Here is a 57,671-nt window from a genome sequence, read left to right as displayed (position 1 = left end):
ACTATCAGCAGAATCTGGAGGATACCCATATTCTGTTTCCGGCTGCGGCGCTGGCTTGCATGGAGCGGCTGGACAAGCTGTCCGGGGCAGGTTTTGTGCTGCTGACTGCCGATAAGGGCGATCACCGGCTGGAGAACTGGAAATTCGCCGATCCGCCGAAGCTGATGCATCACGGAAGTATTTCGCTGACCGCCAATTATCACGCGATGCAGTACTATTTTGAGCAAAAGGGTGCCTTATCGCTGTTCACCCCGCATCATTATAAGAACCTGAATGTCGGCTGTATCCTGATGCTGAAGGACCCGCACGCCCATGTGCAGACACGGCTGGCTTACCGGCGGTTTGTCGAGCGCTTCGGACCGGATGACTTCTTCAGCCTGAAGATGTGGGTTGACCAGAACTACGACTCGATTGGGCTGCAGGCACTGCTGGGCTTCTGGCGTCTGGGCGGATACGATGCCGAGCTGTTCATCCAGAGTGCAGAGCGGATATCGGCCCTGCTGCCCGATGCCAATGATGAGGAGCTGATTGATCTTCAGCTGGGCATACAGGTGATGTGGAACGGCTATTATCCGATGCCGCAGAAATATGATCTGGCCCTGGACAGCGGACTGCTGCTGTTCGAAATGGACCAGTACAAGGAAGCCCGCTGGTTCCTGGAGCGTTCGCTGCAGGAGAGCGATGAGGAGCCGGTTGTAACGGTGCTGTACTGTCTGGCTATTTGCTGCTATGAGCTGCAGGATGATGCAGGTGCGCTGGATTATACGCGCCGTGCCCTCGTCCTGGAACCGGAGCATGAGGAAGCACTGGATCTGCTGGCTGCGCTCAGCGAGGCTGAATAAGGTATTCCATCGGAAGCGGAATGAATACAAACGGAACCGCAGAGGCGGGAGACAGGGATAACCCTGGATCCCGTCTTTTTGTGCGAAACCGGACTTTTGCCTATAGGCGGTTCCCTCCACAAAACATCCGGACTAAACGGCTCACTCTGCGAAGCTGCTCGACATACAATTAAGAAAGCACAATAGTGATTGCCGCAGCCGGAATGGAGTTAAATGATAATAGGTATGAAAGAAAGAGATCCTTGAAAATTACATTTACATTTTTCATTGGGCAGATTATAATGAATACAAAGTAAAAGTTGCATACGGGAAACTTTCATGTAGGAAGACAACATTTTCGGGTCGAGGAGGGTTTAACATGATGGAGCAAACAGCGGTGGAGACACCTGCAATAATAAAAACTCATAAAAATAAGACCTCGGCGCAAGCTGTATTAAATGGGGATGTTAGAGGCCTAAAGCGGCTGCTTCCGTTCTTAGGCCCGGCTTTTATTGCCTCGGTGGCTTATCTGGATCCCGGGAATTTCGCCACTAACATTACAGCGGGCTCGAAATACGGCTACCTGCTTCTCTGGGTAATCGCCGCATCGAACTTGATGGCTGTACTGATACAAGCATTATCCGCCAAGCTGGGGATTGCTACAGGCAAGAATCTGCCGGAGGTGGCGCGGGAGCGGTTCCCGAAGGGCGCAGCGATCTTCCTGTGGATCCAAAGCGAGCTGGTCATTATTGCTACCGATTTAGCGGAGTTTATCGGAGCCGCACTCGGACTGTATCTGCTGTTCGGCATTCCGATGCTGCCTGCCGCTTTGATTACTGCAGCCGGTTCGTTCGCCATACTGGAGCTGCAGCGGCGCGGCTACCGGACGCTTGAAGCCGGAATTGCCTCGATGGTAATGGTCGTCGTCCTGGCCTTTGTTTTCCAGGTCATTATGGCGAAGCCGGATGCCGGGGCTGTGGTTGCCGGGATTTTCACCCCGGGATTCCAGGGTGTAGACAGTGTGCTGCTGGCAGCGGGTATTCTCGGCGCAACTGTCATGCCGCATGCGATTTATCTTCATTCTTCGTTGACGCAGAGCCGTGTGGTCGGAGCCAACGACAAAGAGAAGAAACAGATTTTCAAATGGGAAATGATCGATATTGTGATTGCCATGGTGATTGCCGGTGCAGTAAATATGGCAATGGTGGTTGTAGCTGCTGCTTTGTTTTTCAAAAACGGGCTGGTGGTTGAAGATCTGGATGTCGCCTTCGAACAGTTCCGCCAGCTGGCCGGGCCGGTTACCGCCATCTCGTTTGGCCTCGGCCTCCTGATTGCCGGACTGTCTAGCTCATCTGTAGGGACGATGGCCGGAGATGTGGTCATGCAGGGCTTCATTAACAAAAGAATCAATCTGTACCTGCGGCGGGCCATAACCATCCTTCCTCCGCTGGCGATTATCGGGTTCGGCATCAATGCAACAAGCGCTCTGGTGATGAGTCAGGTTATCCTGTCCTTCGGGATTGCCTTTGCCTTAATTCCGCTGGTGATCTTCACCAGCAACCGCCAGATTATGAACGGGCTGGTTAACCACAAGATAACCACTATTCTCGGCTGGATTATCTCGGCGCTGGTGGTGTCGCTGAACCTGTTCCTGATCGTGGAAATGTTCATCTAAGGATAGGGCAGACGATTTCCACTTAGCAAGGACAGCCGCAACAACAAAAGAACCTTCAATCCCGCTTCCCGCCGGGTTTGAAGGTTCTTTTTATATACTCAGCTGAACTATTGCTTCACAATATCCTGCACGGCTTTGTCCAGCTTCTCAAGCAGCTGACCGCGGTCAATCTGTCCGCCCAGGTATTCCTGCATGGCAGCGCCGAAGCCTTGGGTCACGCCGTCAGGGAACATATCCCAGTTCCAGCCGAGGGCTTTGTCGGATTTCTCTTGTACAGCTACAGCAACCTGGCCGATGTCAGCAGCGTCTGCTGTGATGTCCGTTTCAGCCGGGATAAACTTGAATTCCTGAGTGATATATTTCTTGCCGGTTTCCGAGGTTACCAGCCAGTTCAGGAACGCTTTGGCTTCTTCCGGATGCGCGGATTTGCTGTTTACGATATAGTTGTTCGGCACACCGACGAGAATCGTACCTTCTTCATCGCTGATTGGCAGCGGGAGGAGGCCCAGGTTCATCGCCGGGTCAATTTTATCGATATCGCCCTGCGTCCAGTTACCCTGCATCATCATTGCCGCTTTGCCGGAGGCGAATTCTGCAACCTGTGTAGCATAGTCGGTTGTCATTTTGTTGTCCTGGGCATTGTCGAAGATCACGTCAACCAGATCCAGCCACTGCTCGAATACGGGATTGCCTTTAATGGTCGCCGTTCCTGCTTTGACATCCTCGATGAATTTCTTCGGATCAGGCTGGTGGGCCAGACCTACGTTAACCAGGTGAATCCCCATCGACCACCACTCATTGGTAGCTTCGAACGGAGTGATGCCGGCGGCTTTGAGCTTGGCAGCAGCATCCTTCAGCTGGGACAGGGTTTTAGGCTCTTCGGTAATCCCGGCTTTGGCAAACAGGTCCTTGTTATAAATAAGACCGTATCCTTCAACGTTCATCGGCATGCCGTACAGCTTACCGTCGACGGTGGCCGGAGTTTTGGAGGTTGGAATCAGATTAGCCGCCCAAGGCTGGTCGGACAAATCCGTAGCACGGTCCATATAAGGGACCAGGGCTGTATAGCCGCCGTTGTTGAAAATTTCCGGTTCAGAGCCGGAAGCAATTTCTGCCTTCAGCAAAGCACCGTAGTCTTCACCGCCGCCATGCGTTTCCACTTCTACCTTAACGCCGGTTTCCTTCTCATATTCTTCGGCCAGCGCATTCAGCTGTTCAGCAATTTCGACCTTGAACTGGAACATTTTAATCGTCACATCTTTGGCAGGAGCTGCTGTTGCTTCAGCCGCCGCTGACTCTTTTGGTGCGTTCGTGGCAGCTTCATTGCTCCCGGAATTATTATTGCCACCGTTGCCGCAGCCTGCGATCAGCATGGTGCAAGCGGTTGCGATAAGGAATGCGGATTTTCTTTTCATAGAATAACCTCCCTGGTCTCTGGTTCCTACAACTAAATCGTATAGCATCTGAGAATCGACTTACACTTAATATTTTGCTCGAAAAAGTGGATATTGTTGCAGAACATGTTATCCCTTAACGGAGCCGGCAGTTACACCTTCCACAATATAACGCTGCAGCGACAGGAAGAATAGCAGAATGGGCAAGATTGCCATCACCAGTCCGGCCAGCGCGAGGTCCCATTTCTTGGTGTACTGACCGAAGAACTTTGTAACGGCCACCGGCAGAGTAGTCAAATCCTTATTGCCCCCGATAACCAGCACCGGCAGCAGATAGTCGTTCCAGATCCACAGGGTGTTCAGAATGATGACTGTAACAATGATCGGCAGCAGGAGCGGGAAAACGATCCGGAAGAACACGCCGTACGGATTCGAGCCGTCCACCCGGGCCGCTTCCTCCAGCTCATAAGGCACACTCTTAATGAAGCCATGGAACAGGAAGACTGACAGCGGCATCCCGAAGCCGAGATAGCAGGCCACAATGCCATACAGTTCACCGCGCAGCTCCAGGATACTGGTAACACGCACCAATTGCAGCATCAGGGACTGGAAAGGGATGATCATCGCCGACACCAGCAGCAGGAACACAAAGCTGTTGAAGCGCGACGGTCTTCTGACAATCTGGTACGCAGCCATGGAGCTGAACATTACGATAAAGATAACGCTCAGGATCGTAATCGATAAAGAATTCCAGAACGCCTGCGGAAAATTGATCGCATCCCAGACCTTGGAGTAATTATCCCAATGGAAGATTGCCGGGAGGGAAGCAGCATCGAGCAGAATTTCCTTGAGGCTTTTCACAGAGTTGCTCAGCACCAGATAGAACGGTGACAGGAACACGAGCGCCAGAAGGATGGCGAGGATCTCCAGAATGAAATTTTTCGGGCGGTATCTGCTGGTATCCATTAAGCTGACACCTCTTTCCGTTTAGTAATCCATACCTGGGTGACCGTAATCAGCGAGACAGCGACGAAGAACAGCAGTGCCTTGGCGGTGCCAAGCCCGTAACGGTTGTTGATCAGCGCTTCCGCGTAGATGTTATAAGCCAGCGACTGGGTGGAGGTTCCCGGTCCGCCTTTAGTCAGCGACAGGTTGAGGTCGAACATTTTGAATGCATTAGAGGTGGTCAGGAACAGGCAGATGGTGATAGCCGGCATGATCAATGGGACATAGACGCTTCGGAACAGCTGCGGGGCGCGGGCGCCGTCGATTCTGGCCGCTTCGATCAGATCCTTCGGAATGCCGGCCAGTGCAGCGATATAGATAACCATCATGTAGCCGGCTGTCTGCCAGACGAACACGATAACGAGTCCCCAGAATCCGGTTCCCGGTGTACCCAGCCATGGCAGCTGGAAGAACGAAATACCGGTAAGCTCCCCGATGGTGGCGAAACCTTTAGTGAAAATAAACTGCCAGATATACCCGAGCAGAATGCCGCCGATCACGTTAGGCATGAAGAAAATCGTACGCAGCACCTTTTTGGTCTTCAGTGTCGTCATCAGCAGGAAGGCCAGCAGCAGCGCCAGCGCATTGGCGGCAACTACGGACACCACTGTGAAGCGCAGGGTGAAGAGCAGGGATTCCCAGAACTTATCATCATTCAGAAAAATCCGTTTCCAGTTGGCCGCGCCGGTCCAGACCGCTTTGTCCAGATCCAGCCCGTTCCAGTCTGTGGAGGAATAGTAGAAGCCGAGAAAAAATGGCGTGACCACAATGGTCAGGAAAAAAAGCAGGCAGGGTCCGAGGAACACAATTTGCTGGTCCCAGCCCCGTTTAAGCTGCAGAGCTTTTCTCATATGGAATCTCCTTTGTCTAGTTATTCTACAGGTTCATGGCTTCATTATAGAAAGCCCCGCGTTTCTCCAACACTCAATTTGATGATCATAAAAGTGGATTATATTGCAGCAGACAAATTTTGCAGCGTCAAAAATTCACAGTAGCGCCCCGCACGAAACTCGGTGTATGCTGTCGTTGCGAGATTGTGTCAACTAGTGGGGCTGCGTTCGCAAAACTTAAGCGTATGCTTACGAAGCGAGTTTTGCTGCAAAGATTATTCAATGAAGCGGATGTACCGCAAAACTTAAGCGTATGCTTACGAAGCAAGTTTTGCTGCAATGATTATTCCATGAAGCGGATGATCCGCAAAACTTTTAGGAGGGGCCGTTATGTTCAGAAACAGCATCCGCACCCGGCTGATGGCGCTTGTGCTGCTGGCTTCGGTGATCCCGTCGGGGATCTCCGTCACGTTCTCATATCTCTACACCAAGCAGTCGGTGACCGAGCAGTCCGTAAGGCAGAATACGAAGCTGCTGACACTCGGGGAAGGTAATCTCAGCAGCTATTTCAGCGGGATGAACCAGCGGGCATTGTCGCTGTACAGCGGAATTAATGTGCCCAGCTCCTTTTATACGAGTCTGCTTACGGCAAAAGATCCGGCTGATCTGCCCGCAGGCACGGCTGCACCGGATAACCGGGCGATTATCTCTACCCAGATGTACAATCTGTTCCTCTCTGATCAGAATACGTTCCAGATTCATCTGTATATCAGAGCCGCCAAGCAGTCTAATCTGCTGCTCGGCGGGCAGTTCCGCCGGGAATCGGACAAATATGTCCCGCCGGAGGTTCCGGGAGGAACCTACCGGCCTTTTATAGAAGTGACCCATATGGATCACCAATACGGAATGAAGTCCCGGTTCCCGAATTTGAAATCAGGGACGGTACCCGTCTTCACGGCCCATTTTCCGCTCTACCGTGCGCCCAGCGCCGATGTGCTGGCTGATCTGTCGATTGATTACCGGCTCTCCGAATTGGAGGGGATTGCCAAATCGATGTACAATTCGGATACAGAACGATTGTATGTGTTGAACGAACAGGGACAGGCGCTGTTTGCGTCTGATCCTGACTGGATCGGGAAGCAGGTAACGGCTGGCTGGAGCCGGCTCCCCGGCAGCCGCGAGAACGGACATTTCACCTGGGACAAGGACGGTTTCAAGGGAATTGTATTGTACCGGCACATTGATGCGCCCTTGTTCAAGGGTAATATTATTAAGCTGGTGCCTTACGAGGATTTGTACGCCGATGCAAGGGTCATTACCCGGTTCAATACCGGTATCGGGGTGCTGTTCCTGATTCTGGGCGGAATCGTCGCGGTGGTGATCTCCATCGGCTTCACAAGGCCGATCAAGAAGCTGATCTCCTTCACCCAGAAGGTGCAGATCGGCCAGCTGGATGCCCACATGGATGCCGACCGTGAGGATGAATTTGGCCTGTTGACCCGCAAAATCACCGGCATGACCCGTACGATCAACGATCTGATCGTCAACGAATATAAGCTTGAGCTCGCTAATAAAACCAATCAGCTGAAGGCGCTGCAGGCCCAAGTCAATCCGCATTTCCTATACAATGCCTTGCAGTCGATTGCCAGTCTGTCCTTGCGTTATAATGCGCCAAAGGTGTACGATCTCATCTATTCCCTCGGCAGCATGATGCGTTATTCGATGAATACCGAACGGACGGAGGTACCGCTGCGCGATGAGCTGGAGCATGTGCAGAATTATGTTATCCTGCAAACCGAGCGTTTCGGGGAAGACAATCTCCAGCTGGATATCGATACCGATGAGGCTGCCCTCGACATAGTCGTGCCAAAGATGATCCTGCAGCCGATTGTCGAGAATATTTTTAAGCACGGGTTCGAGGATGGAGTCCGCGGCGCGTTAATTACGATTTCCTGCACGCTTGATGAGCAGGACAGGCTGATTCTTGCCGTCAAGGATAACGGCAAGGGCATGCCCCGCGGGCGGCTGGAGGAAATCACTGCCAGTCTTGAGGCTAGCGGCAAGGCCGAATATGAAGAGATCGGCCTGTACAATGTGCTGGCCCGGCTGCGGCTGCAGTTGAGCGGCGAGACACAGCTGCTGCTGCAAAGCAGGGAGGGCCAGGGGGTTACGGTCACGCTGGTAATTCCTCTAGCAAACGAAGGCTAATTCCAAACTGTTGTATTCTGTGCAGCAGAATCCGGGAATATGGGCCAAAAACAGCTGATTCTCAAGATTCTACTGTACTAACTACAATAGATTTAATTTTTCGGCCGATTAAGGGGACATCTGCTGTACAAACTGCAATAGACCATGCCTTTTACGCAAACAGCTGATTGTACTGAAATGGTGTAATTCCCCTACACAATACAGATGGGCTGATTTCAGTGAATGAGGTGTAATGAGTCCACTTCATCCAACACTTACACAAAGGAGCGGCAAACAATGAAGGTGCTGATAGTAGACGATGAGAAGCATGTGCGGGAGGCCATCCGCTATTTTGTGCCATGGGAGAAGCATCAGATTGCCGGCATTTATGAAGCCACTAACGGGCAGGAAGCGATCACGATTATGCAGGAGCATCAGCCGGAGATTGTATTCACAGATATGCGCATGCCGCTGATGGATGGCGCAGAGCTGCTGGAATGGCTGCATACGCATTACCCGAATACGAAGACCATAGTAATCAGCGGCTATCAGGATTTCAACTATGTGAAGCCGGCGATTGTCTACGGGGGGACGGATTATTTGCTGAAGCCGCTCAACAGCAAGCAGCTGATCGCCGCGGCGGAGCATGCCTTTCAGCTGTGGCAGGAGGAAGAGGCGGAGCGGCAGCAGACCCTGCGCCAGAGTATGCAGCTGAATGTGCTGCGGCCGCTCTACTGGGATAAGATGCTCTCCGATCTGGTGGCAGGACAGGTGTCCTTTCAGGAGCTGAAGCATTCCCTAAGTGAAGAATTGGGCATGCCGCTGTTTGCCGCAGAATGCAGAATAGCGGTGCTTTCTCTCCAGGGGGCAGACTGCCGGCTGCTGCAGAGATTTCACGGTGATGTGGGATTGACCTCCTTTGTGCTGGTGAATGTCTGTAATGAGGTGCTTGCGTCGAAGCAGAGCGGTATCGCCTTCCGCAGCTGGCAGGTCGGTGCAGAGATTGTTGTTCTCCTCTGGTCAGCGGTTTCGGAGGCAGAGGAGTTGATGCGGGGGATCAACGGGTCGATTAAGCAGACCTATGGAGTGCTGATGGATATTGGACTCAGTTATGCTTGTGAGTTCCCCGAGGGTATCCAAACGGCCTTTCACCAGGCACGGCAGGGGCTGAACGAGCGGAACCTGCTGCAGCGGGAAGGGCGGATTCACTTGTACCGGGAGACTTTGAGCGAGAGTGGATCTGTAGAAGACTACGCCTTCGAAACGCAGCTGGAGAAGCTGAAAATAGCCGTCCTCTCGGGTGAGCTGGACAAAATGGAGCGGGTAGTGGAGGAGTGGTCGGTTCAGCTGGCCGGTCTGCCTGTACTTACGGAGAGCCGGTTACTGCGGCTTCAGAAAGAGATTGCAGAAGCGCTGCAGCGCTGGCGGCCGGAGGCAGAGATCCATTTCGAGCTATGCTACGATCATGAGGGGTTATTCTCCGCCCGGCTTTGGCGGGATGGGATGAAAGCGCTGCTGCAGCGTTTATCACAGGGAAGCCCTCAACCTCCGGACAGCAGGCTTGTGCAGGAGATCCGGGAATATCTGGATCAGAATTATGCTAAAGACATGACGCTTCAGCATATTGCGCAGCGGTTTTTTATCAGCCGGGAGAATGTGTCCCGCAAGTTCAAGCAGATCAGCGGCGAGAACCTGTCAGATTATTTAACGGGCCTGAGAATAGATAAAGCCAAGACGCTGCTGCAGAACACCAATCTCCGGCTGTCGCAAATCTCGGAGCTGGTCGGCTATGAGGATGAGAAATATTTCAGCCGGGTATTCAAAAAAGCGACCGGACAGACGCCGCGCGAATACCGCAAGCAGTGAGCTAAGCACGGCTTGCGGTCGCAGGGGGTTACTTTTTAAAATAATCAGCCAGTCCCTGGGCGATGGCCTTGGCAGCTTTTTTCTGGTAGGCAGAAGTGCGGACAATCGCTTCGTCATAAGGATTACTGAGAAATCCCAGCTCCACAAGGGTAGCCGGAAGGGTATTCTCCCGCAGGATATGATAATTGCCGTAAGATAAACCGTTGCTCTTCAGGCCAATGCCTTGTCCAAGCCGGGTCTCAATAGCCCGGGCCAGCCGCAGGTCATCCGATTCAGAGTAGAAGAAGGTCAATGTTCCGGATACGTTTTTGGGTGAGGAATTGTAATGGATGCTGACAAAGGCATCGGCGTTCAGCGTGGTGGCGATCTGGACTCTCCGGGCGAGGGTGGGCTTTTGATCTGTGGTACGCGTCATCTGTACCCGCGCTCCCCTGGCTGTCAGATAGTCGCGTACATAAAAGGCCGTCTGCAAAGTAAGATCCTTCTCCATCGTATTGTAAGTCGTGCCGAGCATGCCCGGATCGCTTCCGCCATGCCCGGGATCAATGACGATCAGTTTGCCGCTGATCCGGCCTGAAGAGCTGAAGCTTGTGCTTGAGACCGAACTGGCCTTGCTGCTTCCGGTTGAGGCGCTTCCGCTGGCAATATACTGCGCGGATACCCAGCCGACCTCCCCGCCGGTTGTCCGGATCCGGGCCCAGCCGTCCTCGCGCTGCAGAACGGTTACGGTATCCTGGGCTTTCAGGGAGCCTACTACCTGGTAGCCGGTTCCCGGACCTCCCCTGATCCGCAGGGAATCTGCGGTTACGGTTGCAGAACTGCTGCCGGAGGTTGTCTTGGCAGAAGACAAGGAGGCCGTTGCGGTTCCTGCAGTCTTTTTAAGATAATAACCTGCCACCCAGCCGTTTACGGATCCGGAGCGTATCTCCATCCAGCCATGCTGCTCATCGGTAACTGTTACTGTGGTGCCGCTCTTCAAAGATCCGACGACTGAAGCACAGGCGGCCGGCTCGCTGCGGACAATAAGAGAACTGGTATAGACCTTCGCCGTATAAGACGCCATAGCGTCCACACGGGTGTTTTGGAGCAAGCCTCCAATCAGGATGCCGGCTGCCAGTACTGCAATATGTATTCTTTTGTTCATAAGAAGCCTCGTTTCAGGTGGTATTAAATCCTATTACCCGTTTCATCGGCAGAAGAACAGGATTTAATTAAAATCTAAGGAAATGGGGCTCTGTTCCCAGATAGAAAAGGGCTGTATAATTATTACAGCATGGGGAAACTGACAAAGGAGCGCCGCCGTGACCAGACCAAAACTATTCATTGGATCTTCCAGAGAATCTATCCGTTACGCCAGGGCGATACATGAGCAGCTGAAGCGGGAGGCCCGGGTGAGTCCATGGTATGCCAATGCCTTCCGCGCGAATGAATATACAATGGAAGCACTCGAGCGGAACCTGGATGAGAGCGATTTTGCCGTGTTCGTGTTCTCTCCGGACGATGTAGCCAGAATCCGCGGTAAATATTATTATGTGACCCGTGATAATACACAGTTTGAAATGGGCTTATTCTGGGCCAGGCTGCGCCGCAGCCGCGTGTTCTGCCTACTGCCGGATCAGGTGCCGGCCCGTAAAGATTTAATTCCGGGAGAGAACATCGAGGAATATCATCTGTTGTCGGATTTATCCGGCCTCACTCCGCTGGAATATGAATGGCAGCATGAGAATCCGGTGGCGGCCGTAGATGTAAGCTGCGGCAAGATCATTGACAGCATTCAGGAACAGGGGAGCTACCGTGATCCGCAGAAGGAACTGGAGAAGTTAAAGCAAGAGCTTAGGCGAAAAGAAAGTATCCTTCACTTCTTTTGGCAATATAATAGTATTGTGGCTGCTCCTGAAGGAGAGGTGCAATATCAGGCGCTCAGCGAAGCAGTCCGCAATTCTTTTCTGCCGCCTAAGCACTGCCGGGTGATGGGCGCCGCCATGTGGCAGGCCCGTGACGGTGAGGGTCTGATGCAGGTCGGGGGAAATGTGGGCCGGGGACATGTCTACCCGTTGTCGCTGTATGAAGCGGAGCAGGAGAAACGTCCAGGTGTGCTGGATGCTTTTATGAGCAAGGAATGGACCTTTTTTCAGCGTACGGAAGTTGCGGAGGTCTATATCCTATGCTATCCTTTAGGTGAAAAGCACGTCCTTTCTGTACATTTTTCCGGAAGCGACGGATTGTCTGCGGATGATCTTACCGAGGTTGTGTCGTATAACCGGGATTTGTTCCGTACCGTCAATCATTTAGTGGGAGGGGACTGACACGATGAAGAACATGAAGAATGCAGTCAGTTTATCCAGTGCTGTCCGCCGAACCGCAAACGGCAGCGGCAGTGAAGGCGGCAAAGGCCGCACGAAGCGTAAAGCGGGGACCGGAAGGCCCACCAAGCTGTCGCCTTCGTCCATCAACGTATACATTGCGCCTTCTCTGGAAGGCGGAGACGACGAATACAAGAAGCTCGTCAGCGGGAAGGTCGATAATAACAAACCTTCGTTTGCCTAACGGATATAGGGGTCCCCAGTCATTGCTGGGGGCCTTTTTTTATCGCTGGGGAGACGGGGAGCAGCAAGCCTGTGTTTTATTCTGGCCGCCCGGATCAGGAGGGATCCTGTCAGGGTTATCCCGCTGAGGAGTCCAAATACGGGCCAGGCTGCCTGGAAGCCGAAGATCCCCAGCAGACCGCCTCCCGCGATAGGGCCGCTAATGGTCCCCAGCTTCACGATTTCCGCGCAGCCGAAATATAACCCTTTACTGTCCGCAGAGGACAGTTCATCCACCAGGGCATCGAACCGTGCGCCAATCAGCAGCTCTCCGAGACTGAATACCGTAATGAATAACAGCAGCGGAGGGTAGGCAGCCGGGAAGAGAAAGAACAGAAAACTAAGGCCGAGCAGCAGATTGCTGAGCAGAACCACTGTAAACGGGTTCCATGTAGAGATCCGGCGGAGCACGGCAAACTGGGTGGTGAGGATAACAACGGCATTGACCGACAACAGGATGGAGTATAACCGGGTGCCGTCTGCCAAGGTGCCGGTGGCCGAGAGGAACTGGGAGACGGTTCCGTTCAGCTGAGAATAGCCGAAGTAGGAGAAACTCATCCCCCCGAGCAGCAGCAGATATACATGATCTTTGCGGATCGCCCAGAGGGACAGCAGACTATGGGGAATTTTAGACTGATTATTTTCCTTGTTAGAAGAAGTGTCGCGGAAGAAGAACATCGTTGAAGTCCCGTATAGAATATACATGATGCCGAGGATGACATAAGGGAACAGGGTCATTTTCATATTGAACAGCAGGCTGAGCAGAGGACCGGCAAAGCAGCCCAGGTTAATCGCCGTGTATCTCAGGTTGAATACGAGCAGCCGGTGCTCCGGGAGCGACTCTGTGGACAGCACCTTTTTGCTCGCCGGTTCAAAGAGTGAATAGCACAGGCCGTTCAGGGCGTTCAGCAGCAGAAAGACCAGGAAGCTGTCGGCAAAATAGAACAAAATGAACGCGGTCCCCCAGATAAGCGGAGTATACAGGATGATTTGGTGGAGCGGAAGTTTATCGGCAAGCGCACCGCCAAGCCAGCTGAAGGCTACACCCGCCAGCGGATTGACTGCGAGGATGAGGCTGGTGAGCAGGAGCGGGATATGCTTTTGACCGATCAGAAAGATCGATAAATAAGGAACACTCATGAACAGGGCGGTTCTCGTAAAAAAAGTGCCGGCCAGAATATTCCAGACCTTACGGTTAAGCTGAGGTGCTATACGCAGATTCATTGCCGTCTACCCCCGGAATTTGTCATTTTCTTTGTGCCGAGTGTAGCATACAATAAAAAACAGGCTTACAAATTGTGCCATATACTCACACGGGCAAACGGGGTGGACAAGTCATGATTCTGGGTAAAACGATAGGGCAGATCCGCAGATCGAAAGGAATAATCCAGTCGCTTCTGGCTGGAGGCATCATGAGCCGCTCCAACCTCTCACGCTTTGAAGGCGGGAAGTATTATCCCGGCTACGATAAGCTGATCCTGCTTCTGGACAAGCTCGAAATGTCGTTTGAGGAGCTGCTTTTCCTGCATCAGGACAATGCTCCGCAGGTGAAGCGGATGCTGCATCTCGAGCTTACAGAAGCGGGAAACCGCTACGACTTCAGCAAGGTCAAGGCGATCAGCCGGGAGTGCCGGTCAATGTATGAATCCACACGGACCGAGGCCTATTACCATTTATATCTGCTCGGCCAGGGGGTGTTGATTCAGCATCATTATCCGGATGAAATTACAGCGCTGAATGAGATTGCAGCGTATATCAAGCCGTATTTGCTTGGTGTGGATCAATGGTATCTGTACGAGTTCAAGCTGCTCAACAATTTTTTGTTCACACTAAGCAGCAGTGATGCCATTTTTTTTGGCCTCAGGGGCGCGAAAGAATTTGACAGATACCATTCCTTTCCCGAGAGCAGAACGGTCCAGCAGCACCTGCTGCAGAACATCTCGATCATTTGCCTGAACGAACATAACTATGAACAGAGCCTGCTGTTTCTCGAAAAAGCGCTGCCGTTAGCGGATAAAACCCATCTGCTGTACGATAAAATTGTGACGTTAATTTATTACGAGCTGACGTTGCTCTGCCTGAAGCAGAAAGACAGCGCGGCTGAGTTAAAGGGGTACTTAAATATTCTCAGACAGCTTGATTTTGAAGACAGCTATCAGGCTTTGCTCAAGGTCTGCCGCAGGCATCTAACTGAAGGGGTATATGCGTTAGCAGACTAACAGTCCGGTTGCAGCAAAAACGGCTGTGCCGTCCCAAGCGGGATAGCACAGCCGTTTTTTGGTGTGGTTTAGTACAGGCGCAGAGCCTGACTGAGTGATTAGGCCTGCGAAGTGCCTGCGCTAGTCTTCTTGGCGATTTCCCGGCGCACAACCGGAGCAACCTCCGTAGCAAGCAGTTCAATTGCGGTAGCCACCTTGCTGTAAGGCAGTCCGCCGATATCGAGCTGAGTCATAAAACGGTTATGGCCGAACAGCTCATGCTGGTATAGAATTTTTTCGATGATCTGCTGGGGGCTGCCGACAGCCAGCGTATTGACCGGGGAGACGAAGCGGCCAAAATCACTGCGTGAAACCCGGTATTCCTGCCCGGGATGCGGGCTGATGGCGTTGCGGTAGCTGTAATAGTAAGGATAGTATTCATCGAGCGCCTGCTGTGAGGTCTTCGCAATGTAGCCGTGGCTCGTAATGGCGATCTTCAGGTCCTCTGCGGAATGCCCGGCTGCGGCGCCGCTGCGGCGGTAGGTTACGGCCAGATTCTGGAACGGTTCAGGGCTGCCGCTTAGAATAGCAATAGCCATGCCGATGCCGAGCCGACCGGCCTGCTCGGCGCTTTCGGGTGAACCGCCGATGCCCACCCAGAGAGGTAGCTTCGGCTGCAGCGGACGCGGAGCAATCTCAGCGTTGATCAGCGGTGAGCGGAAGGTTCCCTTCCAGTTCATCACCTCATGCTGATTCAGCTCCAGCAGCAGTTCAAGATTCTCAGCGAACAGCTTCTTGTAGTCTTCCAGCTCGTATCCGAACAGCGGGAAGGATTCCAGAAAAGCACCGCGTCCGTTTATAATCTCCGCCCGTCCGCCCGACAGCAGATCCAGTGTGGCGAAGTCCTCAAATACCCGTACCGGATCGGAAGTACTAAGCACAGTAGTTGCGCTGGTTAGCTTAATCCGCTTGGTTACCTGGGCAATTGCAGCGAGCACAACCGGCATGGAAGAGATGACAAAATCAAGCCGGTGATGCTCACCCACGCCGAAGACATCAAGTCCGGCCTCATCCGCAAGCTTAGCTGCAGCAATGACCTCCTGAAGCCGCTGCTGCGGGCTGATCCGCTGTCCTGTATGACAGTCGGTCACCATGTCGCCCAGTGTATAAATGCCGAATTCAAATTCAGGCTGCTTATCTTTATTTACGTTGTTAGTCATAAGTACAGACCCCTTGTTCATCAGAATGTTGGTTATCTATATAGATTTTACATTTTAAAGTTCAATCTATAGAGTGTTTGTGCTTGTCCGGTTTAATAGGATTCGGCTTAGTATAACATAATAACTTACAAAATGTAAGTATGTGAGTAAATGTTTTGATCTGTAAGCGGATAAACAGGTTTATCCTGACGGATTGGCGCATATGCCCTCTCTTTTTGCTGTCTCTTATAGTGTATTGATTTTTGTACTATTCATCCAGCAAAATCCGATACGGAATGGAAAATTATTGAATATGCTGCGAATCAGGGTATATACTCGTTGTGGCTTCTAAGGATGGACAAGAACAATTAATTCCGGGAGGGATTCATCAATGTGGAGAATAAATATCAAAAACGGTGCCTTCGCTGCCGTTATCGGGTTAAGTCTGCTGGCTGCTGCCGGTACGGCCCAATCTGCCGCATCTGAACCGCGTACTTCTTATGTGGCCAATAATTTCGGGAGTGATGCTCCCGCAGCTCCTGCAGCTAAAATTATTTGGTCCAGCACGATGGATCTGCAGGGTGATGAATCAGCGATGAGCCGGGGGTCTGCTGTGACGGGAGGAGACAAGGTCTACATCATTCAGCAGGGGCAGCTGCTCGCACTGAATGCCCAGACCGGCAAAAGAGTCTGGAAATATGGGGCGAAGCTGACAGCACCGCTGTTGTATCAGGATGGCCTGATTTACGTAAGCTCGCAGGCAGGAACTATCTATGCTATCAATGCAGCAACAGGCAAAAAAAACTGGAGCTCTTCCGTTCCGAGTAAAGCTCCGTACCAGCTCCTGATCGACCAGAACCAGCTTTTTGCCGTTAACGGTGATATTCAGGTCTATAATCTGAAAGACGGCAAACTGCAATGGAAGGATAATTATAGTGAGAAGCTGTATTTGCCTGTACAGGTTCAAGGCGATCTGGTATTCGCTGAGGATTCCGTATCCGGGGCGTATTCTTACGAGCTTCTGCACGCCTTTGACCGGAAGACAGGCAAACAGCTGTGGGAAGCAGATAATCACGCTCTGCCCATTGATGCTGGCAGCGGAACCGTCCGTTCTCAGCGGACAGCCAACCTCATGGAGCTGGTGCCCCTGACCACGGTAGATACGCTGGATGCCAAGACCGGCAAGGTGCTGAAATCGGTAGAGTACAACCCCGGAAATATTAATCCGGATGAGGCGCTGAGCAGCGGCGGACAAGCTTGGATCAGCGGCAATCAGCTGTACATCAATGATGGAAACACTGTTTACTGTTATCCGGCAGATGCGGATCCGGCCAAGACGGCCAAGATTACCTATTCGGCTGCAGGCGGTGGAAGCTCCCAAAGGTATGCCGCTGGCCCTTATGACGGAAGAGTACTGTTCAGCGACGGCGAAGCCGTATATGGCGTCAAGACTACCAACAGGCATGGGGTATCTTATTACGGAGGCGCCCCGATTGCCCGCTTTGACCTGCTCGGTCACGGGATGTATATCGCCCGTGCAGACGGTCAGCTGGTGGCGGTGAATCTGCTTACGGGAGCACAGGTGCTGCAGCTCAAAACGTCCGGCAGAGTCTTCGGGCCAACCCTGCTGGAGAACGGAATGATTATCGTACAGAGCAAGGGAAAGGTTACAGCATTTAAAGAGCCGGCGGTTTTAAGAATGGATTAGTTTACCCGATTAATTATTTGGATTAAAATTGTGTCTTTTTGTTGACAGACTTGCAGATAGATGATATTTTAAATTCACAAATTCAAATTGATTTACTTTGAATTACATCGGCCGACTGTTCAGACAGAGGTGCCCGTGCTATCCAGCACGAGGTCCCTCTGTCTTTTTGTTTTACAATAAAAATATTAGCTGAACTATGGGGCTGCCAAAAGGCTGAAGTGGCGGAGGTGAAGTTTGGAACTGTAGGAGCGGTAGCGTCCGGAAGTCCAAACATTCACTGCAGTCACTTTGAGCCGGTTGGATAAACCTATAGGTCAGCCCACTCAGCCGAAGGAGGAGTAAACATGGGAGAGGTTATGCTGTCCATCACACAGCTGAACAAAAGCTTTGACACCGGAGCAGGCCAGGTAAAGGCGCTGCATGAGGTGGATCTGGAGGTGCAGGAGGGAGAATTCATCACGGTGATCGGCCCGAGCGGCTGCGGTAAAAGTACGCTGCTGCGCATCGTGGCCGGTCTGGACACCGGCTATTCCGGCAGTGTGACGCTGGAAGGTGAGAATATCGCCGGACCGGGGATCGACAAGGGATTTATTTTTCAGGAGCACCGCCTGTTCCCCTGGCTGACGGTAGAGAAGAACATCGCCTCGGATCTCCCCCTGGGCAGGCCGGATATCCGGCAGAAGGTGGATGAGCTGATTGAGCTGGTGAAGCTGAACGGCTTCGAGCAATCCTATCCGCGCGAGCTGTCAGGAGGAATGGCCCAGCGGGTCGCGATTGCCCGGGCACTGCTGCGTAATCCCAAAATCCTGCTGCTCGATGAGCCGTTCGGTGCACTGGATGCGTTCACCAGAGCCCACATGCAGACCGTGCTGCTGGACATCTGGCGGAAGAATAAGACCACAATGATTTTTGTGACGCATGATATTGATGAGGCCGTGTTTCTGGGTAACCGGGTAGTCATTCTGGAGCCGAGACCGGGAAAAATCCGCAAGATAGTGCCGGTAGATCTGCCGTATCCGCGTAAAAAGACGACAAATTCTTTTCAGGAGCTGCGCCTTAGGGTACTGAATTATTTTGAAAAGGTGGATGAGCTGGAATTGACCGACGGGGCGGGGATTTAGATACCTGCTGCGAACTTTCTTTGTCTTATATCTGACTTAATCTATGCGAATTATGAAATATCATCCATACAAAAGGGGGAGCTTATATGAGTAACCGGGCTGTGGCGCTGGGCGCTGCCGGTAAACCCGGAAAAGCGGCTATAGCCGGACTTGGCCTGCTGCTGCCGGGGAGTATGCTGATTCTGTGGCAGCTGCTTGGGCATTACGGAATTCTCTCGGAGATGCTGTTTCCGACACCGTATACGATTGCCCGGTCCTTTGTCACGCTGGCCAGGGCCGGCGATTTATGGAGCAATTTCAGAGTCAGTGCAGTGCGCGCGTTATCCGGATTCCTGCTCGGCGGAGGTCTTGGGCTGTTGCTGGGCATTCTGGTCGGCTTGTTCCGCAGATCGGAGAGGCTGCTGGACCCCTCGCTGCAGATGATCCGGATGATTCCCAGTCTCGCGGTAGTGCCGCTGTTCATTCTGTGGTTCGGGATCGGTGAGGAATCCAAAGTACTGCTGATCGCTAAGGGGGCTTTTTTTCCGGTATACATCAATACCTTTATGGGCATCCGCAGCACGGACAACAAGCTGTTTGAAGTATCGAGGGTGCTGGGCTTCAGCCGGATGCAGCAGATTCTCCGGCTGGTGCTTCCGGCGGCGGTGCCGAACATTATGCTGGGGCTGCGTTTATCGCTCGGCCTGTCCTGGCTGGGGCTGGTAGTGGCTGAGCTGATCGCCTCCACCTCAGGAATCGGCTATATGATGTCCGACGCCCGCCAGTTTGCTGATACGCCTGTAGTTTTTGTCGGAATTATTGTTTTTGCCGCCGCCGGATTGCTGAGTGATACCGCGGTCCGTCTGATCGAGCGGCGGCTGCTGAGATGGCAGGACAGCTATCAAGGATAGGAGGGAAACAGCACCATGAGTGAAGGGATAGAAGTCATTATCAAGACAGCCAAGGCAGTAAGAGAGGCGCGTGATTATAGCGGTACAGCTCCTAAAATTACTTCTAACAAGGTGAGAAAGACATCTCCAATCCGTTTGAAGTCCCTTCTGTCAGATTGGGGGACCGGGGCAATTATTCCAGTAGCGGTACTTACGGTATGGCAGCTTGCCGGAAGTGCCGGTCTGATCTCGCCGGGGTTCCTGCCGGCGCCGCTCTCGATCCTCTCGGCTTTTGCCGCTCTGACGGCCAGCGGGGAGCTTACCCACCACTTAGGCGTAAGCATTGGCAGAGCGGGGACCGGGTTTGTGATCGGGGGTATTCTCGGACTGCTGTTCGGGGTGCTGACCGGGCTGTTCCGCAAAGTGGAATACCTGCTCGACCCCAGTGTCCAGGTGCTGCGGCTGGTTCCCCATCTGGCGATTGCCCCGCTGATTATCCTCTGGTTTGGCTTCGGCGAAGTGTCCAAGGTAGTCATTATTCTGAGCGGCTCCTTTTTCCCGCTCTACATCAATACTTTCAAGGGCATCCGCAGCGTAGACAACAAGCTGTTCGAGGTAGCCAGGGTCCTTGGTTTCAGTCCGCTGCAGAAGCTGCGGCGGCTGATCCTGCCGGCGGCGCTGCCCGGCATGCTGCTGGGCTTGCGGTTATCGATGGCGGTTGCCTGGATCGGACTGGTCGTTGCTGAACTGATCGGCTCGCAGTCCGGGGTGGGATTCCTGATCAATGAAGCGAAGCAGAACTCCAATACGGAGGTTATCTTCGTAGGCATTATTATTTTTGCAGTGGTCGGCAAGCTGATCGATTCGCTGTTCCGTATCATCGAACGCAAACTCCTGCACTGGCGTGACAGCTATCAGGGCTAATTAATCCAAGGGGGCTGAATGCAATGAATCAAACGGTAGGACTTAATGGATCATTACACCTGAAGGCGGATGTACTGGTAATCGGCGGGGGGCCTGCAGGGACATGGGCAGCACTCACTGCAGTCGCTAAAGGGGCGAAGGTTATTTTAGCCGATAAAGGCTATTGCGGCTCCAGCGGAGCGACTGCGCCGTCAGGCACAGGCGTCTGGTACGTGAAGCCGGATGAGAAGCTGCGCGAGGAAGCGAAGGCCAGCCGCTATTCTATGGGCGGGAAGCTGGCGGAACACCGCTGGATGGACCGGGTGCTTGACCGCACTTATGAGAACATGAACCGCTTAGGCCTCTCGGGGTATCCGTTTCCGCTGGATGAATTCGGCAACCAGTACCGCCGGAGCCTGCAGGGGCCGGAGTATATGCGGCTCATGCGCAAGCTGGTCAAGAAGGCGGGCGTAAAGATTCTGGATCACAGTCCGGCACTGGAGCTGCTGGCTGATGAACACGGGGTAGCCGGGGCAACCGGCGTACAGACCCAGAGCGGTGAGGCCTGGAGCGTCCAGGCTGGAGCGGTGGTTATTGCCACCGGCGGCTGCGCCTTCCTGAGCAAGGCGCTGGGCTGCAACGTCCTTACCGGCGACGGGTATCTGTTCGCTGCCGAAGCCGGGGCGAGCCTGTCAGGCATGGAGTTCTCCAATGCCTATGCCATCTGCCCGACCTTCTCCTCCGTCACCAAGACGGCCTATTACAGCTATGCCAGCTTCTATTATGAGGACGGCAGCGTGGTGGAAGGTGCAGGATCCAAGAAGGGCCGCTCCATCATCGCCCGCAATCTGCTGGCAGGCCGCCAGGTATACGCCAGGCTGGACGGCGCATCCGAGGATTTAAGACCGCTGCTGCGCGTAGCGCAGACGAACTTCTTCCTGCCGTTTGACCGCAGGGGCATTGATCCGTTCAAGGATGCTTTTCCGGTCACGCTGCGGCTGGAAGGGACGGTCCGCGGTACCGGCGGTATCCGCATTGCAGATGAAACCTGCGGCACCGGAGTTCCGGGACTGTATGCTGCAGGGGACGCTGCCACCCGAGAGCTGATCTGCGGCGGCTTCACCGGCGGCGGCAGCCACAATGCCGCCTGGGCCATGTCCTCAGGCTCCTTCGCCGGAGAAGGGGCGGCTGGTTATGCCGCGCAGCTCGGATGGCATGCTGCTGACCGTACTCCGAAAGGACTGTCATCCTCGCCGCTTGTTGATCAGGAAGTGAAGCCGGGAACGGCAGCACGTACAGCGGAGTTCGTTTCCGCCGTACAGGCTGAAGTTAAGCCTTACGACATCAACCTGTTCCGCACAGAGCAGGGACTGACCTCCTCGCTCAGCCGGCTGGACACACTGTGGACAGAGCAGCGCACCCGGGAAATCCAGCGTACGCCGGAGGGGGTTAAAGCCCGCGAAGCGGAAGCCATGACGGCGACCGCACGCTGGATGTACAGCTCTGCGCTGGCCCGTACCGAGACCCGGGGCATGCATAAACGCGAGGATTACAAAGAAACGGATCACGGCCAGCATCACCGGCTGATCAGCGGTGGACTCGATCAGATATGGGTGAAGACAGAAGAGGTTGCGAAGGAGAGTGTATTACTGTGATTGAAGTCATTAGCGCTGCCAGGTGTGTAGAGTGCAATCAATGTGTATCCGTCTGCCCGACGAATGTATTTGACCGGGTGGAGGACGGAATTCCCGTCATCGCCCGGCAGAGTGATTGCCAGACCTGCTTCATGTGCGAGCTGTATTGTCCAGTGGATGCACTGTATGTCGCGCCGGATTCCGAAGGGGTGACGGGTGTGACCGCCGATGTGTTAGAGCAACAGGGGCTGCTTGGCGGATACAGGGAGAAGGTGGGCTGGGGCAAAGGCAGACAGCCGGTGGCAAGTCACGATTTCATGTACAAACTGGCGGCCAGAGCCGGGTTCTGAGGCAACTAAAACAACAGATGACTGAGGGGAGAACAGAGTTATGCAAACGTACAGAGAGATTCAAGGTAAACAGAAAAAGGGGATTCGCCTGGCACTGCTTGCCAGCGTAGTCATGGTTATGCTGGTGCTGCAAGCTTGCGGAAACAACACAGCTTCCACCAAGGGGGCCTCCTCAGCGGGCGGCAACAACACAGCGGAGGCAGCAGGCAGCGAGCCGGCCAGCAAGGTTCCGGCTGTGCTGAATTTCGGCTATATCGGCTCCAACAAGCTGAACGTGCCGGGCGGCGCGGAGGGCTGGGGCTTTTATAAAGGCATCATCCAGGAGGAACTGAAAAAATACGGCATCACCGAAGTGAAGCTGACCGGCTTCCCGAACGGTCCCGACCAGACGGAATCGCTGATCAGCGGGAGGCTGGATTTCGGCAGCCTTGGAGATACTCCTGCCATTATCGCTTATGCTTCCGGCGCCAAGACCCGCCTGATTTCGCAATCCTCCGCCCATACCGTCGGTTATCTGATCGGCAAGAAGGATGGCCCCAAGACGGTAAAAGACCTGCAGGGCAAAACGATTGCGATTCAAAAGGGCTCCTTCATGCACCGCTACGTAGTCGGCTTGCTTAAGCAGGAAGGTGTCACCGGCTATAAGCTGGTCCATATGCTGATTCCTGATGCAACAGCGGCTCTGGCCCGCGGAGATGTGGATGCGACAACCAATGTGGGCATTCCGGCATTGAAGCTGATTGATCAAGGCTATACCCATCTGGATGATGCTTCGAGCCATCCCGATCTGCTGGGCTCCAGTGCTACTGTTGTTTCGGAGGACTATCTGGCGAAATTCCCGGATTTCCCGAAGGTATGGAATGAGGCGCGCGAGAAGGCGCTGGCCGATTTGAAACAGCATGAGGATGAATATTACCAGTTCCTGGCCGAGATTAACGATACCACACCTGAGCTGGCGAAACAGGTCAATCCGATCAGTGATATCAAGGATACCGCCTTCACCGAAGAAGGCACGAAGCTGCTGGAGGGCACCAAGAACTTCCTGGTGGAAGAAAAGCTGGCCAAAAAAGACTTCAATATCAGCGACTGGCAGCTGCAATAATAACTTAAGCGGAGGGATGACCTTATGGGCCAGCAGACATTAGCTGCAGAAAGCTTCAGACTGCCGCTGGAGAATGGACTCTTTATTGAAGGCCAGGTACGGGTTCCACCCGGTGTGGATCCTGCTCCAGTAGTGCTGTTAAGCCACGGCTTCAGAGGCCATAAAGACTGGGCCTTCTGGCCGGAGGTTTCCGGTAGGCTGGCGGAGAGCGGCTTCTATACAGTCAGCTTCAACTTTTCACGGATTGTTGCCCATAGCGCCGCTGGAATAGCTGAGCGGGAAGCGGCTGAAGCTGCTACGCTGAGCCGCGAGCTGGATGATCTGCAGCAAGTGCTGCGCAGCCTGCGAGGCGGCAGACTCCCGCTGGCGGAGCGGGCCGATCCTGTGCGGCTGGCGATTCTCGGGCACAGCCGCGCGGGAGGCGGCAATATTATATTCGCCGCCGAGCATCCGGAGGTGCAGGCGCTGGTAGTCTGGAACGGCGGATCAGCGCCGGCGCGTACTCCTGGTAGCGGGCAAGCGCTGACGTTTCAGGAGCGGGTTCTACAGCTGGACCAGGAGCGGAACAAGGGTCGTTTCGACCTGGAACACGCGCTAAGCTTCTTATCCGCCGCAGCCCTGGTCATCCAGGGCGACCAGGACAGGGATTCGCTGCTGCAGCAGAATGCCCGTTTCCGGGAGCAGGCGCCGCAGCACCGTTACTATTCAGTAAGAGGTGCTGACCACACGTTCAATACCACAGATCCTTATGAAGGAGCTACACCGGAGCTGAATGAGGCATTGGCTTTGACCCTGGAATTTCTGCATGAACAGCTGGGCTGAGATGTATTGATAGTGGGAAAAACTCCCGCTAATTTATCTGGTTTCGCCTAAAATCGGAGTTTAGTGGGAAAAACACCCGCTAAACTCCCGGAAAACACTGATTTTGGCCCGTACGTGAGATATTAGAGTGAGAAAATCCCACTAGTCTCTGTCTCCATCCTGTCCACAGGAAGTTAGCTGGAGAAATTTCCACTACTGTGCCTCCGTACCGACAAATCAAACGTTTTCTAGGCAGACGCTCGTTCTGGAAACTTGCAGAAAACAAATTTGTACCGGACGACGATCTTATCAATTATTTCATAGGGTTAATCAACAGTTTGGGAGGGAATGAAATGCCGCAGCAGCAAATAACAACGGATGTACTTGTGCTGGGCGGAGGCCCGGCCGGGGCATGGGCGGCATGGAATGCAGCCTCGCAGGGCGCGCAGGTGATTCTGGCCGATAAGGGTTACCTGGGGACTAGCGGAGCTACGGCTCCGGGCGGAACGACATTGCTGGTCATTCCGCCGGTAGCTGAGCTGCGCGATGCGGCGGTGGAGTCCAGACTCCGGGCAGGCGGCTACCTCTCGGAGAATGCCTGGATTCACCGCGTGCTGGATCAGGTGGAGCAGAATCTGGCCCAGGTGGAGGAGTGGGGATATCCCTTTCCGAAGGATGAAGACGGCAACCCGCTGCGTACTCATCTGCATGGCCCGGAATATATGAAGCTGATGCGGCGTGTTGTGCGCAAAGCGGGAGTGAAGATATGGGACCAGTCTCCGGCGCTGGAGCTGCTGCATGATGAGCACGGCGTCGGGGGTGCCAGGGGAATCAACCGCCTGACCGGGGAAGCCTGGGAAGTACGGGCAAACGCAGTGGTGATTGCGACCGGCGGCTGCGCCTTCCTCAGCAAAGGGCTGGGCTGCAATGTGCTCACTGGTGAAGGCCTGCTGATGTCAGCCGAAGCAGGAGCGGAGCTGTCGGGGATGGAGTTCACCAGGCAGTATGCGCCAAGCTTTGCAGACGGTACGGTGACACGCGGGCGGATGCTGGCCTGGGCGACGCTGTATGATGCGGCAGGTAATCCGCTGCACAGTGGCGACCGCACCTTCGGCAGTATTCCCGAGCTGATGCTGAAAGGGCCGGTGTATGCGAGGCTGGACCTGGCGGATACGACGGAGAAGCGCGAATTCCTGCGCCGCGCCCACCCGATCTTTTTCATGCCGCTGGAGCGGGCGGGGATTGATCCGTTCAAGGATAAATTCCCGCTTACGCTCCGCTATGAAGGCACGATGCGCGGCACGGGCGGCCTGCGCCTGACCGGCAACGCTTGCGAGACGACGGTGCCGGGACTGTATGCGGCCGGAGATGCCGCATCGCGCGAGAAGGTCACCGGCGCCATCTCCGGCGGTGGGGCCTACAACGCTTCCTGGGCCATCTGCAGCGGAAGCTGGGCCGGCCGGGGAGCGGCGCGGCACGCGCTGGCGCAATCGCGCCGGGCGGACAGCCGTCAGCTCCGCGCGGCGGGCCGCTTGGGGCTTACGGCTGGCGCCGAAGCAAGGGAACCGCTGGACGCGAAGCCGCTGATCGCGGCGGTCCAGCAGGAGATCCTGCCGCTGCGGATCAACTATTTCCGCAGCGAGCTGGTGGTGGCCGCAGCCTTGAAGCGGCTGGACAGCCTGATGCCCTATCTTACCGGCCGGCCCCCGGCCACGGTGCAGGGCATCGTGCAGTCCCGGGAAGCGGCGGCTATGCTTCAGGCCGGCCGCTGGATCTACATCGCCGCGCTGGCCCGCAAGGAGAGCCGGGGCCTTCAGCGGCTGGCAGAATATCCGGCGCTCGACCCGCGCCAGACCCACCGGCTGATTCTGTCCGGCATTGATCGGATCAGCATCACTACCGAAAAGGTGCCGCATGCCCATGAGCTTCAGGTGCCGAGAGAGGAGCAGGTCATATGATCGAACTGGTCAGCGGAGACCGCTGCATCGGCTGCCGGCTGTGCGTCAAGGTATGCCCGACAAATGTATTTGATATGCAGGGCAAGCTTGCCGTCATCGCCCGCCAGGAAGATTGCCAGACCTGCTTCATGTGCGAGGCATACTGTCCGGTGGATGCGCTCTACGTAGCGCCCCAAGGCGAGGCATCGGTTCAGGTTAATGAACAGGAGCTGATTGCCTCAGGCCTGCTCGGCAGCTGGCGGGCGGAGATCGGCTGGAGCCCGGGAGCGCCGGATACAATGGCGGAGCGGGACACGACACCTTTTTTTGAAGTGTTTACGGAGACATACCGGGGAAAATAAGTGCAGCCGCAGGTATGCCAGCATTGGAAAGCAAAGAACCCATCCTCCACAATCATGGAAGATGGGTTCTTTTGTTCAGGCAGGAAGCACACTCCGTGTTGATCTTTACAGCAGTTCCTGAATAGCCGGCTCAAGATCGAGGGGATCAATAGGCGATTCGAAACGCTTCACTACATTGCCTTTACGGTCGATCAGGAACTTGGTGAAGTTCCATTTCACTTCATCGTCAGCCAGAGAGGCAGGATCGCGTTCCTCAAGCATCAGGTGCAGCAGTCTGCTGCCCGCGTGATTATGATCGAAGCCGGTAAAGCCCGCTTCCTTGGTCAAATAGTCGAATAAGGGATGTTTATGTTCGCCCTTTACATTGATCTTCTCAAAGAGTGGAAAGCTAACACCATAATTGATTTGGCAGAACACGTTGACCTCCTCATTGGAGCCGGGTTCTTCACCGAACTGGTCGCTGGGGAACCCGAGAATTTGAAAACCCTGGTCCTGGAACTTCTCGTAAAGCTTTTGCAGGTCAGAATATTGCGGGGTGAACCCGCATTTACTGGCGGTGTTTACGATCAGCAGCACTTTATCCTTGTATTGTTCAAGAGGGGTCTCTTTACCCCGAATGTTGCGGGCTGTATATGAATAGACACTCATTGGCAGCTTCATCCTTCCGGTGGATCATTTTATGTATTTAACAATTAGATTGTATACAATATAATTGTTTGTGTCAATGATCTGCTTATTTTTTTATGTACGAAGCTGCCTGTTAATATTATACTAAGATGTACGAATCGTTTCTCCGGCAGGCGGAGTATCTCCCCAGGCACTTAAAAGAATACATTGCTGGAGGAAATCCAATGAGTACTACAGAACTTACTAGCCAATTTTCCAGTTACACAGGAAGACTACTTAGGGAGCGTTTCGGGAAGGGCCCCGAGTCTATACATGTTTCTATCGGGAAGCAATGCATTGCACTGCATATCCGGAATTTTATCGGGCCAGTAGAGAGATTTCTGCTGAATAAGGAAGAAGAGCAGGCGTTCCGCTATACACGTGAGCTTCTGATGAAGTCACTGCTTCCTGAGCTTTCGGCTTATCTGCAGGACAATCTGTCGATTGAGGTTGGCGAGATTTTTTATGATTGGGGTATACATAATGCGTCTGGGATGATCGTGGCTCTCCTGAAGAACGACGGGGTACCAGTCGATGAGTATGCCGGACGGGATGAAGTTCATGCCCAGATCAATGAAGTGAGCCGGAAGGTACAGAAGGAACCCGAGTTTACCGATTCCTGGTGGCTGGGAACCCGTACCCTGATCATCAAACGCGAAGGAATTCTGATTCCTTTGGAGAAGGAACTGATCGGCCTCGGCTATGAGAATACGCTCAAAACCACGAAACGCAAGATGGAAAAACGCTACCTCGAAGATACCACCACAATTGCACCCATGCTGGGCAAGGAGCTGTCCGACATTTATGTGGATTGGGATTTCGATAAGGATACAAGCGTGATCGCATATACTTTTCTATAAACCATATCTTCAAACTATATATGAGGCGGAAATGAGCCGGACATGCGAATGAGCCGGACATGAGCCGAAGAAGGGGGACAGGTCCCTTTCTTCGGTTTTTTCGTTTTCCATGGTTCAGTAAACATTTGGGGGGGATTTGGCGCATGGAGGAATATAAGCGGACAGTGTTGTACGTCGAAGATAATGAGCTTAACATGGCCTTAATGCATCATATCTTCAAAAAAAATCTGCCCTCCTTATTGCTGCTGAAAGCTGAAACGGCGGAAATAGGCCTGGACATCGCAGTCCGGCAGCTGCCGGATCTGATCATTCTCGATATCGGCTTACCCGGCCTGAATGGATATGAGGCATTGGAATGGTTAAAGGCAAGGGAGGATACCCGGCATATACCGGTAGTGGCAATCAGTGCATTTGCCCTGCGTACAGATATTGAACGGGCCCGGGAAACAGGATTTGCTGCTTACATTACTAAACCTTTTCAGGTCAGTGTCTTTACGGATACCGTAAAAACACTGTTAGCCTGGAAGCCCTAATTATCAAAGATGGGGAACTGGGGAGAACTCCGTCTGATGGCCGGTTCGTCGGGAAATTTCGACAGGTATTTTATTCCATTTAATAGCATTTGACATTCGCCCGGATATGCAAGATATTAATATTACAGTTTTTAAATAATGGAATGGCTTTCATTACTCCACAAAACGGGCGGTGGATCAGATGTTGAAAGAGCAGTATTTTGGAGAAGTATACCGAACGGGTATCAGCGGAATGGCTTTTCTGTCCCTTGACCTCAAATGGACGAGCATCAATCCGGCTGTAGTCTCGATGCTTGGATATAAGGAAGAACAGCTCCTGGGGCATGATTTCAGGGTGCTTGTGTACAAAGATTCTGTGGAGATACATAGCAGGAAGATGGGGGCTCTGAAAGCAAGCGGAGTTCCCTTTTTTGAATGCGAAATTAGGATGATCCATGGCAAAGGCATGCCGGTTCCCGTGCTGCTGCATACCGCACTTATCAGAGATCCTTCTACGGGTGTAGAACTGTATTATATTATTCACCTGACAGAGCCTCCGGCTGAAGCAAAAGCCCAGAATCGTTATCCCTCGTCTGACGAGCTGTATAAGCTGATTGCCGCCAATATTAGTGATGTGGTGTATTACGCCACACCCGACAATATCTGCCGGTATTGTTCACCGTCGGTCAGGGAAGTGCTGGGCTATGAACCGGAGGAGCTGATCGGACGCGATATCCGCAGCCTGATCCATCCGGAGGATCGTGCCACATTAAGCCTTCCGCAAGTAGCCGAACTCCGGAGTATTCAGCTGCGGGTTCTTCACGCTGACGGGCGATACTTGTGGATTGAATTCACTTTACGTATAGTGGATAACCCGGACAGCCCAAGCGTGCTAGCTGTAGGCCGGGACATCACCGAGCGCAAAAATGTTGAGCGGAAGCTGCAGGAATCCATTGAACGCTACACCTCCCTTAAGAAATACAATCATGATGCCATTATTTCACTGGATCTGCAGGGCAACATTATCAACTGCAATGAGCAGGCCTGCCAGCTGACAGGTTACCCCGTCTCTGAGCTGGCCGGCAAGAGTGTAGGCCGGATCATCGGGGAGCATCATGTTGAAGATGTACTCGGCTATACCAGCGGGAACAGCAGCAAGGAACGGAATATTGACCTTGTCTGGCACAAGGACGGACATACGGTCGAAGTGTTGACAACTATTGCTCCGATTATCATCAATAATGCTACGGTAGGCTTTTATATCATCGTTAAGGACATTACGGAACAAAAAAAGCTGCTAATTGCCAAGGAAACCGCCGAGAGCACGAATCGTGCAAAAAGTGAATTCCTGGCGATGATGAGCCATGAGATCCGTACCCCTATGAATGGTGTGATCGGGATGACCGATTTACTGCTGGATATCAGTGAGCCGGGATCTATCCAGAGGGAGTATCTGGAGATCATCCGGCAGAGCGGTGACACCCTTCTGAATATCATTAATGATATTCTGGATTTCTCCAAGAATGAAGCCGGCAAAACGGCTCTTCATGAGGATCCCTTTGTGCTGGAGGAATGTATAGATTCCGTTCTTGAACTTCTGCAGCATAAGGCAGTGGCTAAAGGGCTAAAGATCCAGGTCCTTGTAGATCCCGCTATACCCAAGATGGTGATTGGTGACGGGGACCGGTTAAAGCAGATCCTGCTGAATCTGGTTGGCAATGCGATTAAGTTCACTTATACCGGAGGTGTGACGATTAGAGTCCAAAGCCTGGTCCAGACGGCAGGACAGATTACCCTGCATTTTACGATTGCGGATACCGGCATTGGCATTCCTGAAGACGCTGCAGACAAGCTGTTTGAGCCGTTTGTGCAGCTGGATCATTTCATGGGCCGGCGCCATGAGGGCACAGGTCTCGGCCTGGCGATTGCGAAGCAGTTGGTAGAACTGATGGGGGGAGCCATTGGCTTGGACACCAGTGTGAAGCAGGGGGCGACCTTTGAGTTTACAGTGAAGCTCCGCCTGAGAAACGATACTTCCGCCGACACGTTCGGATCTTTACTTGCAGGCTCGGGCCCAGTGAGCCGCAACTTGCGGATCCTGGTAGCAGAGGATAACGAGATTAACCAAATCGTGTTGCGTAAAATTTTGGAGAAGCGGGGGTATTCCGTTGATGTGGCTGCGGATGGCCTGCAGGTGGTGGAGATGACAGTCAGTACCGATTATGATCTTATTTTTATGGATGTGCAGATGCCCGGAATGAACGGTTTGGAAGCGACAGCGGCAATCAGGCGGACACTTGCTCCGGACAAGCAGCCGGTGATTATCGCTGTTACGGCCAATGCGCTGAAGGGTGACCGTGAACAATGCCTGGAGACGGGAATGGACGAATACATCAGCAAACCGCTGCGCAGTGAGGCAGTTACGAATCTGATTGCGAAATTTTTCGGAGAATAAATATGCTCCAGATAAATTTATTGCATTAAAGCTGTGAAACGGTGCAATATCCCCTTGCATCATGTGAGTATTTTGATTAAGATAGCAGAAACCGGCACATAAGACGTGCCGAAATATTCTCTAACGACGATGACGAAGAGAGTAAGTGCTATGTACGGATCTTAACAGGGAAGGCGTGCCGGAGACTGAGAGCACCCTCATGAGACGTTTAGTACCGAAGTTCACTTCCGAGTCGGTCCCTGAAGTATTTGCTGCAGCAGATATGCGTAGGGAGGCCCGCGCCCCGCGTTACCGGGTGTAAGACAGAGTTAATCCTGGCCGGGAAGCAGCAGCTTATCATTCTCCGCGCCTCGTATTTCGGGTTAATCTCTAAATAAGGGTGGTACCACGGCTCCTCGTCCCTTGCGACGGGGGCCTTTTTGCGTTCATAGATCACTAAATTAACAAGAGGGAGTGGAAGGTAATGACTAACGTGGAATTGGATGGGCTGAGAGCCCGTCTGGATGAAATCAATGGACAGCTGCTGGAGTTAATCTCGGAGCGTGCCCAGGTTGTTCAGGAAATTGGAGTTGTAAAAGAAAAGCAGGGCGTGCCTAAATTTGATCCGGAACGTGAAAAAGCGATGCTGGAGAAGCTTGTAGCGAGCAATAAAGGGCCTTTCACAAGCGGAACGATCCGCAGCCTCTTCAAGCAAATCTTCGCTGCTTCTCTGGATCTGCAGTCTGATGAACATAAGAAAAGCCTACTGGTCAGCCGGAAAACACGCAAGGAGGACACCGTTATTGTCCTGCCGGGCGATATTACGATCGGCGGCCTGTCCTCGGTAATGGTAGCCGGACCTTGCTCAGTTGAGAGTGAGCTGCAAACCCGTACTGTAGCTGCAGCACTGCAAAAAGCCGGAATTAAAGTGATGCGCGGCGGTGCATTCAAACCCCGGACTTCCCCATATGATTTCCAGGGGCTGGGCATGGACGGCCTGCGTATCCTCCGCGAAGCGGCGGACGAATACGGCCTGCTTACGATCAGTGAAATCGTCGATCCTGCACATCTTGAGCCTGCGCTGGATTATGTGGATATCATCCAGATCGGTGCACGCAACATGCAGAACTTCGAACTCCTGAAAGCCGCCGGTGAGCTGAATAAGCCGGTCCTGCTGAAACGGGGTCTTGCTGCAACCATGGAGGAATTCCTTCATGCCGCTGAATACATCATGTCACGCGGAAATACGCAGGTCATGCTGATCGAACGCGGGATCCGTACTTATGAGAAATGGACTCGCAATACACTTGATATCTCAGCGGTGCCGATTCTCAAGCAGGAGAGCCACCTGCCGGTGCTGGTCGATGTTACCCATTCCACCGGACGCAAAGATATTCTGATTCCTTGTGCCAAAGCCGCACTTGCTGCCGGAGCCGACGGGATTATGGTCGAGGTGCATCCTGATCCGGCTACCGCCCTCTCCGATGCGGCGCAGCAGCTGAACATCGAGGAGTTCAACACCTTCTTCAGTGAGGTTAAGGCTTCCGGGTTGTTCCGTTAATTTAAAATAATTGAATTTTTAAGATATTTACAGCAATCGTGAGAATAAGTCCTAAATAACCGCTTACAAGCGGATGCGGAACTTTTGTGGAGAGTAAGGTGTGTCGGGTACAATGGGTTGCATTGGAGTTGCACCGGACCGGGACATTTGTGAAATGTTCCATTAACCTTAACTGACACAGGAGGAAACCGCATTTTGAAGCAAAATAATATGAATAACGGCTGGTTGTCGAATCCTCGGAGCGACATTCTGTCAGGGATGACGGTGGCTATCGCGCTGATCCCGGAAGCCATCGCGTTCTCGATCCTGGCCGGAGTCAGCCCGATGGTGGGCCTGTATGCCTCCTTCTGCATCGCAATTGTCACCGCAATTGCCGGAGGCAGACCCGGGATGATCTCGGCTGCAACCGGTGCGATGGCACTGCTTGTCGGCAGCCTCGTGCTGAACCATGGCATTGAGTATCTTTTCGCGGCCACGATCCTCTGCGGAATCTTTCAGATCCTGATGGGGATGCTGAAGCTGGGGAGGTTCATTACCTTCCTGCCGCAGCCGGTCATGACCGGCTTTGTCAACGCGCTGGCCATCCTGATTTTTATGGCGCAGCTGACGCATTTCAAAGGACAAGGCTGGGTCATGTATGCCCTGGTAGCACTGACACTTGTTATTATCTATACCGTTCCGCGTTTTACTAAGGCAGTGCCATCGGCACTGGTTGCTATCATCATCGTCTCCGTACTGAGTATCGTGCTTGGTCTGGACGTGAAGACCGTGGGAGATATGGGGGAGTTAACCTCTGCACTGCCGCTGTTCCATATTCCGCAGCTGCCGATCACCCTTGATATGCTGCTCACTATTCTGCCGTATTCCTTATCGCTGGCAGTAGTAGGTCTGCTGGAATCACTAATGACCGCAACCCTGATCGATGACATTACCGGTACCGGAAGCGATAAGAACCGGGAAGCCAAGGGGCAAGGGCTGGCGAATATCGTTACCGGCTTCTTTGGAGGCATGGCAGGCTGCGCGATGATCGGCCAGTCGATGGTCAACATGAAGTCAGGCGGAAGAACCCGTCTCTCCACCTTCGTCTCCGGAATTTTCCTGCTGCTGCTTATTCTTGTGCTCGGCGATGTGGTCAAGCAGATACCGATGGGTGCTCTGGTCGGAGTGATGATTATGGTATGCATCAGTACCTTTGAATGGGGTTCGCTGGCTTCGTTGGCCCGTGTTCCGCTCAGTGATGCATTAGTCATGATTGTAACGGTGGTTACAGTGGTCGCTACAGATAATCTGTCGATTGGAGTTCTGTTCGGGGTTCTGCTCAGCGCGCTGACGTTTGCCTGGAAAATAGCATCGATTCACCTGAGTGTTCACACAGCCGCAGATACGGCAACGTATACGGTCTCCGGGCAGCTGTTCTTCGGTACGACAAGCCATTTCGTCCATGAGTTCAATTATGATGGCGATCCTGAACAGGTTATCATCGACTTTACCCATTCGCATGTGTGGGATCAATCGGCTGCCGGCGCCATTGCCAAGACAATCAGCAGATATGAAGCACTCGGCAAAAAGGTGGCGGTTACCGGATTGAACGAAGAAAGCACGCGTCTTGTAAACCGGATCGGGCTTGCTTTGTCCGGTGGTAACCTGTAACAGCAATAGAAAATCTATTCACAGCTTTCTCTTAGGAGAGGGCTGTTTTTTTATCCAATAAATATATATCCAGTAAAATACAACAGGATTTTAACCCGCAGGCGTCTATACCGTTACCTCTGGCTGTCTGAAGCTGCTTATACTTTTCTATATATACAACAATAGATTCCGGTAAAGTAGAGGTGCATATAGTAATGTTTGTTGTCATCCTGAGAAAAACCGCGGCAGCGCTGCTGGTTCCGCTGCTCCTGGTCACGGCAGGCTGCGGGAGTTCCGGCGGGCAGGCGGCCGAATCAACTCCTGCCGCTTCGCCGCCTGCAGCGGCGGCGATAGCCAGCACCGCTCCGTCTCCGTCCGGCACAGCGGCGGTGGCAACCCCGGCTGCCGGCAGTGCTGCGCAGCAGGGAGTCCCGATCCGCAGCATCAGCGCGCTGGGAATGACTGGCCCGGACGCCGGCTGGATCGGCGGCAAGGGCTGGATTGCCCGCACCGGTAACGGCGGTGCGGACTGGCAGGTGCAATACACCGGCCAGGGGACGGTGCTGAGCCTGTTCGCCCTGGACAACGCGCATGCCTGGGCAGAGCTGGAGACAGGGAGCCTGCTGCGAACCAGGGACAGCGGAGCGCATTGGACGCTGACAGGCACTGTCCCGAACCGGGATGACCTGCATTTCATTTCGCCGGACACCGGCTTCAGCGGTGCTGCCGTGACAACGGACGGGGGGCAGACATGGGAGAGTCTCCCTGCCCCCGGGAATCTGGTGGGTGATGCTTATTATTATGACCGCCTGAACGGCTGGGCGGTCACCAGCGCTTCGCCCAAGGACTTCGCCTTCCAGCGGACGACGGACGGCGGCTTAACATGGAGAACCGTACTGACACGTAAGAAGGTTTCACTGACCGGTGCTGTGATCCGCTCGACAGGTCCGGACGATGCCTGGATCGAATGTATCGGCGACTCGGGGATGCACCAGACGGCGTATTCACTGTTCCATACGTCAGATGGAGGCAGACATTGGCGGACCGTACTGAACCACGGGACAGCGGGGGCAGGACCGGCTCCGGGATTTGCAGTGGATGAGGTTAACGACATTCCGGCCAATAACGGTGCCGCTCCCGGCATGCTCGTTGTCTTAAGCAGTGAGGAAGCCTATATGAGCGGTTACTGCTCCCCTTGTGACAACGCCAATACAGTGGGCTGGACCCGTGACGGCGGCAAGACCTGGACAGACGGGGAGCAGTCTTTTCCCGGATATATACCGGCAAAGCTGGCAATGGCAGACAATCAGCACGGATGGTTTGTGACCGGCAGCCCGGACGATCCAGCGGTGCTCTATACAACGGATAACGGGGGCAGGGAGTGGAAGCGGGCCTTTACCTTCCAGGGTATAGATATGGAGCGGGGGGTAGTGACCGGCCAATCCTCACTTCCCACCGGTGTACAGGCGGCAGGGCTGGTCCGGCTGAATTGGCAGAGAATGAAGGAGATTCCCACGGCAGAAGCCTGGTCAGGAATCCCTCCGGATGCGGTGATAATCTCCGGGCGGTGGCTGGAGAATTTCGGCGGAGTACAGCTCACGTTCTACACCAAACCGGGGGATGAGGACTACGTCTATGCTGATCTCGGGACTGCCAAGGGACATTACAGCTTAGGGCCCGTCGGTACCTACAATTACCGCAAGCCGGAGGATATTACGGCCGAAGTGTCATCCCTGTTCACAGGATTGAAGCTGAAAATCACCGGCGGGCTGGGGGCGAATTTATCGCTCAGCAGCTATTACACAATAGATGGAGCGGGGGCGCCGGCCGGAGTGCTGCGGGTGGACACCGGACATATCCGTGAAGCGGATGTTGACCGGGATGGTACTCCAGAAGGAGTCTCCGCGCATGGTACCCCAATGACCGCCTATATTTACCGCTGGCATAACGGCCATGCTGAGGAAGCGGACTTAAACGATGCTTTGCATGCGGATTCCGTGGTGCTTAGAGACGACCTGATATATGAGGCCTCGAATATGGGGGAGAGTGAAGGACGAGAGTACCAGCTCATTCCGGAAGGGTTGATTCCCGCGATGCCCCGGGAGGAATGATCCGTTAAGGTTCCTTAATAAAATCTTTGCGACCGCAGCAGCTATGCCACCGTATAAAAGGATAACAATTCCAAAACGCGCATCAATTAGGGGGATACGATTATGGAAGTTAATCCAAAATTAAAACAGGCAAAGCCGGGGAAAATCATCAGCATCGCAGCAGGGGTGCTGGTAGTGGTGCTGATTGCCGCCAATTCCTTTGCAACGGTACAGTACGGACATGTGGGACTCTACAAAACCTTCGGTAAACTCAACAATAATATGTTATCGCCGGGCATACATCTGAAAATTCCGTTTTTCCAGAGTGTCATACAAGTCAACACCCAGGTGACCAAAGCGGAGACGGATACCTCTGCATCCTCCAAGGACCTGCAGCCGGTATCCACCCATGTGGCGGTTAACTATTCCGTCAACAAAGATTCTGCATACAATCTGATGAACAACATCGGAGGCAGCTTCGATGCGGTGATTATCAATCCGGCGATTCAGGAGATTGTCAAAGAAGTAACCGCCAAATATCCGGCTGAGGATCTGATTACCCGGCGGGATGTGGTGGCAGGAGAGATCAGCGATCTCCTGACCAAACGTTTGGCCAAATACGACCTCGTTGTAAATGATATTAACATTGTGAATTTCAAATTCTCGGATGCATTCGACCAGTCCATTGAAGCGAAACAGGTTGCCCAGCAGCAGGCGCTCAAGGCAGAGAACGACCTCCGGCGGATCGAGATTGAGGCGAAGCAGAAGATCGCGCAAGCGCAGGCGGAAGCGGAATCCTTAAGACTTAAGAAGCAGGAGGTTACACCCGAGCTGGTGCAGCTGAAGCAAATCGAGGTTCAGGAGAAAGCCTTGGAGAAATGGAACGGCGTTCTGCCGACGGTAACAGGCGGGGCTACACCTTTTATTGATATTGAGTCACTGACGCAAAAATAATTATAAGTAGTGAATAGTACTCTTTCACCAAACAAACAATCCAAGGGGATGCTGAGGCATCCCCTGTTCTGCTTTCCAAAGCAGTCCACTATTGGTATGATTACAAGGAATGAGAACATCTACAACCATGGAGGAATTAATAATGAGTGAAAACACAATATCCGGGATCATTGATCATACGCTGCTAAAAGCGGACGCCCGTAAGGAAGATATCATCAAGCTGGCAGAAGAGGCCAAAACTTATAAATTTGCTTCCGTGTGCGTTAACCCGGCTTGGGTCGCAGTTGCCCATGAAGTGCTGAAGGATACACCTGAAGTAAAAGTATGTACTGTTATCGGCTTCCCGCTGGGAGCCTCCACGCCGGAAACCAAAGCCTTTGAAACCACCAACGCAATCGCAAACGGTGCAGGCGAAGTGGATATGGTTATCAACATCGGCGCATTGAAAGACGGTGACAATGAACTGGTTAAACGCGATATCGCTGCTGTTGTGGATGCAGCCCGCGGCAAAGCGCTGACCAAGGTAATTATTGAGACTTGCCTGCTGAGCGAGGAAGAGAAGGTTCGCGCCTGCAAGCTTGCGGTAGAAGCTGGAGCAGACTTTGTGAAGACTTCGACCGGATTCTCCACAGGAGGCGCTACGAAGGAAGATATCGCGCTGATGCGGGCAACAGTGGGTCCTGATATCGGCGTCAAAGCCTCCGGTGGTGTACGCAGCAGCGAGGATGCGCTGATCATGATCGGAGCGGGGGCAACCCGGATCGGTACGAGCGGCGGCGTAGCCATTGCCAAGGGCGAGCAAAGCCAGAGCAGCTACTAATCGTCTGCGTTTAAAAGGATGGACAAGCGGGGGATACAAAACTTTTTGTGCCTCCGCTTTTTTGTATATACATAGTGGACGGGCTGTTCGGCAGAGGTATTAATGTAAGCGTATACTGTAACTATAATAAAACACACCGGAATAATGTGGATTTTCTCTTCCCAAATAACACCGTTTGTGAGAGAATAGTTACAATTCAAGATTGTTAAGGTTTGCCAATTGCCACTACAGGGGAGGAAATACCAATGTCAGAAGACCGCAAGTTGTCGTTTGAAACATTAGCTGTTCATGCAGGCCAGGAGATTGACCCGACTACACTATCGCGTGCTGTACCGCTCTATCAGACCACTTCCTACGGATTCCGGGATGCTGAGCATGCCGCCAATTTGTTCGCGCTCAAGGAATTCGGCAACATCTATACCCGCCTGATGAACCCGACCACCGATGTGTTCGAGCAGCGGATCGCTGCGCTTGAAGGCGGGGCCGGGGCGCTGGCGACGGCGTCAGGGGCGGCGGCGATTTCCTTCTCTGTGCTGAATATTGCCGGTGCCGGCGATGAAATTGTATCGGCTGCAAGCCTCTATGGAGGAACGTATAACCTTTTCTCCACCACCTTGCCGAAGCTTGGAATCAAAGTGCATTTCGTGGATTCCGATAATCCGGAAAACTTCCGGGCAGCAATTACGGATAAGACAAAGGCGCTTTACGCCGAAACGATCGGCAATCCTCAGGGGAACGTACTGGATATCGAAGCCGTGGCAGCCATCGCCCATGAGCACGGTATTCCGCTGATTGTCGATAATACCTTCCCGAGTCCGTATCTGCTGCGCCCGATTGAGCATGGAGCGGATATTGTGGTCCATTCGGCTACCAAATTTATCGGCGGACATGGGACATCCATCGGTGGAGTTATCGTTGACGGAGGCAAATTTGACTGGAAAGCGAGCGGCAAATTCCCCGGCCTTACCGAGCCGGACCCAAGTTATCATGGTGTAGTGTACACGGAAGCGGTTGGGCCGATTGCCTATATTATCAAAGCCCGCGTGCAGCTGCTGCGTGATTTGGGCGCATCGATCTCGCCATTTAACTCGTGGCTGCTGCTGCAAGGGCTGGAAACCCTGCATTTGCGCCTGGAACGCCATAGCTCGAATGCGCTCAAAGTGGCACAATACCTGGAAGGCCATAAGGATGTAGAGTGGGTGAGCTATTCCGGCTTGCCGAGTCACCCTTCCTATGAGCTTGCGCAAAAATACCTGCCGAAGGGCCAGGGCGCGATCCTCACCTTCGGAATTAAGGGCGGGGCTGCAGCGGGCGTCAAACTGATTGAGAATGTGAAGCTGTTCTCCCATTTGGCCAATGTAGGAGACTCGAAATCGCTGATTATTCATCCGGCGAGCACCACTCACCAGCAGCTTTCGGATGAAGAACAAATCACTGCCGGCGTAACTCCGGAGCTTCTGCGTCTGTCCATCGGAACGGAATCCATTGATGATATCCTGTATGATCTCGAACAGGCTATTGCTGCAAGCCAGCAGTAAGGCGGGATCAGCAGACACAGCAGTTTAACCTACAAGCCTCCTCCGGGAGCAGTCCCGTCTCTAGACTTAGAGCCGAGATTGCTTGCGGAGGCGGCTTTTTTTGTTGTTTGGAGGGAGTGTTGTTCCGCCGTCCGCACCGTAAATATCAGACTCCATTGATACCGCTTGCATATTTCAAGCCCGGACCCCGTATTTATAAACAGAAGGTTTGTAACATGCCGGTACAGCGTGTATCAGGAATAGGTGCCGGCAATCCAAAGCCAAAAAAAGGTGGGTGCGGTGATGAAGGGTGAACGTCAGCAGAATCAAAACCGGAACAATGTGGAGCGCCCGTTCAAGTATAATGCTGGGGACCGGGCGATAGGAGCGGAAATGAGCCAGGCCGCATCTGTAGCCTCCGCTGCTGCGGAGTTTATCACCGAAGCGGGGCGGAATGCGGGAGCGGAAGCGCCCAAACGGACTTTTATGAGGCGGGTAGGAGACCGCACGGCCTTCCTGGTGCTGCGTGAGGGAGCCGAAGACCGGCCGTTATTCCGGGATGAGGCGGGTTCACTTCCGGGAGGACCCTGCCTCATCCGGAGTGAGGAATGGCTGCAAACCCCGGAGCTTGCCGGATTGTATGAATGCTGGCTGAACAGTGAAGACGAATTCCAGGCTGAACGCACCCTTCAGCGGATTTATTACCGGCTGAGGGCTGTTTCAGCAGCGCTGCTGGAATCGGCGGATGGCGCCTGGGCGGCCGTCACTCTGCTCTATACGCAGGAGCTTGCCGCAGCGCCCGCCAAACTGGCTAAGCTGCACGATGTCCAGCTCGAAGCCCTGTTTGCCGCCGTGGCGGCAAATCAGCGGCTGGGCAGAGACAGCCGCATCGATCTGCTGGCGCCATATCCCGCCAGCGCTGCCGAATTCGCGGTGAAACGCGAATTCATCGAGGACGTGGCCGAACAGACTCTCGGCCACGCTTACGCGGCGGCGTGCAGCATCGGGGCGCTGGTTGCCCCGGATGTCCAGCCCGCCGCCGCGGGGGAAATCGCGCGTATCGCCGATTTCCTGGTGCTTGACGGCGCGGCGGACATAGCCGCGCCGGAAGAATTCACCGCCGAGGGCTTTGCCCGCACGGCGGGAGAGGTCCTGGCCGCCGTGCGGCGCGTGAAGCCGGCGGCGGTGGTGCTCGCCGCGGGGGCACCGGCGGCGGGGGCGCTTGCCGATCTGTACCGGATCGGCATGAGCGGGATCTTTTGCAGCGCGGGCCTGCGGACCGAAGCGCTGCTCCGGGCGGCCTGCCTGACCTGGATGGCCCGGCAGGACAATGGTGATACAGCCGCCGGAGGATGGCTGTAGTCATTTAGCGCCCTGTCACTGTCCGCTGTCTGGCGGAGCCTGCCGCTTAGACCGTCTCCCGGGGCATATACCGGTCGGGTGGATTAGTCTTTCCCGGCCAACCCGCGGCTCAGATTACTTTGACCCGCCATTAGTGATAACTGTACTACGTGCAGTTAGACGATTGTTTTTTCGTGCTCTTTAGGAAATAACTGCACTCTGTACACTTATTTAGGCGGAATCCTGCGCAAAGGCCGGATTCCGCTTTTTTAATTGAACAGACTGCAATTAAAGTTCCAGGATCACCAGATATCAGGAATCTAACGGTATAGAATACAATTCAATCAGTATTGGCCATGTCTCCGCATTCCTCCGCCGAACCGCTTAAATTCAGACTAGTCTCCGGGTTTACTTTACGGCGTATAGTGGTATAGTATATGTATAAGTTGCAGTGAGGAAATATAGTTGTACTATTGCAACAATGATTATCATTCTCATTTATCATGCTGTCCCGGCTGAGCCGGGGCAGCATGTGTCATTTTAAGGGCTTTAATAATGGCTCTCATTCTCAGTAAGTCTCTCAGTCGGGATCTCTCAGTCAGACGCTTATTCTCACTTATGCTCTTCACTACAAACAGGAAGGTGATTTATTATGCAAGCAACATCCAAACAACTACCTAAACCGATAGCCCGCCAAGGCAACGCACAGCAGCCGCGTACCCCGAAGCCACGGCGCTTTGATCCGCGAGCCATGCTGAGCAACCGGGAAATGCAGGCCGCGCTTGGCAGCGGAGTGCTTATGCTTATCGCCTGGGCCGCCAGCGGCTGGTCGGAAGTGCTTTCCGTGCTGATTTATGTAATCTCGTACACAGTAGGCGGGTGGATCAAGGCGAAGGAGGGCATAGAGACACTGGTCAAAGAGCGTGATCTCGATGTCAACCTGCTGATGATAGCCGCTGCACTGGGCGCAGCCTCTATCGGCTACTGGAATGAAGGGGCAATGCTCATCTTCATCTTTGCCATGAGCGGAGCGCTGGAGAGCTATACTATGGAGCGCAGCAAAAAGGACATTTCTTCGCTGATGGCGCTGAAGCCGGCTACGGCTGTACGCATTGAGCAGGGGGCCATGAGTGAGGTGCCGATTGATCTTTTGGCTGTCGGAGATTTGCTGCTGGTGCGTCCGGGTGAACTGATTCCGGCAGACGGCAAGGTCTATCGCGGCGAGTCGGCAGTCAATCAGGCCTCAATTACTGGTGAATCCCTACCGGTTGAGAAGACAGTGGGAAGCGAAGTGTTCGCAGGAACGGTTAACGGGGAAGGTCCGCTGTATATCGAAGTCACCACTGCCGCCGAACATACGCTTTTTGCCAAAATCATCAAAATGGTTGAAGAAGCGGAAACCGAAGTGCCGGATTCCCAGCGGTTCATTAAACGGCTGGAGTCGGTTTATGCCCGTGTGGTGGTCCTCGCAACCGTTCTTCTGATTGCTCTGCCGCCGTTTGTACTGGACTGGAGCTGGAGCAATACTTTCTATAAAGCGATGGTATTCCTGGTTGTCGCCTCTCCGTGTGCCCTGGTCTCGTCTATTATGCCTGCCATGCTGTCGGCCATTTCCAAAAGCGCGCGCAAAGGCATCCTGTTCAAAGGCGGCGTACACCTGGAGAATATGGCGAAGGTAACGGTGGTTGCTTTTGACAAGACGGGTACGCTTACTGAGGGGATTCCAGAGGTCACTGATTTTATTGCCGGAGAAGGGTACAGCCGGGATGAGCTGCTGGCGGTCAGCGCCTCGATTGAGAAGCTGTCACGTCATCCGCTGGCAGAAGCCATTGTCCGTTTGGCGGAGGAGGAGCAAGTGGAGCTGTACAGCACCCAGGAGAGCAAATCCGTGACAGGCTGGGGGATTGAAGGCTGGATTAACGGCAGGCTGTGGAGAATAGGTAAAACCAATGTATTGGATGAACCTGCTGTGGCAGTGGAGGAAGAGAGCCTTGTGTCCTGGACAGCGGTACGGAAGCAGCTGGAGAGTGAAGGGAAGACCGTTTCACTGATTCTGGAAGGAGATCATATCGCCGGCATGATTGCTCTGCAGGATACGGTGCGTCCACAGGCGGAAGTCGCAGTGCGGAAGCTGCAGAAGCTGGGAATTAAGGTAGCCATGCTGACGGGGGACCGTGAAGCCACAGCGGCCGTAATGGCCGGAAGAACGGGAGTCGATCTTGTTTTTGCCGATCTTTTGCCGGAGGACAAAGTGACCCATATCAAGGCGCTGCGTGAACAATACGGCCATGTCATCATGGTCGGCGACGGGGTGAATGATGCGCCGGCGCTGGCTACGGCTACAGTCGGGATGGGCATGGGTATGAAGGGCAGCGGAGCCGCGCTTGAAATCGCCGATGTGGTATTAATGAATGATAATATCGAGGAGATTGCTTCGACGATAGAATTGGCCCGCCGCACTCAGCGGATTGTGAAGCAGAATATGGTCTTTGCGGTAACGGTGATCCTTACTCTGATATTAAGCAACTTCTTGCAGGGAATTGCCCTTCCTTTTGGCGTAGTTGGCCATGAGGGCAGTACGATTCTTGTGATCCTGAATGGCCTGAGATTATTGCGCTGATGAAGCCGGAAAAGTCGCGGTTAGGGCGGTCCTGAAAAATAGGTTGTTTAAAATTGAATTGTTCACAAAAAAGGCCGATTCATGCGTGTCTGGCATATTGACATATTCCCTTGAGATGATCATAATAAGTACTACATTATAATTATTTTAATTAAGAAATTGCAGAGTAGACGTCAATGCGTCCATCTCAAGGAGGATATAATCATGTATAAATCAATTATCGTCGGTACCGGACCTGCCGGGCTGACTGCTGCGATCTATCTGGCCCGGGCCAACCTAAATCCGCTGGTAATCGAAGGTCCCCAACCGGGTGGACAGCTGACAACTACAACTGAGATTGAGAATTTTCCGGGCTTCCCTGAGGGGATTATGGGACCGGAGCTCATGGACAACATGCGTAAGCAGGCAGAGCGTTTCGGGGCAAAATTCATTACAGGCTGGGTTAACAGTGTGGAGCTGGGGGAACGCCCTTACAAGCTTGAAGTGGAAGGAATGGGAACCTTCGTGACCGATACCCTGATTATTTCCACTGGCGCCACAGCGAAATATCTCGGGATTCCCGGTGAACAGGATAATATCGGACGCGGTGTCAGCACCTGCGCCACTTGCGACGGATTCTTCTTCCGCGGTAAGGAAATTGTCGTTGTCGGCGGCGGAGATTCTGCGCTTGAGGAAGCCGGCTTCCTGACCCGCTTTGCCTCCAAAGTAACACTGGTACACCGCCGCGAAGAGCTGCGTGGCTCGAAGATCATGCAGGATCGTGTCCGTGACAATGCTAAGGTTGCCTGGAGCCTGAACCGCACTCCACTGGAAGTAGTCTCCGGTGATAAAGGAGTTAAAGGGCTTAAGGTGCTGAATAATTTAACAGGTGAAGAAGAAATGATTGAAGCCAGCGGCGTATTTGTAGCGATTGGCCATCATCCGAACACGGCCTTCCTGGGCGGACAGATCACTACGGATGCGAATGGATATATTGTGACCAATCCGGGCACTTCCGAAACTAACATCCCTGGCGTATTCGCTTGCGGCGACGTGCAGGATACCCGTTACAGACAGGCTATCACGGCAGCCGGCAGCGGATGCATGGCAGCGATGGATGCTGAGAAATACATTGAAAGCCTGGAACATAGCGCAGTAATTCTGTAACCCCTATTTGGTGAAAAAGGCACTCCGGTGCTACAATAGATTTCATTGAAAATAAAATTTAGGAGGAATCAACCAATGGAAAATGTAATTGTGTACACTTCAACCAACTGTCCACATTGCCGCCAGGTAAAAAGCTTCCTGAGCGAGCAGGGTGTATCCTACGAGGAACGCAACATTGAGCAGAACGATGATTTTGCACAACAGGTTTGGGATATGGGCCTCAGAGCCGTGCCTGTAACGGTAATCGGCGATTTCAAAATTGTAGGGATGAATAAAACCCAATTTACCAAAGCATTGGCGAGTGTTTAATACACGACGTGCTTATATAGAGTCCTTCATTAGGCCGCTTCCAGAACGGGGGCGGTCTTTATGTTCGGATTTTTTGGAACGATAGTACTTGCACTTACCGGACACGTTATTATATATAAATAAATGGATAATGAAACAGATAGGGGGTCGTCGGCCTTGTTAATATGCTTAAGGGATTATTGGAATGATGATGCGGTGAAAGACTTGCTGGCTCTGTGCATGATGGCTGACGGCGAGGTGATCGGGCAGGAAATAAGCAGCTACAACACAGAGGATTCCAAGGAACTTTTCGGCTGTTTTGTAGATGGTGAATTGGCAGAGGAATGATTACGGAGATCAGCAAAACCGCAGGAATTGAAACGATTACTGCAGAGACGGATCATGAGGCTGTGGGCTTTTACAGGAATGCCGGATTTGCCATTACCAGCCTGGGTGAACAATATCCCGGAGTTGAGCGCTTTGCCTGCATTCTGTCCGTAGGCGCTGCGGCACAGAGCAGAATGTAAGCTGAACGATACAGCTTACCGTATAAAAGTTAGCCGGACTTGAAAGAGGTCCGGCAATTTTTTATACAGCCAGAGTCATTGGGTTTCGGTAGATCATTAAAAAGCGTGGGTAATGGACATAACCACCTGAAAGATGGCATAAACAGCTATACCGCTAAAGATAAGCATAAATCCCGATTTCTTCTTTGCTTGGAACATCCGCAGCACGCCGAGGCTGATTAAAGGGGCGATAATGAGTAAAAGCAGCAGCACAGTGATGAACATCTGCGCAGAAATATCAGATGTGTCAACATAGGTCATGGGCTCACTCTCCGTTTCAGAACAAAAAGGGTGGTGTGATATATGTCACACTTATGCAACCTTATTATAATGGATTTGAAAGTGTTTTGCTGCATCTTATGCTGTTATATTTGCGGCGATTTTACGTCAATTGTTCAGAGTGTAACCCTGATATTGCCGAGAAAATGCATCACGGCCGAGAAACCGGCACCAATCATCGTTCCGCGGCTGCCCAGCCTCGAGAAAGTAATCTCGAGCTGCTGCTTGTGATAGGGAAGCGTACGCTCGGCTACCACTCGGCGCAGCGGCTCGCCTAGCCAAGGCTCGGCTTCGGATAAAGCTCCGCCGATCACAATCAGCTCAGGGTTGAAGCTGTTAATGAGGTTGGTTACCCCGATTCCCAGATACTCCCCCATGGATGAGAAGTGGCGCAAGGCATCCTCTTGTCCGCTGTGTGCATGCCGGACAAGTTCCCGGGTTGTACGTGCTGGCAGCGTCAGCCCTGAATTATCATAGGTCTTCTCCGAAGCATACAGCTCCCAGCAGCCGCGGCTGCCGCAGCTGCAGGGTTTGCCTTCCGCCTCAATCGTCATATGGCCGGTCTCTCCTGCATATCCGCGGGCACCCTTATACAGCTCCCCGCCGATGATGATCCCCGAGCCAATCCCTGACCCCGCACTGATGTATAGCAAATGGCGGACATCGCGTGCCGCACCGAAATTCAGCTCTCCCTGTGCCCCCGCATTTGCTTCATTGTCAATCGTGACCGGGACTGAAAACGAGTTTTCCAGGATCGACCGCAGATCGATCATCTCCCAGCCAAGGTTTGGTGCAAAGAGCACAACGCCGTGCTCGTCAACCATCCCCGGAACCCCTACACCAATCCCCACGATGCCATACGGGGAAGGCGGAGCCATGGCAATCAGATCGGCGATGATGCGTTTCATCTGCTCCAGTACATAAGGGAAATCATGGGTCTCCAGCCGGTAATCCAGCTCCTGCAGAATGCCACCGCCAAGGTCGCATAGTACGGCCGTAAGCTGTTTTACCCGCAGCTCAATGCCGATTACACTTCCAGCCATCGCATTGAAATGCAGCATCAGCGGTTTGCGTCCTCCGCTGGATTCGCCGGGTCCGGCTTCAGTAACAAGCTCCTGGCCGCATAGCTCGGCAACAAGATTCGACACGGTTGCTTTGTTGAGGCCGGTCATCTCGGACACCTTGGCCCGTGAGACCGGGGAGAACATGCGGATCGTATGTAGAATAATTGATTTATTGATCTTTTTGACCAGCGCCTGGTCACCTGTAACTTTCACGAAGCACACTTCCTTTTTTGACAACGTTCTCATTGATACATGCCATTTAGTCTAGAGCGATGTTCGCCAAAAAGCAACAGGCAGAGGAGCAGGATATATAGAATGGAGCCTTGAGCCCGGTCTGTAAGCTTAGGTATAGGTACTGCGGCCAAGGGGTACTTTATGTTCAAATAATTAGGCAGACCGGGAGGAGGAGTGAGGTTGCCTCCGGGTGTGAGGACAAATAACAGACACAAAAAAAGTTTTTCAAAACTTTGTTTAACCAATATACAAAGTCAGAAAGATGTGTTAAGATGATGCTGTAAACGCTTGCTTGCAGGCGAAGCATAATAGAGGAGGATTTTACAAATGGCTTATTTTGAATCAGTGAGCAAAATCTCTTACGAGGGAAGCCGTTCCACTAACCCTTACGCATTCAAATTCTACAATCCTAAAGAAATCGTAGCCGGCAAAACTATGGAAGAGCACCTGAAATTTGCAATGGCTTATTGGCATACACTAACAGCAGGCGGCGCCGATCCGTTCGGTGCTGAAACTGCAGTCCGCGCTTGGGATAAGCTGAGCACGATTGATAAGGCAAAAGCCCGTGCAGAAGCAGCATTTGAGTTCATGGAAAAAATGGACCTGCAGTACTACTGCTTCCATGACGTGGATATCGCTCCTGAAGGCGCATCTTTGCGCGAGTTCTACAGCAACATTGATACCATCGTAGACATCCTTGAACAAGGTATGAAGTCTTCCGGCAAAAAATTGCTGTGGAACACTGCCAACATGTTCACCAACCCGCGTTATATGCACGGTGCAGGCTCTACCTGCAACGCTGATGTGTATGCATACGCAGCAGCACAGGTTAAGAAAGGTCTGGAAGTTGGTAAACGTCTGGGCGCTGACAACTATGTATTCTGGGGCGGCCGTGAAGGCTATGAAACGCTGCTGAATACAGATATGGGCCTGGAGCAAGACAACATTGCCCGCCTGTTCAGCATGGCTGTAGACTATGCTAAGGAAATCGGCTTCGAAGGCCAGTTCCTGATCGAGCCTAAACCGAAAGAGCCTACCAAACACCAATACGACTTCGATGCAGCAACAACTATTGCGTTCCTGCAGAAGTACAACCTTGATAAACACTTCAAGCTGAACCTTGAAGCTAACCATGCAACCCTTGCCGGCCACACGTTTGAGCATGAGCTGCGTGTAGCTCGCATCAACGGCATGCTGGGATCGCTGGATGCGAACCAGGGCGATCCACTTCTGGGCTGGGATACTGATGAATTCCCTGCAAGCATCTATGATGCTACCCTGACCCTGTATGAAGTGCTGAAGAACGACGGACTTGGCAAAGGCGGTATCAACTTCGACTCCAAAGTACGCCGTCCTTCCTTCGAGCCTGAAGACCTGTTCCTCGCACACATCTCCGGTATGGACATCTATGCTAAGGGTCTGAAGGTTGCCGCTAAGCTGATTGAAGACCGTGTATTCGACGACTTCATCGCTAAACGTTACAGCAGCTTCACTGAAGGCGTAGGCGCTGATATCGTATCCGGCAAAGCAACTTTGGCTTCGCTGGCTGATTATGCCCTCAACAATGAAACTCCGCGTCCGAACCAGTCCGGACGTCAAGAGCTGCTCAGAGCAACTTTGAACCAGTACATCCTGACAGCTGAGTAAGACTACACCGGATTTGCGGCACTGTCCGTAAATTCATGGATCACTAACGCAACGGGGGTTGCTGAAGAGAGCATTCTTCGGCAGCCCCCTTTTTTTAAAAATATAAGAATTTATAAGGGTTACCCTATAAATTAGCCTTCTATTTCTCGCAGAAACGGATACCGTCTTTAATGGGACGGCATATACGTTTCTTCTTGTATGGCTAACAGGGTAATAATTAGAAGCAGCACTAATAGGAGGACTATGATAACTATGAAATATGTAATCGGTGTCGATCTCGGAACGAGCGCGGTAAAGACGGTATTGGTTGATCCGCAGGGAAAAGTAGCTTTTGAGCATTCGGCAGCGTATCCGCTTAAGCGACCGCAGCCCAACTGGAGTGAACAGAATCCGGAGGATTGGGTGAATGGAACACTCGTCAGCCTGCGCCGCCTGATCGAGACATCGGGCGTTGATCCGTCACAGGTAGACGGAATCAGCTTCTCCGGCCAAATGCACGGGCTTGTACTCGTGGACAGTGAAGGCAAGGTACTGCGTCCGGCTATTCTCTGGAATGATACCCGCACTACAGCACAATGCCGCAAGATTGAGAAGACGCTGGGAACAAAGCTTATCGACATCGCCAGAAACAAGGCACTGGAAGGGTTCACGCTTCCTAAGATTCTCTGGGTTCAGGAGAACGAGCCGGAGGTTCTGGCCCAGGCCCATCAATTCCTGCTGCCGAAAGACTATGTACGTTTCCGGTTAACCGGTGATTACGCCATGGATTATTCAGATGCCGCCGGAACGCTGCTGCTGGATGTTGGTGCGAAGGAATGGAGTTCGGAAATCGCCGAAGCCTTCGGACTTCCGGTTTCATTGTGTCCAAGACTGGTAGAATCCTTCGAACAGACTGGGACGCTGCTGCCGGAGATTGCGGAAGCTTCCGGGCTGCTTACATCCACGAAGGTATTTGCCGGCGGAGCCGACAATGCCTGCGGCGCACTGGGTGCGGGAATTCTTGGTGAAGGACGGACGATGTGCAGTATCGGCACATCGGGTGTAGTTCTCTCCTACGAGACTAATAAGGATCTTAATCTGGAAGGCAAAGTCCATTTCTTTAACCACAGTGAGAAGGATGCCTTCTATATAATGGGGGTTACCCTGGCTGCAGGTCATAGCCTTACCTGGTTTAAAGAAACGTTTGCTGCTGAGAAGTCCTTTGAGGAACTGCTGCAGGGCGTGACTTCCGTACCGGCAGGCAGCGGCGGGCTGCTGTTTACACCATATATCAGCGGTGAGCGCACTCCGCATCCGGATGCGAATATCCGCGGAAGCTTCATCGGCATGGACTCCGGGCACACGCTTTCACACTTTACCCGCTCCGTGCTTGAAGGAATTACGTTCTCACTTCGCGAATCTATTGAAATTGTACGTGAATCCGGCAAGGAAATTACGGAGATTGTCGCGATCGGCGGCGGCGCCAAGAATGAAGCCTGGCTGCAGATGCAGGCGGATATTTTTGGTGCTTCAATTATTAAGCTGGAGAGCGAACAGGGGCCTGCGATGGGCGCGGCGATGCTGGCTGCATACGGCAGCGGCTGGTTCGGCTCACTGGGCGAATGTGCTGAAGCCTTCATCCGTCCGGCAGAAGTGTTTAAACCGAATGCGGAGCAGGTGGCGGTTTATGACGGATTGTTCGCTCTTTACCAGGAAGTATACGGCCAGACCCGTGAATTGAACAATAAGCTGGCGGCATACCGTAAGTAAGCACCCGCCGGTAAGCGGAATGATGATCACTCGCGGATTCCGGAGAGGACATAAGATCCTTTCCGGATTTTACGTTAAAGGGGGTTGAAGACTAATGATAAAAGTGCTGATTGTTGATGATGAGCCCAAGCTGCGGGAAGGGCTGCGGTCCTTGATCCCCTGGGAAGAAGAGGGCTATACCGTAGTGGCGACAGCGGCGAACGGATTCGAGGCGCTTGAGAAGTTCCATAGCTTTGCTCCCAGTCTGATCGTCGCCGATATCCGTATGCCGGGAATGGACGGTCTGGAGCTGATTGCTGAACTTCGTAAACAAAACGCCAATTGCCATGTGCTGATTCTTAGCGGCTATGCGGACTTCGAATATGCTAAACGTGCGATCTCCTGCCATATCGACGGATATTTACTGAAACCGGTGGATGAGGAGGAATTGATCTCTTATCTGCAGGAACTCCGGGTAACGATAGAACGGGAAGAGCAGTTCAGCAGGCTGCAGACTGAAGCTGAGGTAAGCAATCATGAGGCCTGGCTGCGTGGGCTGCTTCAGCCTGGCAGCGAGGATATAGCCGTCCCGGAAGCTGCATCCAGGCTTGGCCTGCAGGGGGAAAGCGAAGTTATTCTGCTCCAGCTGATGCGTCCCCATAAGGGGGAGGACGGAAGGGAGGAGCGGGTCCGGAGCCTGCTGGAACGCTATTTGCCGCCGGAGAGGGCAATCTTTTTCAGTTTGCCTCCCTTTCTAGGTCTTTTGCTGAAGGAGCCTCTAAAAGATGAAGCTGCCCGTGCGGCGCTGTGGCAGGATTTAAACAGAATCATTGCCAGAGAAGGACTGGACTTTTATGCTGCATCCGGAGGAGCGGCGCTGGAGCCGGAACAGGCTGCCGCATCATATACTGCTGCTCGGGAGCTGCTGGAGCAGGCCTTTTTCGGGCGCAGGGAGATTCTGGTGAGCGGGGCAGTAGAACAGTGGGCAGAAGCAGTGAAGGAGCCCGGAGAGCTTGCTGATTCTGAACGTGATGAAGAAATGGAGCTTCTGCTGGCGGTTGAGACAGGAAGCACTGAGGTACTGTCCCCGCTAGTGAGGCAAATTATCTGCAAGCTGGTTGAGACCAGATATGATGAGACCTATATCAAAGACAATCTGATCCGGATTGTAAGCAGTACGATTGCCCGGCTGGAGGCCGTAAATCCCGATGTCCGCACGTTGATCAGCGAGAATGCCTCTCCTGCGAGTGAAGTGTACAACAGCTATTATCTTAGTGATATCCTTAGCATGGTAGCCGATTATCTGGAACATATTGCGAAGCAGCTGAACACCGGCGGACGGGGCGACGAGATTAAGCGGATTACGGATTTGATTCAGCGCCGGTACAACGAGAACCTGAAGCTGGGAATGCTTGCGCAAATTTTTAATTATAACAGTGCTTATCTGGGCAAAATGTTCAAGAATCAGATCGGCGAGCATTTCAACACTTATCTGGACAAGGTGAGAATTGAGAAAGCCAAGCAGTTTCTCACGCAGGGCATGAAGGTATACGAGGTAGCTGAACGGGTCGGCTACATGAATGCCGATTATTTCAACGCGAAATTCCGCAAATATGTAGGTGTATCTCCAAGCGCCTTCCGCAAGGAGCAATGAACAGGTAGGGCTTGCTGAACATGGATTCTAGGATTATGATAGACGGGCTGTTCCCCATCTGCTGGCGGATGAGGGAGCAGCCTGTTTGACGTTTTTGCGGGAGAATGATTTAGGATGGAGGGATCGAGATTAAGCAGCTAATAAGCATGATCAATAATATGAAGCTGAAGTATAAGCTAATAATGTTTTACGTTGTGGTTGTCATGATTCCCGTGCTGATTATCGGGATTATTCTGATCAGCTATTTTCGGAATGCTGCCCTGGACCGGGCCATTGATCAGGCGACAAATAACGTCGAGAAGATCAAAAGCCAGATGTCAGCCAAGCTCCGTGTACCTACGGATATCTCCAATCTTCTGTTTTTTGATGATAATCTGGAAACGCTTGTGAACAGGCAGTATCCGAACATCCTTGAGTTAACTAAGGCCTATATGGACTACACCGATTTTAAGGATTACATTTTACAGTACCGTGAAATCGCCAACATCCGCTTTTTTATCGACAATCCGACACTCGTCAATAACCTGTCGATTACGCCGCTGACTCCGGAGAAAGAATCCAGTTTCTGGTATAAAAAGGTTATGGAAACGAAAGGGATCTACTGGCTCTATATTGACGATAAAGAGGGTTTTATCGGCACCACTAAGGGGAGTATAAACAAACTTAGTCTGCTGCGCCAGGTAGCTTATCCGGAATATAACAAGATCGGAATTATCATGGTTCAGATGAATCAGGATGAACTGAATAATATGCTGTCCCAGGAACCGTTCGAGACGATCATAACAGATGAACAAGGCTATATCGTAGCTGCAAAGAATCCGAAACTGGTCGGGACGACGCTGGACGCCTTTGATATTGAAGTGGATCTGGAGCAACATTCCGGCAATGTTATCCAAACGAAAGTCAAAGGGGCAGATTCCTACGTTATCGTTGATGAGATTACCCCTGCACTCAGTATCAGCAAGCTGAAGATCATTTCCGTATTCGAAACTAAAAGTATACTCAGCGATGCGAATAAAGTAAGCATACTCGGGCTGCTGATCATCAGCGGGGTATTGCTGGTGGCCCTTGTGATGGTCTATACGATCTCTTTGCTGACAACCAACCGGCTGCTCCGGCTCAGCCGCCAGCTGAATCAAGTAGCCTTGGGGAATCTTAACGTTGTCTCCCGTATTGACGGCACAGATGAGATCGGGCAGCTGTCACGCCAATTCAACTATATGGTGTCGAGCATCAACCAGCTGATAAGCCAGGTCATTGAGAGCAATGAGAAGAACAGCAGGCTGGAGATCGCCCAACGGGAAATCAAATTGAAAATGATGGCCAGCCAGATTCATCCGCATTTCCTCTTTAATGCGCTGGAATCGATCCGGATGAATGCCCACCTGAAGGGTGAGAAGGAAATTGCGAATATCGTCAGGCTGCTCGGCAAGCTGATGCGTAAGAACCTCGAAGTCGGCAGAGAACGGGCTCCGCTTAAGGAAGAGATTGAAATGATCCGCTCCTATCTGGAAATCCAGAAATTCCGTTATGAGGAAAGGCTGAGATATGAAATTGATTTTGACACCGAGGCCTCAGAGATTCTGATTCCTCCGCTGATCATTCAGCCGCTGGTGGAGAATTCGGTCGTCCACGGTCTAGAGAATAAAGAGGGGCCCGTTTATGTGAAAGTCAGTGTAAAGCTGATCGACAATGAGATCCAGGTATATGTGATCGATGACGGGGTAGGGATGTCACAGCAGCGGCTCTCTGAACTGCGCGGGGTGATTGCTCAGGCGGAAGAAGAGCAGCGAAGCCGGATCGGCATGCGCAATGTGCATCAGAGACTGGTCATGTATTACGGGGAAGAGCATGGCCTGAAGATTACAAGCGAAGAGGGAAGGGGAACAGAAATATTCTTTTCCATCCCGCATGATAGCGATTACAAACAGTAGTTCCCCGGCTGCTGTTTCAATGTCTAATTTGTATATGATTTTACGTGAAATCTGTCGGGTATTCGCTTACATTTTGCTGCGGTATGATATGAATATAAAAACGAAGGGGGAATAATGGACGTGAAAGCGCTCACTGAAAACGGTGTTACAGCAAATGAAAGCGTAACCCCCAACCCACCTGCGAAACGGAATAGTGGATTTTGGAAAAGCGTACTGCAGCAAAAGTACTTATATCTGATGTCTCTTCCATTCGTGATCTGGGTATTCGTCTTCAGCTACGTGCCCTTATGGGGATGGTTGATGGCGTTCCAAAATTATAAACCGAAGAAATCTTTTACGGAGCAGAAGTGGGTCGGATTGGATAACTTCAAAGAACTCTTCCACGATGAACGCTTCTATCTTGTTCTGAGAAACACACTTGCAATGAGTATTTTGGGTCTGATATTTGGTTTCGTTGTACCCATCCTGTTTGCGGTAATGCTCAATGAGCTGCGGGGCAATGTATTTAAAAGAACAGTTCAAACGGTTTCTTACCTGCCTCACTTTGTATCATGGGTCGTTGTAGGCGGGATTGTCTACAAGACACTCTCGATCGACGGCGGGATCGTCAATGATCTGCTGATCTGGCTGAATGTCATTGACGAGCCGATCCAGTTCATGGCCAAGGCCAAGATGTTCTGGGGAGTTTTGACGGTCGCCGACCTTTGGAAAGAAACAGGCTGGAATGCAATTATCTATCTGGCAGCGATTACAGGCATCGACAAAGAGCTGTATGAAGCAGCCAAAGTTGACGGGGCAGGCAGAATCAAGCAGATGTTCAATATTACTTTGCCGGGTATCCGAACCACCATTACTGTACTCCTGATTATGTCGATTGGCCATCTTGTAGGAATCGGTTTCGAAAAACAGTTCCAGCTCAGCAACAACATGGTAACCGATTATTCGGAAGTGCTGGATATGTATGCGCTTAAGTACGGTATTCAGATAGCCCGCTTCTCTTACGGTACGGCAATCAGTATGTTCACTTCGGTAGTCAGTGTAATCCTGCTGCTTATTGCTAACGGTGTTATGAAGAAAGTTACTAAAGAAAGCATTATGTAAAGGAGGGGATCTTAAGTGGGTGGCAAAGCATTTCAAATGTCAAAGGGTGAGCGTATATTCGACATCTTTCTATACATTGCTCTTGGATTAATCATGATCGTGACGTTGTATCCCTTCCTGAACGTACTGGCGATTTCTTTTAACGAATCTACAGACACTGTTCGGGGCGGCATCTATATCTGGCCGAGAGCCTGGACGCTTGAGAATTACCAGCGTATCTTCAGCTATACCGGCCTGATTCAAGGCTTCAAAATATCTGTACTCCGTACCATTACCGGTACGCTACTCGGTCTCCTGAGCTCTTCCATGCTGGCCTTTACGCTCAGCCGTCCGGAGTTCAGAGCCAGAAAGTTTGTCTCTTATTTCCTGGCCCTGACGATGTATTTCTCCGGCGGTATGGTGCCAATGTACATTCTGATGAGAGACTTGAATCTGATCGGAACCTTCTGGATTTATATCCTGCCGGGTGCGGTTTCCGCCTTCAACGTCTTCGTCATCCGGTCCTTTATGGACGGACTGCCGTTCGCTCTTCAGGAATCCGCCAAGCTGGACGGAGCCAACGACTTTGTGATTTTTTACAAGATCATCCTGCCTCTATGTAAGCCGGTTCTGGCAACGATTGCGTTGTTCCTGGCCGTAGGACAGTGGAATGAATGGTTCAGCACTTATCTGTACAACGGCAATAAGCCGCATCTTACGACACTCCAGTATGAGCTCATGAAGGTATTATCATCTACCAATCAGGGCAGCGGCATGGTGAATGCCAACGATATGGCGCAGCAAATGGCGCAAATCTCGCCTGAATCAATCAAGATGGCGATTACCATTGTAGTAACCGTACCTATCCTTGTAGTGTATCCTTTCCTGCAGAAGTATTTCGTAGGCGGCATGACGCTCGGTGCAGTAAAAGCTTAATCCCTGCTGGTCAGGGCTTGAATAGGAGGGACGTATTTCTGGCAGGCAAGTTGTCAGTCAGAAACAGCGTCCCGGCCTATTAGTAAAAATTTGGAAAATTATAATTTAATATTATGGTTATATTGCAAGCGCTAACAATGGTATATTCAGGTTTATCCTGATATGCATAGATCAATTACACAAATTATCAAGGGGGATATCAAATGAAAAGCAAGAGCATTAAAACCGCTTTTACACTTATGCTCATGAGTTCTATGCTGATCGCAGGCTGTGGCGGCAACAACAATAATAATGCAGCTGACAGCGCGGCTACCAATGCACCGGCAAACACAGGCAACAATGCGGAAGCAAGCGCACCAGCAGATGAAGCTATGGATACAAGCCCTGTTACATTCACATTCTTTGGTGCGGATGCCAGTCCGAACTGGAACAAAATGCAGGATGATGTAGGTAAAGTTATTACTGAAAAGACAGGCGTAACACTGGATGCGGAATTTGACGTAGGCAGCGGCGGCGGCGACCAAAAAATCGCGATGATGGCTGCCAGCGGCGACGTGCCGGATATGATCTTTGCAAAAGGGAATCTGGGTACCTTGGTGGATGCAGGCCTGATTCTTGATCTGACCGATCTGATCGACAAGTATGCCCCGAACCTCAAGAAAATCTACGGCGAAAATATGAACCGTCTGAAATACAGCAATGATGATCAAAAAATCTATTCCATTCCTACAAACATGGGGGTTGACCAACAATCCTTCGATGCAGGCGGCGGCTTTGAAATTCAGCACCGCGTGCTGAAAGAGCTGGGTTACCCGCAAGTGAAAACATTGGCAGACTATGAGAAAGTGTTGAAGGATTATGTAGCTCTGCATCCGGAAACCGATGGACAGCCTACGATTCCGCTAACACTGAATGCGGATGACTGGAAAATCATGATTACCGTTACCAACCCTGCATTCCTGACAACCGGCGCACCGGATGATGGTGAATATTATGTAGATCCTACAACTTATGAAGCTAAGCTTCATTACAAACGCCCTGAAGAAAAAGAATATTTCCGTTGGCTCAACAACATGTACGCTCAAGGTCTGCTGGATAAAGATACCTTCGTACAAAAAGATGACCAATACAAAGCTAAAGTGGCCAGCGGCCGCGTACTCGGTCTGATCTCCCAGGAATGGGAATACCAAGATGGTGAAAATGCTCTGAAGGCAGCAGGCAAAGACGAGTACACTTATGCTCACTTCCCTGTAACCCTGTCCGATCAGTATCAAGACCACTCCTTCCAGACCACTGGTATTGATGCTGCCGGTATTTCGATCACAACCGCTGCTAAAGATCCTGTCCGCATCATTAAATGGCTGGATTGGATGTCCTCTGAAGAAGCCCAGATTCTGAAAAACTGGGGTGTTGAAGGCAAACAGTACACTGTAAATGCTGATGGCAAACGTGAAATCCCTGCTGATATTCAAGACAGAAAATCCAATGATGCCGCTAACTTTGCAAAAGAAACAGGCGTTGGCCAGTACAATATCTTTGGTGCACACTATGGTGACGGCGTGAA

Annotated in this window: 48 protein-coding genes (2 of these 48 only partly in view); 39 read left to right on the top strand and 9 right to left on the bottom strand. The window is 52.5% G+C overall.

Annotation, left to right across the window (positions count from 1 at the left end; all coding sequences use genetic code 11):
- Window positions 1-842, top strand: the 3' portion of a protein-coding gene (locus JRJ22_RS25710) for a tetratricopeptide repeat protein (protein WP_206102111.1). The gene continues 721 nt to the left of window position 1, outside the view; 842 of the gene's 1,563 nt are visible here — the last part of the coding sequence; the start codon falls outside the window, past its left edge; the stop codon is at window positions 840-842.
- 361 nt (window positions 843-1,203) lie between these two features.
- Window positions 1,204-2,496 (top strand): Nramp family divalent metal transporter, encoded by a 1,293-nt coding sequence (locus tag JRJ22_RS25705; RefSeq protein ID WP_408637911.1) that lies wholly within the window; start codon window positions 1,204-1,206, stop codon window positions 2,494-2,496.
- A gap of 107 nt (window positions 2,497-2,603) precedes the next feature.
- On the opposite strand, the gene JRJ22_RS25700 is transcribed toward JRJ22_RS25705, so the two are convergent.
- The 3 genes from JRJ22_RS25700 to JRJ22_RS25690 form a co-directional block, all read right to left on the bottom strand.
- Entirely contained in the window at window positions 2,604-3,911 is a 1,308-nt protein-coding gene (locus tag JRJ22_RS25700) for an ABC transporter substrate-binding protein (protein ID WP_206102109.1), read from the bottom strand.
- Between the two features lie 108 nt (window positions 3,912-4,019).
- Window positions 4,020-4,856: a carbohydrate ABC transporter permease gene (locus JRJ22_RS25695; RefSeq protein ID WP_206102108.1), complete on the bottom strand. Its 837-nt coding sequence runs from the start codon at window positions 4,854-4,856 to the stop codon at window positions 4,020-4,022.
- Window positions 4,856-5,746: a carbohydrate ABC transporter permease gene (locus JRJ22_RS25690; protein WP_206102107.1), complete on the bottom strand. Its 891-nt coding sequence runs from the start codon at window positions 5,744-5,746 to the stop codon at window positions 4,856-4,858. Before JRJ22_RS25690 ends, JRJ22_RS25695 begins: the two co-directional genes overlap by 1 nt.
- Window positions 5,747-6,115: 369 nt before the next feature.
- On the opposite strand from JRJ22_RS25690, the gene JRJ22_RS25685 reads away from it, so the two are divergent.
- A complete protein-coding gene (locus JRJ22_RS25685) occupies window positions 6,116-7,933 on the top strand; it encodes a sensor histidine kinase (protein WP_206102106.1) in 1,818 nt (605 codons plus the stop codon).
- A gap of 276 nt (window positions 7,934-8,209) precedes the next feature.
- On the top strand, window positions 8,210-9,778 hold the full coding sequence (locus JRJ22_RS25680) for a response regulator (protein WP_206102105.1): 1,569 nt from the start codon (window positions 8,210-8,212) through the stop codon (window positions 9,776-9,778).
- 28 nt (window positions 9,779-9,806) lie between these two features.
- Here JRJ22_RS25680 and JRJ22_RS25675 read toward each other — a convergent pair whose 3' ends face one another.
- The gene (locus JRJ22_RS25675; protein WP_206102104.1) at window positions 9,807-10,922 is read right to left on the bottom strand and encodes an N-acetylmuramoyl-L-alanine amidase family protein; all 1,116 of its coding nucleotides are present in this window, start codon (window positions 10,920-10,922) and stop codon (window positions 9,807-9,809) included.
- Window positions 10,923-11,079: 157 nt separating this feature from the next.
- Between JRJ22_RS25675 and JRJ22_RS25670 the strand changes: the two genes are divergently transcribed.
- Window positions 11,080-12,084 carry a TIR domain-containing protein gene (locus JRJ22_RS25670; protein ID WP_206102103.1) on the top strand — a complete coding sequence of 335 codons (1,005 nt, stop codon included), beginning with the start codon at window positions 11,080-11,082 and terminating at the stop codon, window positions 12,082-12,084.
- 4 nt (window positions 12,085-12,088) lie between these two features.
- Window positions 12,089-12,325, top strand: a complete 237-nt coding sequence (locus JRJ22_RS25665; RefSeq protein WP_054943502.1) for a hypothetical protein — start codon at window positions 12,089-12,091, stop codon at window positions 12,323-12,325.
- Here JRJ22_RS25665 and JRJ22_RS25660 read toward each other — a convergent pair.
- Complete coding sequence (locus JRJ22_RS25660) at window positions 12,322-13,587, bottom strand: MFS transporter (protein ID WP_206102102.1); 1,266 nt, start codon at window positions 13,585-13,587, stop codon at window positions 12,322-12,324. The genes JRJ22_RS25665 and JRJ22_RS25660 overlap by 4 nt on opposite strands.
- Before the next feature lie 113 nt (window positions 13,588-13,700).
- On the opposite strand from JRJ22_RS25660, the gene JRJ22_RS25655 reads away from it, so the two are divergent.
- A complete protein-coding gene (locus tag JRJ22_RS25655) occupies window positions 13,701-14,582 on the top strand; it encodes an Rgg family transcriptional regulator (RefSeq protein ID WP_206102101.1) in 882 nt (293 codons plus the stop codon).
- Between the two features lie 98 nt (window positions 14,583-14,680).
- Here JRJ22_RS25655 and JRJ22_RS25650 read toward each other — a convergent pair whose 3' ends face one another.
- Complete coding sequence (locus JRJ22_RS25650; protein WP_206102100.1) at window positions 14,681-15,781, bottom strand: LLM class flavin-dependent oxidoreductase; 1,101 nt, start codon at window positions 15,779-15,781, stop codon at window positions 14,681-14,683.
- A 370-nt stretch (window positions 15,782-16,151) separates the two neighbouring features.
- Between JRJ22_RS25650 and JRJ22_RS25645 the strand changes: the two genes are divergently transcribed.
- The 10 genes from JRJ22_RS25645 to JRJ22_RS25600 all read left to right on the top strand — a co-directional run bounded on the left by JRJ22_RS25645 (window position 16,152) and on the right by JRJ22_RS25600 (window position 26,547).
- Entirely contained in the window at window positions 16,152-17,468 is a 1,317-nt protein-coding gene (locus JRJ22_RS25645) for a PQQ-binding-like beta-propeller repeat protein (RefSeq protein WP_206102099.1), read from the top strand.
- Window positions 17,469-17,812: 344 nt separating this feature from the next.
- The gene (locus JRJ22_RS25640) at window positions 17,813-18,589 is read left to right on the top strand and encodes an ABC transporter ATP-binding protein (RefSeq protein ID WP_206102098.1); all 777 of its coding nucleotides are present in this window, start codon (window positions 17,813-17,815) and stop codon (window positions 18,587-18,589) included.
- Window positions 18,590-18,675: 86 nt separating this feature from the next.
- Entirely contained in the window at window positions 18,676-19,479 is an 804-nt protein-coding gene (locus JRJ22_RS25635) for an ABC transporter permease (RefSeq protein ID WP_206102097.1), read from the top strand.
- Window positions 19,480-19,494: 15 nt separating this feature from the next.
- A complete protein-coding gene (locus tag JRJ22_RS25630; protein ID WP_206102096.1) occupies window positions 19,495-20,382 on the top strand; it encodes an ABC transporter permease in 888 nt (295 codons plus the stop codon).
- Window positions 20,383-20,405: 23 nt separating this feature from the next.
- Entirely contained in the window at window positions 20,406-22,016 is a 1,611-nt protein-coding gene (locus JRJ22_RS25625; RefSeq protein WP_206102095.1) for an FAD-dependent oxidoreductase, read from the top strand.
- Complete coding sequence (locus JRJ22_RS25620) at window positions 22,013-22,345, top strand: 4Fe-4S dicluster domain-containing protein (RefSeq protein ID WP_206102094.1); 333 nt, start codon at window positions 22,013-22,015, stop codon at window positions 22,343-22,345. Before JRJ22_RS25625 ends, JRJ22_RS25620 begins: the two co-directional genes overlap by 4 nt.
- A 40-nt stretch (window positions 22,346-22,385) precedes the next feature.
- On the top strand, window positions 22,386-23,447 hold the full coding sequence (locus tag JRJ22_RS25615) for an ABC transporter substrate-binding protein (protein ID WP_232380954.1): 1,062 nt from the start codon (window positions 22,386-22,388) through the stop codon (window positions 23,445-23,447).
- Window positions 23,448-23,471: 24 nt separating this feature from the next.
- Window positions 23,472-24,269, top strand: a complete 798-nt coding sequence (locus tag JRJ22_RS25610) for an alpha/beta hydrolase family protein (RefSeq protein WP_206102093.1) — start codon at window positions 23,472-23,474, stop codon at window positions 24,267-24,269.
- Between the two features lie 332 nt (window positions 24,270-24,601).
- On the top strand, window positions 24,602-26,206 hold the full coding sequence (locus JRJ22_RS25605) for an FAD-binding protein (protein WP_206102092.1): 1,605 nt from the start codon (window positions 24,602-24,604) through the stop codon (window positions 26,204-26,206).
- Window positions 26,203-26,547 carry a 4Fe-4S dicluster domain-containing protein gene (locus JRJ22_RS25600; protein WP_206102091.1) on the top strand — a complete coding sequence of 115 codons (345 nt, stop codon included), beginning with the start codon at window positions 26,203-26,205 and terminating at the stop codon, window positions 26,545-26,547. Before JRJ22_RS25605 ends, JRJ22_RS25600 begins: the two co-directional genes overlap by 4 nt.
- Window positions 26,548-26,652: 105 nt before the next feature.
- Here the strand turns inward: JRJ22_RS25600 and JRJ22_RS25595 are convergent, their stop codons facing one another.
- Entirely contained in the window at window positions 26,653-27,195 is a 543-nt protein-coding gene (locus JRJ22_RS25595; RefSeq protein WP_206102090.1) for a glutathione peroxidase, read from the bottom strand.
- A gap of 203 nt (window positions 27,196-27,398) precedes the next feature.
- Between JRJ22_RS25595 and JRJ22_RS25590 the strand changes: the two genes are divergently transcribed.
- From JRJ22_RS25590 to JRJ22_RS25520, 15 genes are all read left to right on the top strand, one after another.
- Window positions 27,399-28,073, top strand: coding sequence for a Na-translocating system protein MpsC family protein (locus tag JRJ22_RS25590; protein ID WP_206102089.1), 675 nt, complete (start codon window positions 27,399-27,401; stop codon window positions 28,071-28,073).
- 143 nt (window positions 28,074-28,216) lie between these two features.
- The gene (locus tag JRJ22_RS25585) at window positions 28,217-28,606 is read left to right on the top strand and encodes a response regulator (RefSeq protein WP_206102088.1); all 390 of its coding nucleotides are present in this window, start codon (window positions 28,217-28,219) and stop codon (window positions 28,604-28,606) included.
- Window positions 28,607-28,787: 181 nt separating this feature from the next.
- The gene (locus JRJ22_RS25580; protein WP_232381222.1) at window positions 28,788-31,040 is read left to right on the top strand and encodes a PAS domain-containing hybrid sensor histidine kinase/response regulator; all 2,253 of its coding nucleotides are present in this window, start codon (window positions 28,788-28,790) and stop codon (window positions 31,038-31,040) included.
- 463 nt (window positions 31,041-31,503) lie between these two features.
- Entirely contained in the window at window positions 31,504-32,580 is a 1,077-nt protein-coding gene (locus JRJ22_RS25575) for a bifunctional 3-deoxy-7-phosphoheptulonate synthase/chorismate mutase (RefSeq protein ID WP_206102086.1), read from the top strand.
- A 210-nt stretch (window positions 32,581-32,790) separates the two neighbouring features.
- Complete coding sequence (locus JRJ22_RS25570; protein WP_206105307.1) at window positions 32,791-34,230, top strand: SulP family inorganic anion transporter; 1,440 nt, start codon at window positions 32,791-32,793, stop codon at window positions 34,228-34,230.
- Between the two features lie 194 nt (window positions 34,231-34,424).
- Window positions 34,425-36,320 carry a WD40/YVTN/BNR-like repeat-containing protein gene (locus JRJ22_RS25565; protein WP_206102085.1) on the top strand — a complete coding sequence of 632 codons (1,896 nt, stop codon included), beginning with the start codon at window positions 34,425-34,427 and terminating at the stop codon, window positions 36,318-36,320.
- 102 nt (window positions 36,321-36,422) lie between these two features.
- A complete protein-coding gene (locus JRJ22_RS25560; protein ID WP_054943474.1) occupies window positions 36,423-37,253 on the top strand; it encodes a prohibitin family protein in 831 nt (276 codons plus the stop codon).
- Between the two features lie 142 nt (window positions 37,254-37,395).
- Window positions 37,396-38,073, top strand: a complete 678-nt coding sequence (gene deoC / locus JRJ22_RS25555; RefSeq protein ID WP_054943471.1) for a deoxyribose-phosphate aldolase — start codon at window positions 37,396-37,398, stop codon at window positions 38,071-38,073.
- Between the two features lie 245 nt (window positions 38,074-38,318).
- Window positions 38,319-39,611, top strand: coding sequence for a homocysteine synthase (locus JRJ22_RS25550; protein ID WP_206102084.1), 1,293 nt, complete (start codon window positions 38,319-38,321; stop codon window positions 39,609-39,611).
- Between the two features lie 282 nt (window positions 39,612-39,893).
- On the top strand, window positions 39,894-40,952 hold the full coding sequence (locus JRJ22_RS25545) for a hypothetical protein (RefSeq protein ID WP_206102083.1): 1,059 nt from the start codon (window positions 39,894-39,896) through the stop codon (window positions 40,950-40,952).
- 631 nt (window positions 40,953-41,583) lie between these two features.
- Complete coding sequence (locus tag JRJ22_RS25540; RefSeq protein ID WP_206102082.1) at window positions 41,584-43,551, top strand: heavy metal translocating P-type ATPase; 1,968 nt, start codon at window positions 41,584-41,586, stop codon at window positions 43,549-43,551.
- A gap of 204 nt (window positions 43,552-43,755) precedes the next feature.
- On the top strand, window positions 43,756-44,697 hold the full coding sequence (gene trxB / locus JRJ22_RS25535) for a thioredoxin-disulfide reductase (protein WP_206102081.1): 942 nt from the start codon (window positions 43,756-43,758) through the stop codon (window positions 44,695-44,697).
- A gap of 75 nt (window positions 44,698-44,772) precedes the next feature.
- Window positions 44,773-45,006, top strand: a complete 234-nt coding sequence (locus JRJ22_RS25530) for a glutaredoxin family protein (RefSeq protein ID WP_206102080.1) — start codon at window positions 44,773-44,775, stop codon at window positions 45,004-45,006.
- A gap of 156 nt (window positions 45,007-45,162) precedes the next feature.
- The gene (locus tag JRJ22_RS25525) at window positions 45,163-45,333 is read left to right on the top strand and encodes a hypothetical protein (protein ID WP_206102079.1); all 171 of its coding nucleotides are present in this window, start codon (window positions 45,163-45,165) and stop codon (window positions 45,331-45,333) included.
- The gene (locus JRJ22_RS25520; protein ID WP_206102078.1) at window positions 45,330-45,512 is read left to right on the top strand and encodes a GNAT family N-acetyltransferase; all 183 of its coding nucleotides are present in this window, start codon (window positions 45,330-45,332) and stop codon (window positions 45,510-45,512) included. Before JRJ22_RS25525 ends, JRJ22_RS25520 begins: the two co-directional genes overlap by 4 nt.
- Window positions 45,513-45,608: 96 nt before the next feature.
- Here the strand turns inward: JRJ22_RS25520 and JRJ22_RS25515 are convergent, their stop codons facing one another.
- Complete coding sequence (locus tag JRJ22_RS25515) at window positions 45,609-45,812, bottom strand: hypothetical protein (protein WP_206102077.1); 204 nt, start codon at window positions 45,810-45,812, stop codon at window positions 45,609-45,611.
- A gap of 134 nt (window positions 45,813-45,946) precedes the next feature.
- Window positions 45,947-47,107, bottom strand: coding sequence for an ROK family transcriptional regulator (locus JRJ22_RS25510; RefSeq protein ID WP_206102076.1), 1,161 nt, complete (start codon window positions 47,105-47,107; stop codon window positions 45,947-45,949).
- A 348-nt stretch (window positions 47,108-47,455) separates the two neighbouring features.
- On the opposite strand from JRJ22_RS25510, the gene xylA reads away from it, so the two are divergent.
- From xylA to JRJ22_RS25475, 7 genes are all read left to right on the top strand, one after another.
- Complete coding sequence (gene xylA / locus JRJ22_RS25505) at window positions 47,456-48,775, top strand: xylose isomerase (protein ID WP_206102075.1); 1,320 nt, start codon at window positions 47,456-47,458, stop codon at window positions 48,773-48,775.
- A gap of 252 nt (window positions 48,776-49,027) precedes the next feature.
- The gene (xylB, locus tag JRJ22_RS25500) at window positions 49,028-50,524 is read left to right on the top strand and encodes a xylulokinase (protein WP_206102074.1); all 1,497 of its coding nucleotides are present in this window, start codon (window positions 49,028-49,030) and stop codon (window positions 50,522-50,524) included.
- A 94-nt stretch (window positions 50,525-50,618) separates the two neighbouring features.
- Window positions 50,619-52,157, top strand: a complete 1,539-nt coding sequence (locus JRJ22_RS25495) for a response regulator transcription factor (protein ID WP_206102073.1) — start codon at window positions 50,619-50,621, stop codon at window positions 52,155-52,157.
- Window positions 52,158-52,303: 146 nt separating this feature from the next.
- Entirely contained in the window at window positions 52,304-54,091 is a 1,788-nt protein-coding gene (locus JRJ22_RS25490) for a sensor histidine kinase (RefSeq protein ID WP_206102072.1), read from the top strand.
- A 114-nt stretch (window positions 54,092-54,205) separates the two neighbouring features.
- Window positions 54,206-55,192, top strand: coding sequence for an ABC transporter permease (locus JRJ22_RS25485; protein ID WP_206102071.1), 987 nt, complete (start codon window positions 54,206-54,208; stop codon window positions 55,190-55,192).
- 15 nt (window positions 55,193-55,207) lie between these two features.
- Window positions 55,208-56,107, top strand: a complete 900-nt coding sequence (locus JRJ22_RS25480; RefSeq protein ID WP_206102070.1) for a carbohydrate ABC transporter permease — start codon at window positions 55,208-55,210, stop codon at window positions 56,105-56,107.
- A gap of 203 nt (window positions 56,108-56,310) precedes the next feature.
- Window positions 56,311-57,671, top strand: the 5' portion of a protein-coding gene (locus JRJ22_RS25475; RefSeq protein ID WP_206102069.1) for an ABC transporter substrate-binding protein. 391 nt of this gene lie beyond the right edge of the window; only the first 1,361 of its 1,752 coding nucleotides appear in the window; it begins with the start codon at window positions 56,311-56,313; the stop codon falls past the right edge of the window.

It is taken from the genome of Paenibacillus tianjinensis (assembly GCF_017086365.1).
Classification (GTDB): domain Bacteria; phylum Bacillota; class Bacilli; order Paenibacillales; family Paenibacillaceae; genus Paenibacillus_AQ; species Paenibacillus_AQ tianjinensis.
The sequence above is the reverse complement of the archived record's forward strand: the minus strand, read 5'-3'. Positions and strand labels throughout refer to the sequence as shown.

Coding starts and splice junctions, on each gene's coding strand:
- JRJ22_RS25705 (WP_408637911.1), top strand. CDS start 1,204: ATGGAGCAAACAGCGGTGGAGACACCTGCAATAATAAAAACTCATAAA.
- JRJ22_RS25700 (WP_206102109.1), bottom strand. CDS start 3,911: ATGAAAAGAAAATCCGCATTCCTTATCGCAACCGCTTGCACCATGCTG.
- JRJ22_RS25695 (WP_206102108.1), bottom strand. CDS start 4,856: ATGGATACCAGCAGATACCGCCCGAAAAATTTCATTCTGGAGATCCTC.
- JRJ22_RS25690 (WP_206102107.1), bottom strand. CDS start 5,746: ATGAGAAAAGCTCTGCAGCTTAAACGGGGCTGGGACCAGCAAATTGTG.
- JRJ22_RS25685 (WP_206102106.1), top strand. CDS start 6,116: ATGTTCAGAAACAGCATCCGCACCCGGCTGATGGCGCTTGTGCTGCTG.
- JRJ22_RS25680 (WP_206102105.1), top strand. CDS start 8,210: ATGAAGGTGCTGATAGTAGACGATGAGAAGCATGTGCGGGAGGCCATC.
- JRJ22_RS25675 (WP_206102104.1), bottom strand. CDS start 10,922: ATGAACAAAAGAATACATATTGCAGTACTGGCAGCCGGCATCCTGATT.
- JRJ22_RS25665 (WP_054943502.1), top strand. CDS start 12,089: ATGAAGAACATGAAGAATGCAGTCAGTTTATCCAGTGCTGTCCGCCGA.
- JRJ22_RS25660 (WP_206102102.1), bottom strand. CDS start 13,587: ATGAATCTGCGTATAGCACCTCAGCTTAACCGTAAGGTCTGGAATATT.
- JRJ22_RS25655 (WP_206102101.1), top strand. CDS start 13,701: ATGATTCTGGGTAAAACGATAGGGCAGATCCGCAGATCGAAAGGAATA.
- JRJ22_RS25650 (WP_206102100.1), bottom strand. CDS start 15,781: ATGACTAACAACGTAAATAAAGATAAGCAGCCTGAATTTGAATTCGGC.
- JRJ22_RS25645 (WP_206102099.1), top strand. CDS start 16,152: ATGTGGAGAATAAATATCAAAAACGGTGCCTTCGCTGCCGTTATCGGG.
- JRJ22_RS25640 (WP_206102098.1), top strand. CDS start 17,813: ATGGGAGAGGTTATGCTGTCCATCACACAGCTGAACAAAAGCTTTGAC.
- JRJ22_RS25635 (WP_206102097.1), top strand. CDS start 18,676: ATGAGTAACCGGGCTGTGGCGCTGGGCGCTGCCGGTAAACCCGGAAAA.
- JRJ22_RS25630 (WP_206102096.1), top strand. CDS start 19,495: ATGAGTGAAGGGATAGAAGTCATTATCAAGACAGCCAAGGCAGTAAGA.
- JRJ22_RS25625 (WP_206102095.1), top strand. CDS start 20,406: ATGAATCAAACGGTAGGACTTAATGGATCATTACACCTGAAGGCGGAT.
- JRJ22_RS25615 (WP_232380954.1), top strand. CDS start 22,386: ATGCAAACGTACAGAGAGATTCAAGGTAAACAGAAAAAGGGGATTCGC.
- JRJ22_RS25610 (WP_206102093.1), top strand. CDS start 23,472: ATGGGCCAGCAGACATTAGCTGCAGAAAGCTTCAGACTGCCGCTGGAG.
- JRJ22_RS25605 (WP_206102092.1), top strand. CDS start 24,602: ATGCCGCAGCAGCAAATAACAACGGATGTACTTGTGCTGGGCGGAGGC.
- JRJ22_RS25600 (WP_206102091.1), top strand. CDS start 26,203: ATGATCGAACTGGTCAGCGGAGACCGCTGCATCGGCTGCCGGCTGTGC.
- JRJ22_RS25595 (WP_206102090.1), bottom strand. CDS start 27,195: ATGAGTGTCTATTCATATACAGCCCGCAACATTCGGGGTAAAGAGACC.
- JRJ22_RS25590 (WP_206102089.1), top strand. CDS start 27,399: ATGAGTACTACAGAACTTACTAGCCAATTTTCCAGTTACACAGGAAGA.
- JRJ22_RS25585 (WP_206102088.1), top strand. CDS start 28,217: ATGGAGGAATATAAGCGGACAGTGTTGTACGTCGAAGATAATGAGCTT.
- JRJ22_RS25580 (WP_232381222.1), top strand. CDS start 28,788: ATGTTGAAAGAGCAGTATTTTGGAGAAGTATACCGAACGGGTATCAGC.
- JRJ22_RS25575 (WP_206102086.1), top strand. CDS start 31,504: ATGACTAACGTGGAATTGGATGGGCTGAGAGCCCGTCTGGATGAAATC.
- JRJ22_RS25570 (WP_206105307.1), top strand. CDS start 32,791: ATGAATAACGGCTGGTTGTCGAATCCTCGGAGCGACATTCTGTCAGGG.
- JRJ22_RS25565 (WP_206102085.1), top strand. CDS start 34,425: ATGTTTGTTGTCATCCTGAGAAAAACCGCGGCAGCGCTGCTGGTTCCG.
- JRJ22_RS25560 (WP_054943474.1), top strand. CDS start 36,423: ATGGAAGTTAATCCAAAATTAAAACAGGCAAAGCCGGGGAAAATCATC.
- deoC (WP_054943471.1), top strand. CDS start 37,396: ATGAGTGAAAACACAATATCCGGGATCATTGATCATACGCTGCTAAAA.
- JRJ22_RS25550 (WP_206102084.1), top strand. CDS start 38,319: ATGTCAGAAGACCGCAAGTTGTCGTTTGAAACATTAGCTGTTCATGCA.
- JRJ22_RS25545 (WP_206102083.1), top strand. CDS start 39,894: ATGAAGGGTGAACGTCAGCAGAATCAAAACCGGAACAATGTGGAGCGC.
- JRJ22_RS25540 (WP_206102082.1), top strand. CDS start 41,584: ATGCAAGCAACATCCAAACAACTACCTAAACCGATAGCCCGCCAAGGC.
- trxB (WP_206102081.1), top strand. CDS start 43,756: ATGTATAAATCAATTATCGTCGGTACCGGACCTGCCGGGCTGACTGCT.
- JRJ22_RS25530 (WP_206102080.1), top strand. CDS start 44,773: ATGGAAAATGTAATTGTGTACACTTCAACCAACTGTCCACATTGCCGC.
- JRJ22_RS25520 (WP_206102078.1), top strand. CDS start 45,330: ATGATTACGGAGATCAGCAAAACCGCAGGAATTGAAACGATTACTGCA.
- JRJ22_RS25515 (WP_206102077.1), bottom strand. CDS start 45,812: ATGACCTATGTTGACACATCTGATATTTCTGCGCAGATGTTCATCACT.
- xylA (WP_206102075.1), top strand. CDS start 47,456: ATGGCTTATTTTGAATCAGTGAGCAAAATCTCTTACGAGGGAAGCCGT.
- xylB (WP_206102074.1), top strand. CDS start 49,028: ATGAAATATGTAATCGGTGTCGATCTCGGAACGAGCGCGGTAAAGACG.
- JRJ22_RS25495 (WP_206102073.1), top strand. CDS start 50,619: ATGATAAAAGTGCTGATTGTTGATGATGAGCCCAAGCTGCGGGAAGGG.
- JRJ22_RS25490 (WP_206102072.1), top strand. CDS start 52,304: ATGATCAATAATATGAAGCTGAAGTATAAGCTAATAATGTTTTACGTT.
- JRJ22_RS25485 (WP_206102071.1), top strand. CDS start 54,206: ATGGACGTGAAAGCGCTCACTGAAAACGGTGTTACAGCAAATGAAAGC.